Genomic DNA, 43,550 nt, shown 5'->3' with positions numbered 1-43,550 from the left:
TGGCATTCGTCTTTTCCTTCCGTGTCCAAAATAACATAGATTTTGGACCACCCAGAAGGGGGCAGATCACAAAGTCGACTTGGATATCACTCAACATCTGGGTAGTCTTAAATGCCGTAAAAGAGTCCTCATACTCTTTTCCCTGGTTGCACCCCTGCCATAGAGTATCATGCCCAGGCACAAACAAGCGATGATCAACGCACTGATCAGGGGTTATCAACTGCAACTTCCCTGCGCCCCCTGAGATGCTCGAACTACGTCCGAAAATTTTGACGTCGCCGTGATAACTAGCGTCGCACAAGGCGTTTAAAGCATCAATTATTTTAGCGAATGCCTCATCTCCAGTGCATTTCCAGCGCCCTTCTTTTATCGCTAACGGAACAAACGCTGCTCCAAGTGGATCATCAAATGCCAGGGCAGTAAGTGCTTCAGAGAGAGAGCAAGTTGAACGCGGGCTCATGCTGTGGTCCTTACGGGTTTAAGTGGCACGACCGCTGCGCTACCGGACAACCCGCTATCACAAAAACGACCCCAGTCTGACATCAACTTAACACGCTGCCCGGGCTGACTAGGCACACCTAAGTACGTTGTCCGCCGATAGGCCGCCTGAACAGCATCTGGAGTTTTATGAGCCAACGCCGCCTCAACAACGGCATCGGGGTAGCCTTCATTTGCCGCCCAGTCAGTAAAGGCAGACCGGAAACCATGTACGTGATAAGGTTCGCTCATATCCCGTAAAACCTTCAATAGCGTCATGTCTGACATTGGTCTGCCATCGATGCCAGGAAACACTTGATCGGTACCCGCAAGTTTTAAGGCCGCTGCTTTTGCTAGCACCGCAAGGGCAGCGTCGGACAACGGAACAATATGCGCTTTATTTCGCTTCATGTGTTTAGCAGGAATCGTCCAGAGACGGCCTTCTAGATCGAATTCATCCCACGTCGCGAGACGCACCTCTTGGCTGCGAACCCCCGTCAAAATTAACAGCTCCAAAGCCAGCCGACCATACGAAGGCTTGCGTCGCAGCGCGATTAGGAAGCTAGGCAATGCGACGTAAGGCATAGCTTTTCGATTTTCACGTTGCTTTATCTGTCTCGGTAAACCGCGGCCAGCCTTTAAACTACCACCCCCAGATGGAGCTTCGGTCGACCTCCAGCCTTTCGCATGAGCATAGTCCAGCACCGCGCAAATTCGATTGCGAACTTGTCTCGCCGTTTCGGGTATTTTCTGCCAAATTGGTGTTAGCACCGCGATAATGTCAGAGGTCATGATGCTTCCGGTTGGCATGTTGCCTAGCTTAGGGAACGCGTAGTTTTCTAAGCTGGCGAGCCACTGGCGCCGGTAGATGGTACTTTTCCAACCGGCTGCGTTTTCGGCATGATATTGCCGCGCTGCATCGCTGAACGTTACTTTTGCGGCTATTGCGTCTTTCTTTTCTGCAAGGATATCTCGGCGTTGCAACTTTACAGCTTTGCGAAGTTCGCTCGCTTTGTCGCGAGCCTCACCCAGCGAGAGCAAGCTAGCTGAACCAAGCCCTATGTCTTGTCGCTTACCATCGCGCTGGAGTCGCAAGATCCATGATGCACCGCCACGCTTATCCACTTTAAGGAACAAGCCGTCGCCATCTTGATAGGCGCCAGGATTCGTCAAAGCTGCTTTGACCGATAATGCTGTCAGCTTACCCATATCTTCCCCCACACTTTCCATTCTCGCTTTGAGAATCCAGAGTGTGGGGGAACGACAATTTTCCCCCACACTTCCCCCACACATCGGCTTGACTGTAGACAAGTCAGGGCGGGTACAGGCGGGCCTGTACGGCGAATTTAACGTAGGTATTTCGATATTCCTACGGGTTTCTGCGAAAAGCTGCGGGAAGAGATATGGTGGACAGGGCTGGATTCGAACCAGCGTACGGAAAACCGGGCAGATTTACAGTCTGCTGCCTTTAACCACTCGGCCACCTGTCCATCTTTCTGCGGGGCTTTGCGCTTGGCAAAGGGCCGGTCCCGAAGAAGAAGCGGCCTATTGGCGAAACGCCGCTTGCCTGTCAATGGCCGAGATGGAATAGCAGCAAAATGAGTTCACATAAAAGCCAACGCCGACGCGGAGCGGCGCAAATCAGTGGCAATCCCAAATTCTGGGGGCGTCATGCCGTGACTGCAGTACTGGAGAATCCCGAACGGCGGATTATCAAGGTATGGGGCACGCGCGAAGCATTGGCGCATGTCGACCTGCCGCAGGGTGTGCCCTTCCAGTTTTGCGAAGGATCCGACCTTGCCCGATTCGTTCCGCGCGATACCCCGCACCAGGGCATTGTCGCCGAAGTCGCGCCGCTGGAGGATGTCTGGCTGTCAGATATATTGGGCGCGCATGAAGATGATGACCGTCCGATCCTTATCCTCGATCAGGTTACCGATCCCCACAATGTGGGAGCGATCTTCCGGTCGGCAGCAGCATTTGATGCCATCGCAGTGGTGACGCAAGACAGGCATGCGCCACCCGAATCCGGGGTGTTGGCCAAATCCGCCTCGGGCGCATTGGAAATCGTTCCCTGGGTTCGCGTGGTGAACCTGGCCCGTGCCTTGGAAGAGATTGCCGAACATAATTATTGGCGCATCGGCCTTAGCGGCCATGCCGATACAACGCTTGATAAGGCTCTCGCCCCGCGCCGCAACGCGCTTGTCCTGGGCGCAGAAGGCGAAGGCATGCGTGCCAATATCGAAGACCATTGCGACCAATTGGCGAAACTGCCGATCAGCGAACAAATGGAAAGCCTCAACGTGTCCAACGCCGCAGCGATCGCGCTTTATGCCGATGCAGCGCTGCGCCAATCGAAAGCAGACTGAATGCAGTTGAAGAAAATTGCCGCTGTGGGGCTGGCCATCGTCGCTCCGTTCAGCCTTTCGGGATGCCTGCTGTTGCCGGGCGAATTCAATTCCGAGATGACCGTCATGGCCGATGGCCAATTTGCCTTCAGCTATAAAGGGCAGATTCAGCTGGTGGGCCTGGCCAACCTGCTCAACGATACGCTCGATGCCGAAGGTGCCAACGCGGAATTCGTCCCTGCCTGTTACGGTGCCTTGCCAGAACCGGAGATGAGCGAGGCGGAGAAAAAGAAGGATAAGAAGCGCCAGCAGGCAGAGGCAAAGGCGGCTGCAGACGCTGCCACGGTCGAAATAGCACTTGCCGAGATTGCCCCCGAAAACAAAGGTACGGCGGCCTCGATCACATCACAGGATAGCGTCGATCCTGACTATTCCGAAGAAGCCGCCGCCGAGGCTGCAGACGCAGCCGCTGAGGCAGTGACGGAAGAAAGCGAATGGACCGAACGCGACTGCACCCCGGCAGAAATCGAGCAGCAGAAAAAGGATTGGGACGAACAGCAAGCCAAATCGAAGAAGGAAAAAGAACAGGCGAAGAAGATGTTCGCCGCCATGCTGGGCGGCATTGACCCCAGCAATCCAAAGACAATCGACCGCTTTACCAAGGAAGTCGAGCGGCTGGCCGCTTGGAACAAGGTCGAACATCTGGGCAACGGCCTGTTCATGATCGACTATTCAACCAAAGGCCGCCTGGCAGACGATTTCGCCTTTCCTGTGATCCCGCGATATGCGCTTGGAAATCCGATGATCCATGTCACCCGCTGGGATAATGGCCGGGTGCGCATTGAGGCGCCGACATTCCACAATGATGCTGATGTATCTTTGATGTCGTTGATGGGGGCAGGATCGATGATACCCGGCATGGGGTCGAAGAAGAGTATCGAACCGGTCGAGGTCAAAGGCACTTTCACCATCCGCACCAATGCAAAGGTTTTGGCAAACAACACCGATGAGGGGCCGATCGATGAGGGCGCGGTGCAAGTGCTGCGCTGGGATATCGGGCCGAAAACCTTTGGGCCGCCAATGGCCCTGCTGCAAATGGCGAAGTAATGGGCCTCACCGCTGACCAGATAAGGCATTCGCTCGACGCGCTCGCGGCGAAAGAGCAGCGTTTTGCAATAGCGCTCGAGCAAGCAGGTTATCCCGAACCGCGCATCCGCGATCGCGGCTATACAACATTGCTGCGCACGATTGTGGGCCAGCAGGTGAGCGTGGCAGCAGCATCGTCGATGTGGAACAAGCTCGAGGCGAAGCTCGGCCCCGAATGCGCGCCGGAAAAACTGCTGGCGGAGGATTTTGACAGCCTGCGCGCTTGTGGCCTCAGCCGACAGAAACAGGGTTATGCCCGCAGCCTTGCCGAACTGGTCGTTTCTGGCGCATTGCCGCTAGACGCCCTGCCCGAAGATGATGAGGAAGCCATTGCCTATCTGACAAAGGTGAAAGGGATTGGCCGCTGGTCCGCCGAAATCTACTTGCTGTTTGCCGAAGGTCGGGCGGACATTTGGCCTGCCGGTGACCTTGCGGTGCAGGAAGGCGTGAAGCGCATTTTGCTGTTGGAAGAGCGCCCGACCGAAAAGCCCACCCGCGAGCTTGCCGAAAACTGGCGTCCGCATCGCGGAGCTGCCGCGATTTTCACCTGGCATTATTATGCGACGGGTTTCGAGGCGATTTAAGCGCAGTCTGCAAAAGATTTTACACGGCGTTTGAGCAATTTTGCGCCACAATGCGTTAGACAAAAGTCATGCCCTACCGGGTCGCTCTAATCGTATGTGAATTTTCCTTGTCTGAGGGGAGCAATCGAGATGAGCATTTCAAGACTTCCAAAAATTGCAGTCGCCGTTGCAGCGAGTTTTTCGATGGTCGCAACACCGGTTATGGCGGCGACGCCGAGTGATCTTGCTGACCTGATAGGTGTGAAAGGATCGTCTGGCGAAACGCAGATGGAGGCTCGCGGATACAGCCTGCACCATGCATCGCACGGTGATGACAAATCCTACACTTACTGGTGGAAGGCATCGTCGAAGAAATGCGTGCGCGTGACGACCGAGGATGGCCGCTATGCAGCCATCAATTCGGAAAGCGCAGGCGATTGCGGCCAAAAATCCGGGGATGCAGGTGCGGCGGTTGCTATCGGTGCAGCGGCCTTGATCGGTGCCATCGCGCTGAGCCACAAGTCGCATAACCACAATGACTATAACCATTATGGCAACGCGCAATATGAAGCCGATTATGAGCGCGGCTATAATGACGGGCTCTACAACTACCCCTATCATAACTACAGCCGCTCCGATTATTATTCCCAAGGCTTTGAGGCCGGGGTTCGCCAGCGCGGCTATAATGGCAGCTATCGGGACCCTTATTATGGCGGCGGTTATAGCAGCTATGTCAATGTGAACGACCTTGTGGGTCGATCCAGTTCAGACGCCCGTGCGCAGCTCTCATCGCGCGGATTCTCGCTCATCGAAACCGATGATCGCTATGATGGCAAATACCGCACCTATTGGCGGGCGTCGTCGGAACAATGCATCGTGCTCCACACGCGCGACAGCTATGTCCGCTCGATCGACAGTGTGCGCAAACGCAATTGCCGCTGATTTTGCGACTATGCCGGGGGTGCGTCATGCACCCCTGTGCCTAAAGCTTTAGCGTCGGATTGAGCCGCATCATTTCGAGTACGAATGATTTGGGTTTCTTGAAGAACTTGCTCTTGCGGTTGACCGTTAGGCCAAGGAGCGCGGCTGCCTCCATCACGAAATGCACGCAGTTGCGCTTGTTGAGGTTGTAGCTTTTACCGGGAATGTTTCGCCAGCTTTCGACATGGGCGATCAGTTTCCGATATTCGGCGTCGCTCAGCCGCAGTGAAAAATGAGCGTTGCTCTTCCCAATATATTTGGCATCCTTGGTTTCGATCATTCCCTTGACCGAACCCATCAAAATCGCTGGCGAAACACTGACCGCGGTGAATCCGTAATTGGTATCGACGGCTTCTCCGGTCGCATCGACCGTCCCTTTCAGCTTTATAAAGGCGTGGGGAAAATGGTCTCCGAAATCATGGCTGTAAAAAGTGGCGACCACTTCTGCCCGCGCTTGCCCCGGACAGAGGGTAAAAAGCAAAATTGAGAAGGCGAAAACCAGTGATCGGAGGATTTGCATGACCGACCAAGGAATATCGGCCACCGGCGCAAGCTGCAAGTAAGGGTTGACCCGCCTTCGGATTTGCTGTGCTTACAGGGGTGAAAATAAAGGGGAGAGTCGAAGCATGTCAGATAGTCGCAAAAGCATATTCGTTACCGGTGCTGCCTCCGGTCTTGGCCGCGAAGTGTCGCGCTATTTTGCTGCCAAGGGCTGGTTCGTCGGGCTCGCCGATGTCAACGAAGCGGGCCTGAAAGAAACCGCAGCCATGCTCCCCGCTGGGCAGTGGTCATCACACAAGCTTGATGTCACCAACCGGCCGCAATGGAAAGAAGCGGTGGCCGACTTCGCGAAGCATACCGGCGGCAAGATGGACGTTTTGTTCAACAATGCCGGCGTGGGTTCGGGCGGGCCGATCCAGGACATGGAGGATGAGGATATCGACCGGATGATCGCGATCAACGTCACCGGTGTGATCAACGGTATCCGTGCCTGCTTCCCCTATCTTCAGGCGACACCCGGCAGTTGCGTGCTCAACACCGCGTCGGCAGCGGGCATTTATGGCTCGGCAGGCCTTAGCGTCTATAGCGCGACCAAATTCGCGGTACGTGGCCTTACCGAAGCGCACGACATCGAATGGCGCGAACTGGGCATCAAATCACGTTCGCTGATGCCCGGCTTCATCGACACCAACATCATCGGCGCGGTCGACCCCGGTTCAAACCAGACCGGCAAGGAACGCCTGCTGGAAGCGGGTATCGAAGTCAGCCCGGTTTCGATCATCGGCCCGGCAGCATGGGATGCCATTCATGGTGACAAGGTGCACACCACGGTGAACAAGACCGCGAAGCAACTCGCCTTTGCCGCCCGCTGGTTCCCGGGACGGTTGCGAAAGCAGCTGGGGTTGATGCAGGGTATCGAAACCGTCGTCAAAAATTGACGATCAGGCAAAACCGTTAATTGCAGTCGCGAGGTCGATGTCGCGCGCCGAAAGGCCGTTGGCATCGTGCGTGGTCAGCAGGATTTCAACGCGGTTGTAGACATTGAACCATTCAGGGTGGTGATCGGCCTTTTCAGCAAGGATCGCCACCCGGCTCATGAAACCAAAGGCCTCGGCAAAATCGGCAAAGCGGAAAGTGCGCCGGATACCGCGTGCTTCTGCATCATAGGACCAGCCGTCCAATTGGGCCAATGCCGCTGTGCGTTCGGTTTCATCCAGTTCGCGAACAGCCATCACATTCTCCTGCCTTTGCTTTTTGCGCGCGCCGTGCCTATGTCGCCGCATGCCGGACAGTCAAGCCGCATCGCCAACCATCATTCTGGACCGCGTCGCCATAATACGCGGCAGCCGGTTGATCCTGCGCAATTTTTCGCTCGAAGCGGAAAGCGGCGAACTGATCTGGGTACGCGGCGCCAATGGCAGCGGCAAATCGACCCTTTTCCGCGCGCTATCCGGGTTGCTTCCGATAGCTTCCGGAACGGCGGAAACACGCGGCGCAATTGCCTTGTGCGACGATAATCTGGCGCTTGATCTGGACCAGCCGCTCGAAAAGGCGATCGGCTTTTGGACAACCTTGGATGGCATAAGCCCGCAAAGGCTTTCCGTCGCGATGGAGACGCTGGATCTGGGCTCGCTGGCCGGGCTGCCGGTCAGGCTACTTTCGGCGGGACAGAAAAAGCGCGGAGCATTGGCACGCCTGCTAGCGTCCAATGCTTCGATCTGGTTACTCGATGAACCCTATAATGGGCTGGACCAAGCCAATGTGGCGCGCCTCGATGCCGCAATTTCGCGCCATTGCGAAGCGGGCGGAATTGCGCTTGTCGCATCGCATATTGCGCCTACCGTCAATGTCAGCCGGAGCATCGTGATCGACAGGCCGCTGGTTGAGGCCGCCATATGAAAGGTTTCGCCCGCATCGCATGGCGCGAAGTGCGCCTTTCCTGGACGGGCGGCGGTCTATGGTTGCCTATTGTGTTCTACCTTGCTGTCGCAACATTGTTCCCGTTCGTCACCGGGCCAGACAAGGCATTGCTTTCGCGTGTCGGAGGAAGCATTTTGTGGATCGCAGCCTTGCTGGCAAGCCTGCTTCCGATCGAGCGCTTGGTCCTTCCCGACCGCCAGTCGGGCGTGCTCGATCAATTGGTTTTGCGCGGCTGGGCTGACGAATGGATCGCCGCTGCAAAGATTTGCGGGCATATCATCGGCTTCGGCATCCCCTTGCTGCTGGCAACGCCGGTGGCGATTGCCCTGCTGGGTGTGCCGGATGAAAAGGCATTGGCGCTGGTGCTGGGCCTTGCGCTTGCCCTGCCCGCCTTCGCAGGATTGGGCGTTACCATCGCAGCACTGACAGCGGGTCTCAACGGCGCATCGGCCTTGGGCGGGTTGCTGCTGGTGCCGCTCGCCATTCCGATACTGATTTTCGGCGCAGGGACGCTCGACGATGGGGCAACCAATGCGCTGCAGCTTCTGGCAGCGACGAGCCTTGCCATGACGGCCTTGGCGCCTTTTGCTGCCGGGGCGGCGTTACGCGCCGCCCGCGACTGATTTCAGTTGTTTTCGGCTGCCATTTTCTGGGCATAGCCCTGCGCAACCATCGCCTCGACCATATCGAACAATTTGTCGGGTTCCTGCGCGCGCATCACGGGGATAGCCGCCTCCATCCCTTCGGCAACGACAATTTCGCGCTTTCCGGCGTCGAGCGCATCCCAGATAGTTTTGGCGACATCAGCCGGATCAAGGCCATTGTCGATCGCTGCATCGCTGACTCCGCGCACCGAACCATCTGATGCAAGGGCATTGCGCGAGACATTGGTGCGTACCGAGCCCGGCGCGACAACCAGCACCTTTATCCCCTGCCCCGCAATCTCGCTGCGCAGCGAATCCGCATAACCGACAAGGCCATGCTTCGCCGCGCAATAAGCGGTGCGCATCGGAACGCCGGCTTTGCCCGCAACGCTCGAGATCATCACAATCCCGCCGTTGCCACGCGCGAGGAGGTGCGGCAGCAAGGCCTGTGTCAGCGCGATTGGGGCCAGCAAATCCACGTCGATGATTTTGCGGTAAACCGACATGTCGGTATCCACCGCCAGCGAGCGCTGCGAAATGCCGGCATTGTTCACCAGCACATCAACATTGCCGCTGAAACCGACTGCCTTTTCGACCAATGCGGGTATCGCGGCATAATCAGTGGTTTCAAACGGAAGGACCAGGCAACGATCGGGCGCATTTGCGGCAACTTCCTCCAGCGCAGCAACGTTGCGCCCCGAAAGTACGCAGCGGCCGCCGCGCGCCAGCCATTCCTTGGCAAGCCCCTCACCAATTCCTGACGATGCACCGGTTATCCAGGCAGTCTTACCGCTCATTTGCTTTTTCCTTGTTTAGCGGATGCTTCCGCATCGATTGCCTTTTGTACGACCTTATAAAAAGCTTCGCGTCCATCCTGCCCGGCCGGATCGGTTGCGCGGGGCCAATTGCTGTTTGATGCGATTACCAGTTTGCGTTTCGGATCGATGAAGATGCCTTGGCCAAAAATGCCTTGAGCCGCATAACTGCCATCATCATAGGTCCACCATTGGAAGCCATAGCCATGGCCTGGTTCACCAATATCGGCACGCTTTGTGGTCGCGGCTTCGATCCAGCTATCGGGCAAGATGGACTCGCCCTTAATCTTGCCGCCACCCAGCATGAACAGGCCGAACCGGGCAAAGTCCCGCGTAGATGCCTGGACGCAGCAACCGCTGATTTCATGGCCGGTAGAACCCAGCAACCAGCTTGCATCCTGCTCCATGCCGAACGGTGCCCAAACGCGCGCCGACAGATAATCAGACAATGTCTTGCCTGTTGCCCGGCTGACCAAAACCCCGATCAGGTTGGTCTCGCCGGTTTTGTAGACCCATTTGGTGCCTGCTGGAGCTTCGCGCGGAAGCTTGCGCATATAGCTGACGGTCACGTCAACGCCGGGTTCAGCCTTATGCTCATTGAAACGGGCAACATCGGAATTTGGATCTTCATAATCCTCGTTCCATTTGACACCCGACGTCATGGTCAACAGCTGAGCGATGGTGACGTCGTCGTAAGCCGAGCCCTTCATCTCCGTGAGATATTGCGAGACCTTGTCATCAAGGCTGCCGATATAGCCATCCTTGATTGCGACGCCGACCATTGTCGATGTGAAGGACTTGGCGACCGAAAAGCTGGTCCATTTTCCGTTGGCGTCAAAATCGAGACCATATTTTTCCAGCCGGATCTTGCCATCCTGCACAATGACCAGCCCGGCCATGCGCTGCGCCTTCATATAGGCATCCACGTCGGTATCGAGTTTGAGATCAGCCCCTTTGGGCATCGGATAGACCCAATCCCCCGTCCGGATCACATTTGCCTGCGCAAGCACCGGAAGGCGATCCATCGCCCGGAATGCCGCATCGCGTTCGGGAATTGTCCAGAACAGTACATTGCGGTTGGTCGGCAGATTTGCCGCCAGCGCCCGCATATCCTTGTCGATGGCCAGCCAGCCTATTCCCAACACAGCTGCCGCCACGACCAAAAGGCCGATGAGCCACTTCTTCATAAACCCAAACTCCCCACCTGCATTTTTCACAGCTATTTTTTTACGAGCGTGACCTGCGCTACATTGATTCCGCCTCCACGGAACCCTCCCTCGCAATACATGAGGTAAAAGCGCCAAAGCGCAACGAATTTTTCGTCAAATCCGGCGGGCAACCTACCTTCCGTAACGGCAAGGTCAAAGCGTTCGCGCCACTGCTTCAGCGTTTCGGCATAGTGGATGCCAAAATCGACCTGGTCCCCCCACGCGAGTCCCCGCTCATCGGCAAGGGCACGGAACCGGCTTTCAGAAAGCAGCATGCCGCCGGGAAAGATATATCGCTGGATGAAATCCTGCCCGTCGGCATATTGTTCGAAGATATCATCCTCTATGCGGATATATTGCAATGCTGCGCGCCCGCCCGGCTTCAGGCAGCGCGCGATGCAATCCAAATAGGCAGGCCAATATTCCTGCCCAACAGCCTCGACCATTTCGACGCTGGCAATGGCATCATATTCACAAAGCACATCGCGATAATCGGTCAGGGTGATGGTCCAGCCCGATTTCCCCTCGAGCCTTGCTTCGGCAAAACCAATCTGTTCGGGCGAAAGGCTGATGCCATGATACGCAATCGCAGCTTTTTCCAGCGCCGCTTCGGCAAGGCCGCCCCAGCCACACCCGATCTCGAGCAGGCTGTCGCTCGCTTTCAAATCCAGCCGATCAAGTATCAGCCCAATCTTGCGCCGCTGTGCAGATTCCAGCGGCTCGTCCGGCGGGAGTTTTTCGAAAACCGCGCTCGAATAGGTCATCGTGCGATCGAGCCATGCCGCGTAGAAATCATTTCCAAGGTCGTAATGCGCCTCGATATTCCCGCGCGCATGGGTCGGGGTGTTGCGCCGCATCCACTGCGCGATGCGGCCTGCAATGCGAGCAATACCCGACGCTCGCCCGACACTTCCCAGCGAAACGCGGTTGCGCATGAAAAGGTCGAATATCGGTACAAGGTCGGGGCTATCCCATTCCCCGGCCGTCCAACCTTCGTACCAGCCGATCGAACCGCCCCGCACAAGGCGAAGCAATGCATTCCATTTGCGGATGTTGACTTGCGCAGTGGGCCCCTCGCCCCGCGCACCCAATGTTCGCACACTGCCATCGGGCAAATTCCCGATGATCGTGCCATAGTCCAGTCCCTGATCGATGCGGTCGAGAATGGCTTGGAAAAAGCGCGAACTGGTGCGGCCATGCAAAGCAGCAAAAAGGCCGCCACCCGAACCCGGCAGGCTAGGCTGCTGGACGAGGTGGCGGCCCCTTTGATGTTCTGGCGCGTTCATCCCGCCAGTTTATGCCCGGTTTACTTCTTCTTCAACTCATCGCGAATTTCAGCGAGCAGATCGACTTCGGTCGGCCCGGTGGCTGCCGGTGGCGGCGGCATGATCTTGTTCGCTTGCCGCACGATCAGGAAGATGACGAATGCCAGGATCAGGAAATTGATGATCGCCGTAATAAAACTACCCCAGGCGAGGACATTCGCACCCGCCGCCTTTGCAGCAGCAAGCGACATGCCGGCCTGTACCTTTTCGGCGCCGCCGAGCACGATATACTTCGCCGAAAAGTCCGTCCCGCCGCCCGTAATCAGCGATATGAACGGCATGATCAGGTCGTCGGTCAGCGACGTCACGATTTTGCCAAACGCCGCGCCGATAATTACACCGACCGCAAGGTCGAGCACATTACCACGTGCTATGAAAGCTTTGAATTCACTCAACATCTACTGTCTCCCCATTATCTGCCAAGGGTATGGGGATGCTAGCCGAAATGCGAAAGCTGTCGAGTAAATCATTGAAACAATGTGACCGCTGACCTATGTAGATAACACACATTGCTTCCGGGGAAGGAGTTACCCTCATGCGTTCCGATCTTGCCAAATTCCTACTGGTGCCCGTTGCGGCGGTTTCGCTTGCCAGTTGTGGTATCAACAGCGTCCCGACAGCCGAGGAAAATGCAAAGGCCAAATGGGCCGATGTACAAGCTGCATTTCAGGAACGTGCAAACCTGATCCCCAATCTTGCCGAAGTGGTAAAGGGCGCGGCGGCGCAGGAAAACAAGACACTGACCGAGGTGATAGAGGCGCGCGCAAAGGCCACTTCAGTAACGTTGGCGCCGGGCGACTTGAGCGATCCAGCAAAAATGGCCGCGTTCCAATCAGCGCAAAACAATCTTTCCGGCACCTTGTCGCGCCTGCTCGTTTCGGTGGAGCAATATCCGCAACTGAAAAGCCAGGAAGGTTTCCTCCGCCTGCAAGACCAGCTTGAAGGTCAGGAAAACCGCATCCGCATCACCCTGCGCGATTATAATGAAGCGGTACGCCAGTATAACACCACGATCCGCACCTTCCCCGACATCATCGGTGCAAAGGTCATCCACGGCGCAAAGCCGATGGTGCCCTATGAAGCCTCCACACCGGGGGCCGAGGTTGCACCCAAGCTCGACATGGCCCCGACGCAGTAACGCCGCTGCTCAGGAACAACGCCATGTTGCGGGCCATCGCCCTATTTGTCGCCGCTTTGTGCATGGTGGTCGGCAATCCTGCCGTAGCGCAGGAATTTCCGAAGCTGACGGGCCGGATTGTCGATCAGGCCGACTTGCTGACACCTGAGCAGGAAGCATCGCTGACAACCAAGCTGGCAGGGCTTGAAACCCAGTCCAACCGGCAATTGGTTGTTGCGACAATCAAGGACCTGCAGGGTTATGAGATATCCGATTATGGCTATCGCCTCGGCAGGAGCTGGGCGATCGGGCAGGATGGCAAAGGAGAAAGCGAAAAGGATAATGGCGTTATCCTGATCGTGGCACCCAATGAGCGCAAGATGCGGATCGAGGTTGGCTATGGTCTGGAGCCGGTGCTCACCGATGGCTTGTCCTCGAGCATCATTCGCAATGACATCACGCCCTTTTTCAAATCGGGAGACTTCAACGGCGGCATCAACGCTGGCGTCGACCGCATCGTTACCCAATTGACCCTGCCGCCCGAGGAAGCGACCAAAATAGCTGAAGAAGCGGCATTGGCCGATCAACGGTCGAGCGATGACGGCGAAGCCATTTTCCTTGTCATCTTCTGGCTGTTCGTTTTCTTCTTCTTCATCCTGCCAATCATCATTTCAGTGGCGCGCGGCGGCAAGAGACACCGGCGCGGGCGCAACCGGCATTGGGGTGGCCCCGTGATCATCTGGGGCGGTGGTGGTTCCAATTGGGGCGGCGGAAGTGGCGGCTTTGGCGGCGGAGGTTTTGGCGGCGGTGGATTTTCGGGAGGCGGCGGCAGCTTCGGCGGCGGCGGTGCCTCGGGAGGATGGTGAGCATGGCCTTGCGCAAAATAAGCCATGTCAGCGCGGCCGATCACCAGTTGGTGAGTGCGGCGGTGGCCGAGGCGGAGCACCATACCAGCGGTGAAATCGTAACCATCGTTACCGACCTCTCCGATGATTACAGCGACATCGCGCTGACTTGGGCCAGCATTATCGCTTTCCTGGCGTTATCGGTCGTCGCGATATTCCCAGATTTTTATCTCGGCCTGCTCGACCGCGTGCTCGGCGGGTGGGAGCATGAATGGACTGCGAGTGAATATCTGGCCGCGCTGTTCCTCTTCATGGGCGGCAAATGGCTTGGTAGCTGGTTGCTGCTGCAATGGACGCCGCTACGCATTGCGCTCACCCCCAAGCATATCAAGATGCGTCGTGTGCGCGCCCGGGCGATCGACCTGTTCAAGGTCGGCACCGAAAGCAAGACAACCGGACGCACTGGCGTGCTGCTCTATCTTTCGATGCGCGAACATCGGGCAGAAATTGTGGCTGACGAAGCTATCGCAAGTAAAGTCGCCCCCGAAATATGGGGCGATGCTATGATCGCCTTGATCGATAACGTCCGCGAAGGGCGACCCGGCGAGGGCATGGCCGAGGCCGTTCGCCAAATGGGTGTTGTGCTGGCCGAACATTTCCCCAAGGGTAGCGAAAACCCCAACGAGTTGCCCGACAGGCTGATCGAGATTTAATGAGCGAAGAAGATATCGAAGAAATCATCTGGCAAGGCAAATTCGTCACCGCCAAGCGCAAGGGCAAATGGGAATATGTCAGCCGTTCGCGTGGGATAAAGGCGGCGGTGATCCTTGCCGTCGAAGACGGGCATGTAATTCTGGTCGAACAATATCGCGTGCCGCTGGGCCGCAATTGCGTCGAGCTGCCCGCCGGGTTGATCGGCGATGAAACCGAGGGCGAAGACCCGCTTGAGGCCGCCGGCCGCGAGCTAGAGGAAGAAACCGGATACCGCGCGGCAAAGCTGGAATCGCTAGGCGAATATTATTCGTCACCCGGAATGGTGAGTGAGAGCTTCACATTGGTGCGCGCATCGGGCCTTACTAAAGTGGGCGACGGCGGCGGCACCGACGGCGAAAAAATCACCGTGCACCGAGTAGCGTTGAGCGAACTGAAACAGTTCCTCGAAACGAAACGCGCGGAAAATATCGGCGTCGATGTTCGCCTGTTATTGCTGCTGGGATCGCAGCTTATCTGAAATTGTCGGCGTAAGCCTGCAGCTTGAGCACTTTCGGCGCGGCAGGAATGACTGTGTAGCTGATGCCATTCTTGTCAGCATAGGCCTTGGCGGCTTTCAGCGTCGGAAATTTCAGGTTGAGCTGGCGACGTGTATCGCTTGATCCTGCCCAGCCCATCAGCGGATCGGGTCGCTGCGGATCAGCAGGAATATATTCGAGCACCCATTGCCCTGTGCCAGCGCGGCCCGATTGCAACGCATTTTTCGATTTCTGGATGATCCGTGCCTGAGTCATGCAAGCGCCTTTCGCTGATTTATCTCCGCCAATCAAGTGCGTGATTGCGCCTTTTTGGTCTTCAGGCTGGCAATCGCGGCGCTCGGATCGTTGGGCCAGTTATGCTTGGGATAGCGGCCCCGCATTTCCTTTGCCACATCGGCCCAACTGCCCTTCCAGAATCCCGGCAAATCCCGCGTCGTTTGGATCGGTCGCCCCGCAGGTGAGGTAAGCGAAAGCACAAGCGGCGTCCGGTTGGGGCCGATGGTCGGATGCTCCGCAACGCCGAACAACGCCTGCACCCGCAGTTCGACGGTCGGGCCACCCTCGGCAGAATAGTCGATGGGATGCGTGGTTCCGGCAGGCGAAGTAAAGTGCGAAGGTGCCAGGCGATCAATCGCCTGCTGATTATCCCAACCCAGGAGGCCCAGCAGCGCATTGTGCAAAGCGCCGGGATCGATGTCCGATAGCCGTCTTTTGCCCACCAATGCAGGTGCGAGCCACATATCGAGCGATCCCAGCAATGCGACATCGTCCAACCCATCGACACCCGCCCATGAGGCACGTTCGCGCAAGCGCAGGCTCGCCTCGCTCCATGGAAGCATTTGCAAGCTATGGTCTCGTACACCTTGCAACAACGCCGCAGCGATAGCTTCGGGATCGGCCTTCGCGTCCTGCCCTTTGGAAAGGGTGATAGCGCCAAGCCGCCGCCCGCTCTCGGTGCGCACGCCCCCGCTCGCAGGATCAAAACTGACATGCGCTCCGCTGATGATCCGGTCGCCATAAAGCGCCTCTATGTCGGCAAAATCGATGGCCGCGGCCGATATAATCCGCGCGCCCGATGCCGCACCCTGGATATCCGCAACCGCGAGCCATTCTTCTTTGGCCAATGGATGTGCAGGATCGAGCCGAAAGCCCCTGCCCCCGACACTGATCCAATTCTCGCCCTTCGCGTCGCGGCGGCGAGCAATGCGATCGGGAAAGGCGAGCGCGATGGCAACAGCAACACTCCCAGCTAGCTTGCGAGAATCTGATTGCGGGCGGGGAAGTAGCTGTGTCCACCTTTTCGCCAACCCCCGGGCGGCCTCGGCCCGTTGACCCCGTTCGCCCCGCCAACGTTCGAGCCGCCTTTCGATGTCGCTATCGTTTCCGCCCAGCCCGCGTTCGGAAAGCAAAACGGCAACCTCGGCGGCCAGCGCGGCAAACCCCAGTTCGGCGGCTGCTACCAACATATGCGCCAGCCGTGGGGGAAGCGGCAGGCGTACTATCGCATGTCCATGCTCGGTGGGTCGCCCGCTAGCATCTATTGCGCCCAAATCGAACAACCGCGTCCGGGCTTCGTCAATTGCTGCCTTTGGCGGCGGATCGAGCCATTGCAGCGTCGCGGGATCGCCGACGCCCCATAGCGCACAATCGAGTAGCAAGGGGGAGAGGTCTGCCTCCAGAATCTCTGGCGGGTCAAAGGGCGGCAGGCCTGCGGTCGCGGCTTCTTCCCATAACCGGTAGGCGACGCCTGGGCCCTGCCGTGCGGCGCGCCCTGCCCTTTGTGTCACCGCCGCTTGGCTGGCGCGTTCGGTAACCAGTCGCGTCGATCCAGCCGCCCGGTCATAGCGGGCACGGCGTGCTAGGCCGCTGTCGACGACGATACGCACGCCATCGATGGTCAGGCTGGTCTCGGCAATCGAAGTGGCGAGGATCACCTTGCGCCGTTCGCCTTTGCGAATGGCGGCGCGCTGTTCGGCGGGATCAAGGCTGCCATGCAGGCGATGGATTTCGGCCAAAATGCCTTCCAGCCGTTCCGCCGTCCGTTCGATTTCCGCAACGCCGGGAAGGAAGGCCAGCACATCGCCCTCCCGTTCATCGGCAAGCGCACGGCAGATGGCCGCAGCCATTTCATCTTCGATCCGCGCCTCGGCTTTGCGGCCGATGTGCTGCAATGTAAGCGGCCAGGATTTGCCCTCGCTCTCAATTACCGGCGCATCCATCAGCTTTGCAAAGCGTCCGCCATCGAGCGTCGCCGACATCGCCACCAGCCGCAGATCTGGCCGCAATCCGCCTTGGGCATCGAGCGCTAGCGCCAACCCGAAATCACTATCGAGGCTGCGTTCATGGACTTCGTCGAACAGAACCGCTGAGACACCCGCCAATTCCGGATCATCCTGTATGCGGTTACGGAAAATGCCCTCGGTCAGGACGAGGATGCGCGTCTTGGCCGACTGCTTGCTGTCCATCCGGGTTGCATAACCGACCAGCCCGCCGACCGGTTCACCCATCAGTTCGGCAATCCGTTCAGCAGCAGCGCGTGAAGCGAGGCGGCGTGGGGAAAGGAGCAGTATCTGGCCGTCGCACCAAGGCTCCCCCAGCAAAGCAGAGGCGACCATTGTTGTCTTGCCAGCACCCGGCGGTGCAATCAGCACGGCATTGGAGCCTGCGGCGAGCGCAGCCTTTAATTCGGGCAGTACAGCTTCGACAGGAAGGGTCACGCCGCCTTAATAGGCGCGGGCAATGGCAAACTCCACCGCCTCAACCAAGGCATCCTTTGCAGCGCTGGCAGCAAAGGGCCCGAGCGCATCAATCGCGCGTTGGCCATAATGGCGTGCACGTTCCAGCGTGTCGTCGATGGCGTTATATTTGCGCAGCAGGCTGGTGGCATAGGCCAGATCGTCGGCACTGACCCGATGGCCGAGCATGGCGTTGTGCCAGAAGTGCTTTTCCTCTGCATCGCCCCGGCTGTGCGCCAGAATGACCGGCAGCGTCACCTTGCCATCGCGGAAATCATCGCCCGCATCCTTGCCCATAGTTTCGCCATCGGAAACATAATCGATGGCATCGTCGACCAACTGGAAGGCTATTCCCAGATTGCGTCCATAAGCGTCGAGAGCCAGTTCGTCGGCCTCGGGGCGTTCGGCAACAACTGCGGCGATCCGGCAGGCAGCGGCAAAAAGTGCAGCCGTTTTGGAACCGATAATGTCGAGATATTTTTCCTGGCTGGTCGTGATCTGCCGCTGTGCGGTCAATTGGTTGACCTCACCTTCGGCAATCACCGCCGATGCGTTGGAAAGAATCTTCAGGACCTTGAGCGAACCATCTTCGACCATCAGCTCGAATGATCGGGAAAAGAGGAAGTCCCCCACCAAAACTGCTGCCGGATTTCCGAATATCAGGTTGGCGGCGGTCTTTCCGCGGCGCATGTCGCTGCCATCGACAACATCGTCGTGCAGCAACGTTGCGGTGTGAATGAACTCGACGGCGGCCGCCAATTTGTGGTGCCGATCGCCCGGATAATCGAGCAAACGCGCGCAGGCGAGCGTCAGCATCGGCCGCATCCGCTTTCCACCGCCAGCAATCAAATGCCCAGCCAGTTCCGGAATCAGCGGGATTTCGGACTGCATGCGATCGAGAATGACCGCATTCACGCGGTTCATCTCCGGCGCGACAAGGTTCAGCATTGGCTGGAGCGAAGGCGTGCGTGCGCCGCCAAGCTGGTGGATGGTTGCAGTCATAATGGCTCGCCTTGGCAAGCGGTACGCCCGCGCGCAAGTGCAAAAGCTGTTATCCTGCTTGCCTGTTGCGACTTGGCGCGGCATGGAACGCGCGATGGCACAAGATGAAAAACTGACCCGTTATCGCGAGAGCATCGACAATATAGATGCAGCGCTGGTGTTCATGCTGGCCGAAAGGTTCAAAATCACACAGGCGGTGGGCGAATATAAAGCGACCACCAAACTCCCTCCCGCCGACCCGGGACGCGAGGAGCGACAGATTGCGCGGCTGCGCCAATTGGCCAAGGATGCCAATCTCGACCCCGATTTCACCGAAAAATTCCTGCGCTTCATCATCGATGAAGTGATCCGCCACCATGAGCGGATTCGCGACGGAGCGGCTTAAACCGCCTTGGGCAGTTTGAGCCGCACGAGCAACCCACCCATATCTTCGCTTTCATCAAGTTCGATGGTGCCGTTGTAGATTTCGGCGACGTCGCGAACGATTGCCATGCCCAGACCTGTCCCGGGCTTGCCGCTATCCAAGCGGACACCACGATCGAAGATGCGGGCACGGTCCTTTTCAGGGATACCCCGGCCATCGTCCTCGATAATGATCGCCACCATCTCACCCTGGTCCTCAACCGTCACAAACACACTGCCCCCGCCATATTTGGCAGCATTCTCGACCAGGTTGCCGATCATTTCATCGAGATCCTGCCGCTCGACACGCACCGCAACTTCCTTGTTGCCTGCCATGTCGAGGCGGACGTGGCGATAGAGGCGGCCGACTGCGCGTTCGACCGACTCAAGGCTCTGCCAGACCTCTGCCCGGCTGTGGCTGTGCCCCCTGCGGCCCACGGCACGCGCGCGGGCAAGGTGGTGATCGACCTGCCGCCGCATGGTGGTTGCCTCGCGTATGACCGTCTCTGCCAAGTCGGGCGCCTGTGCGGTTGCGCTGTTCATAATCACGGTCAGCGGTGTTTTCAGAGCGTGGGCTAAATTTCCGGCATGGCGCCTGGCCTCTTCAGCCTGTTTCTCATTATGATCGAGCAAGGCATTGAGTTCATTGACCATTGGCATAACTTCATCAGGAAGCGCTTCCTGGATGCGACGCTGCTTCCCGCTCCGCATCGCGGCAATTTCTCGCCGAACGTCGCGCAGCGGCCACAGCCCGTAAAAAGTCTGGAGCGCGGCCATGATGATGAGGCCGAAGGCGAGCACGGCAAAGGCAGTCGCCAACACGGTGCGTAATTCAGTGATCTGCGCGTCCAGACTTTCACGGCTTTGCGCGACCATGAAAATCCATCGCGTTTGGCTGTCGGGAAGAACAATCGCGCGCTCGACAATGCGCAGCGGCTCACCGGCAAATTCACTGCTGTTGCGGAAATGCGGTTCGGAATCGGTGTGGCTGAAATCGACGCGCAATGTTCGATCCCATAGCGAGCGCGAGGGGAACGGCATCTTGTTCCGGCCGCTGATCTGCCAATAAAGACCGCTATTAGGCTCTAGGAATCGCTGGTCGCCCAAGGGCCGGTTGAGGCGCACCTCGCCATCAGGCCCGATTTCGGACGAAGCGATCATTGCCGTCAGGACATACTCCATCTGGTCGTCGAAATTGTCTGACACCGCGTTGACGAGCACGCGGTCGAGCGCCAGCCCGCCTGCAATCAACAGCAGGGTGATCCAGCCTGCAGCGATGATGATCATGCGCCGGCTCAACGAACCGGTGCCGCGTGCGGGCTTTTCTGCTGTCGTTACCGGAGCAACCTGGCCCGCCTCATCCGCCATGGTTTCAGCCGCGTGGTTCTTCCAGGCTATAGCCAAGGCCGCGGATAGTGGAGATCACATCCTGACCCAGTTTTTTGCGGATACGGGTAACGAACACCTCGATAGTGTTCGAATCGCGGTCGAAATCCTGATCATAGATATGCTCGATCAGTTCGGTGCGGCTGACGACCTTACCCTTGTGGTGCATCAGGTAAGACAACAGCTTATATTCCTGTGCGGTCAGCTTCACCGGTTCGCCGTTGAGCGTCACCCTGCCCGACCGCGTATCCAACCGTACATCGCCTGCGGTGAGTTCGGATGAGGCATTGCCCGAAGCGCGGCGGATCAACGCGCGCAGCCGGGCAATCAGCTCTTCGGTCTGGAAGGGTTTGGCAAGATAGTCATCCGCTCCGGCATCAAGCCCGGCCACCTTGTCTGACCAGCTATCGCGCGCTGTCAGCACCAGTACGGGGAATTTGCGCCCTTCGCGCCGCCAGCGGTCGAGCACCGTCAGTCCGTCGATCTCCGGCAGGCCGAGATCGAGGATGACGGCATCATAATTTTCGGTGGAGCCCATGAAATGGCCGTCTTCGCCATCGGTCGAGAGATCGACGGCATAACCGGCACCCTCAAGCGTCGATTTCAGCTGCTGGCCCAGCGTCGGTTCGTCTTCCACGATCAGGATGCGCATTTGGCTTCCTTGCTCCCTATGGTTATGGTGAATTTATGAGAGATAACAGATTGAACGGCAGGCGCAAAGCAAAGCCGGTATCTCAATCGGTTGGCCGTCAACGCTGGCGAAGCACGCTGCCCGATCGGGCGTCCACATCGACAAAGATTACGCGCCCGGAATCGATAAATTTCAGGCGATAGACTTGCGCATTGCCATCATATTCGGGGCCGAGATATTCCATGCCGCGCATCCGCGGCACCACGCGTCCTTCGATTTCACGGAGAGAAAGCACCTTGCCCGAATTCATCTGCTCACGCGCTTTGCCCTGGTCATCTCCCTTGCGGGCATGGACAGGTGCAGAAACGCTGGCAGTACCCAGCGCGGCGGCGAGAAGGAGCAGGACGGCTTTTTTCATGCGAACCCGAATAATTGCGGCGCATTGAACCGAGACTGAACGGCGCGTCAAGGATTTGGTAAGCATGATACCGTCCCGCAGCGCGATTATTTGACCATTTCGAACGTGAAATTCATCGTCGAACCAATACGGATCTGCCCCGGCGCGATGGGTGTTGCCTTGCCTGCTGCATCGGCTGCGCGCATTTCAATCATCGGCATCGGATAGCCGGGCTCACCCGATTGTTCTTCGACGCGCAGGACCCGAACATTAGCATAGCCTGCCTTGCGGGCAATTGCCTCGGCACGGCGCACCGCGCTGTTCCATGTCTTGTCGCGCGCTGCTTCACGCAGTTTGCTATCATCATCGACCGAGAACATCGGACCATTGAAATTGGTTGCCCCGTCGCTCGCTAAAGCATCGAGGAACTGCGGTAATTTCTTCAAATCTCGCAGCTTGGCCGAAACCGAATTGCTGGCGATGAAACCGCGGAACACCTGCCGGCCATCGGCATAGTCAAATTGCTGGTTCAGCGATATCTGGGTCGTCTGGATATCCTTGTCGGCAATTCCCAGCTTTTTGAGGCGCGCGATCACTGCCGACATCTGGGTGTTGTTCTGGCGAATTGCCTCGTTTGCGGTTGGGGCAAGCGTCTGGACACCGGTTGAAAATGTCGCCACGTCAGGCGTGGTTTCGACATATTCGGTAACCGAAAGGTCGATCACCGGATTGGTCGCTATGATACTGACTTCGGTTGCAACGGCGGGGGTCGCCAGACTGCCGGTTGCGAAAAGCGCGGCGATGATAAGCTTGCGCATAAAAACTCCTTCTTGCGATCAGATCGCGGAGTTGCGCGCAAACTCGATATAGGTTTCGCGCAATTTCCGCGTGATAGGACCGCATTTGCCATCGCCAAGCTGAACGCCATCTATACGGGTCACCGGAAGCACGAATGCCGATGCCGCCGTCACCATGGCTTCGGCTGCATCTTTCGCCTCTTCGACTGTGAAGGCTCGAGTTTCAATCTCCACGGCCCCTTGCCGGGCCAATTCCAGCACCGACGCCTGGGTGATGCCGTGCAGGATACTGCTATCAAGCGGATGGGTGATGAGTTTTCCCTGTTTGGTGACGATATGCGCGTTTTGTGATGTACCTTCGGTAACGAAACCGTCGCGCACCAGCCATGCATCGTCGGCGCCTTGCGCCTTTGCCTCAGCCTTCATCAGTGATGCATAAAGCAGCTGCGTCGTCTTCACATGCGCCATCTGCCAACGCCGATCTGGCAGCGTAACCACCGAAAGACCGGATTCAGCTTGCGGCCGATCGACCAATGATGCCTTTTGGGTGAAACCGACAATGGTTGGCTGCAAATCGCCTGCGGGAAACAGGAAATCGCGATCGCCGGGATTGCCTCGGGTCACCTCGAAATAGATCATACCCTCGACAAGGTCGTTGCGCGCCACAAGTTCACGACACATGCTGAGCAAGGCTTCGCGTGTGGGCGGGTGCGGCATCTTCAATTCGGCCATCGACCGGTGGAGCCGGACGACATGCCCCTCAAAATCGATCAGCTTCGCATCGATGACCGAAACCACCTCATAAACTGCATCGGCAAAGAGGAAGCCCCGGTCAAAGACCGACACCTTTGCTTCGGATTCGGGAACAAATTGGCCGTTAAGATAGACTGTGCGCATTCGCAGGCTTTGCGCCAGCGCTTGCATCGCGTCAACCTTCCCCCTATCCGCGCCTCCACCATGTCAGCTCCTCCCATCCTCTCTTATGAAGGTCTTTCCCTGCAACAAGGCGCAGGATGGCTGTTCAGCGACATCGACCTTTTCATAGGCCCGCGCGATCGGCTGGCGCTGATCGGGCGCAATGGCGCAGGCAAGACCACGCTGATGAAGCTGATTGCAGGGAGTATCGAACCGGATCGCGGCAAGCGTACGGTCGTTCCCGGCACCAATATCGTAATGCTCGAACAGGACCCTGATTTTGCGCCTTTCGACAAGTTGATCGACTATTGCCTGTCCGGCGAACGGACACCGCCTGAGCATGAAATTCGTGCAATCGCCGACCAATTGGGCATCAACCTTGATCGGGAAGCAAAGACGGCATCAGGCGGCGAACGCCGTCGTGCCGCCATCTGCCGGGCACTCGCCAGCGAACCCGACTTGCTGTTGCTCGATGAGCCGACCAACCACCTCGATCTTGGGGCGATCGAATGGCTTGAGGACTGGCTGACCCGCTACAAGGGCGCCTTTATGGTCATCAGCCACGACCGAACCTTTCTGACCCGGTTGACGCGCCAGACGCTGTGGCTCGACCGGGGAAGCCTGCGCCGTAACGAAATCGGCTTTGGCGGCTATGAGGCGTGGATGGAGGCAGTCTATGCCGAAGAAGCGCGTGCTGCCGAGCGCCTCGATGCCAAGCTGAAGATCGAAGCGCATTGGCTTGAGCGTGGCGTTACCGCGCGGCGCAAGCGGAACCAGGGGCGGCTCGCCAAACTGATGGAAATGCGCGCGCAGCGTGCAGCCATGCTGGGGCCGCAAGGCACGGCAAAACTTGCTGCAGCCACCGATGAAGTGAAAACCAAGACGGTGATTGCCGCCGAGGGTGTGTGCAAGAATTTCGGCGACCGTCGCATCATCCGCGATTTCACGCTGCGTATCCAGCGCGGTGATCGTATCGGTATTGTCGGGGCGAACGGCACAGGAAAGACCACGCTGATCCGCATGCTGACCGGCGAGATGCAACCCGATGAGGGCAAAATCACGCTGTCGAAGACGCTGACGGGGATCATCATAGACCAGCAGCGCAAATTGCTTGCCCCTGAAAAGCGCGTTCGCGATGTCCTTGCCGATGGCAGCGACTGGATCGTGGTGCGCGGCCACAAAAAGCACATCCAAGGCTATCTCAAGGAATTCCTGTTCGATCCCAATTTGGTTGAGGCTCGCATTGGCACCCTTTCCGGAGGCGAGCGTTCGCGCTTGTTGCTGGCGCGTGAATTCGCCCGCGAGGCCAATCTGCTGGTTCTCGACGAGCCCACCAACGACCTCGATCTCGAAACGCTTGACCTTTTGCAGGAAGTGATTGCCGATTATGAGGGCACTGTGCTGATTGTCAGCCACGACCGCGACTTCCTCGACCGCACGGTCACCCTCACCCTAGGCCTCGACGGATCGGGCAAGGTCGATATCATCGCCGGCGGCTATGCTGACTGGGAAGCAAAGCGCGACCGGCGCACCCAGAATGTAGCCAAGGTCCAAAAAGCAGCCCCCGCGCCTGCTGCGCCGCCTCCACCCAAGGCCGCGAAACTATCTTACAAAGACCAGCGCGATTATGATTTGCTGCCCAAACGGATCGAAGAGATCGAGGCGGCGATCGCCAAGGCCGAGGAGGAGTTGTCCGATGCCAGCCTCTATAGCCGCAATCCTGCGCGCTTTTCCGATTTGACAGCGCAGATCGAGAAACTGCGCGCGGAAAAGGACGCCGCGGAGGAACGCTGGCTCGATCTTGCTGAAATGGTCGAAACGCTGTCGTCCTAATCAACCCGGTAAGCGGTAATAAGTCCCGAGCCTGTCCAGCGCGATCCTGAGCACCAGCTTGCCTGATCGAAGAGGCCAGCCCATCGCTTTCTCGGCGACAGGAACGCCCTCGCCCGCGCAAATCACCCGCCAGGCAATGTCCGATAGATCGCCACCCAGCGCCGCCATGGCGTCATCGAAACGCTGCTTGGCATGCAAGGCGCGCTCGCCAGGCATAGATGGCGAAGGAGCACCCTGCCTCGTCCTCACCACCGGAGTCGGATCCCAGACCATCGTTGTGCGGGGGCCGAGGCAGGCCGCTTCATAATCACTGCGCAGTTTCTCCCCCGCGAGCAATTGCCTATCGGATAAATGTCCATGCGCGTGCAGCCAAGACAATGGCGACTCCGACAGGTTGACGGTCACCGTCCGCCGCGGCTTCGCGCGGTCCTTCGGGGCGTCGGGGTCAGGCAAGGCCCGTTCCACTAGCAAACGCGGATCGGAATGGCGGGCCATTTTGGCTGCGGCATCGGCTCTTGGCATAGGATCGTCCTTTCGAATCACGAAATGTCCTATTGCCATTTGGAAAATTATGTAGGACAGTGAAAACCTATTTGGTTATCGAAAGCGCTACCATGTTGCATCGTATTCGCGAAGTTCGCCGTGCCAAGGGCTATACCCTGCTCGATGTTGCCGAACGCTGCGATCCGCCCACAACCGCGCAAACGATAGGCCGGCTTGAAACCGGCGTGCGAACGCTATCGCTCGATTGGCTCAATCGCATTGCAGACGCATTGGGCGTGGATGCCAGCGAGTTGGTGCAGCTGCCCGACCAGGAGGAACTACCGGTCGCTGCGCACCTAGGCATCGACGGCGTCTACGCCCCGACACAGGCGGACAGCATGGTTGTACCCCGGTTGCTGGGAGAAATGGTCGGATTGCGCGTTGTCGACAGCATTGGCGATTATCGCCGCGGTGATGAGTTGTGGTGCGAGCAGATGCCGCCCGAGCGTTTCGCCGAAGCACTGAACTGCGACGTCCTCGTTCCGCGCCCTGCCGGGCGTTTCCTCTTCGGCAGGCTGATCGGCCGTGAAGATGGCAAACTGCACCTGCTTCCCCTTGCTGCCGGGGCGCGGCAACAGGTGGTCGCTGACCCGGCATGGATTGCACGTGCGGCAAAACTGGTGCGTGTGCTCTGAGCGGAATCGTGCGGATACTTTCGCTCTCTACCTTATATCCAAGCGCAGCGGCGCCCAATTTCGGTCGTTTTGTCGAACTGTCTCTCGATGCCGCCGACGCTTTTGGAAGAGCCGATATTGTGCGCATCAGTGCCAATGGCCTTCCGCCATGGCCGCTTTCGAAACTGCTGCCAACTTATCGGGATCGTGCTTCCCTGCCCGAAGTCGATCAGTGGCATGGAAAGACGGTGTACCGCCCGCGCTTTCGCTTGCTGCCGGGGATGGCGCCTGCACGCAACGCCTCGGCGATTGCCAAGGCCGTGATCCCTCTCGCGCGCAAATTGCACGCGCAAAAGCCCTTCGATCTGGTCGATGCGCAATTCTTTTGGCCTGATGGCCCGGCAGCGATGCAAATTGCCGATGCGTTGGGCCTGCCATTTTCGATCAAGGCACGCGGGGCCGACATCCACTATTGGACCGGTATTCCCGGTTGCCGCGAGCAGATTATTGAAGCGGCGCAGAGAGCCGCAGGCCTGCTCGCGGTGTCAGAAGCGATGCGGGCCGACATTGCGGCGCTTGGCGTGGACGCGAGCAAGATCAGTGTCCATCGCACCGGCATCGACCGCACGCACTTCGCTGTACCGGCAGAGCAGAAATCGGCGCTTCGGGAGCGCCTGCCATTGCCAAAGGATGGTGCTTTGCTTGTCAGTGTGGGTGCACTGATTCCGCGCAAAGGCCAGTCCTTCGCCATCGAAGCGATTGCCCAACTGCCTCAAACGAGGCTAGCGCTGATTGGTGATGGCGAAGATCGTTCGATGCTGGAAAAGCTAGCCAGCGATTTTGGCATCGCCGATAGGGTGCATTTCTTGGGCTCATTGCCGCATCCCGAAATTGGGACGTATCTGCAAGCCGCCGATGCTGCGGTACTTCCCTCTTCCAGCGAGGGCTTGGCCAATGCATGGATTGAAGCGCTGGCCTGCGGCACGCCGCTGATAATTACTGATAGCGGCGGCGCACGCGAAGTTATGTCAGGCCCCGCGGCAGGCAGGATAGTGGAGCGCAACGCCGATGCGATAGCTGAGGGACTTCGGGGAGTCCTTGCGTCTCAGGTCGATCGTGACAGCGTGGCGCGAACGGTCGCAGACTATAGCTGGGAAGCAAATGGCGCCGCGCTTATCGCACATTGGCGCCATTTGCTTGAAAGCCGCGCTTAAACTGTTCCTTCGTTCAAGCGTTCAGCCTTGCCGTCCGCCACTTTTTCAGCAGGCACAAAGCTGTCGGAGCTGACGCCAAACCAGATCAGGAATGGCGCCGATTGGTAGACCGACGAATAGGAACCCACAAAGATACCGAAGGCCATCGCGACGCTGAAACCGAAGATCACGTCGGGGCCAAACAGCACCAGAACGACCAGCGGCGTCAGGATCGTCAAGCTGGTCATCACTGTACGCGACAGCGTTTCATTGACCGAAAGATCGAGCAGCGCCGGCATGTCCATCTTTCGATATTTCATCAGATTCTCACGGATGCGGTCGTAAATCACGATGGTGTCGTTCAGCGAATAACCGATGATTGTTAGCAAAGCGGCGATGGTGTTGAGATCGAACTCCATTTGCGTCAGCGCGAACAAACCGAATGTCAGCGTAATATCGTGCACCAGTGCCCATATCGCGCCGACCCCGAACTGCCATTCGAACCGGAACCAGACATACATGGCAACGCCAAGCGCTGCGGCAATCAGCGCGAACAGACCTTTGTCGAACAATTCGCTGGAGACCTTGCCGGAGACCGAGTCCACGCCATCGATGCGCGCCTTGGGATGGTCTTCCTTCACCTTGGCGATGATCTTTTCTGCCATTTCATTGGCAAGTTCGGGATTCTTGTCAGCGCCGTCGGGAAGTTTCATGCGGATCGAAACTTGATTTTCCTCGCCGAAACGCTGGATCGTCGGATCGCCATAACCGAGCTCGCCAATGCTTTCGCGCAGCGCCTCGACCGGTGCCGATTGCTCGCCAACGAAAGTGGTACGGATCATCTGGCCGCCGATGAAATCGACACCAAAGTTGAGACCGCGGGTCGCGACCAGCGAGATCGAAGCCACCATCAACAAGATGGAGAACCCGAAAGCGATGTTCCGCCATTTCAGGAAGCCGATATTGGTGTTGTCGGGAACGAGCTTCAGAAGTTTCATGGATCGAACCCTCGCCTCAAATATTGATGTCTTGCGGACGGTTGCGCTTCACCCAGCCGGCAACCCACATGCGTGTGAGCGTGACCGCCGTGAAAACCGATGTGACGATGCCGATCATCAAGACCACCGCAAAGCCGCGGATCGGGCCGGAGCCGAAGATGAAGAGCAGCACCGCGGCAATCACGTTGGTGATGTTCGCGTCAAAAATTGCGCGGCTGGCTTCCTTATAGCCATTTTCCAGCGCCTGAATGACGCGTCGGCCCTTGCGCCGTTCTTCACGGATACGTTCATTGATAAGCACGTTGGCGTCCACAGCCGCACCGATGGTGAGAACGAAGCCGGCGATGCCCGGCAAGGTCAGTGTCGCATTGAACAGCGACATCACCGCAAGGATCATTGCGACGTTGATGACGAGGGCATAGCTCGCATAGATGCCGAAACGGCCATAGGTCAGGATCATCCACAGAAGCACGCCAGCGGTTCCGATCAACGCGGCCAGGATGCCACTCTTGATCGAGTCTGCGCCCAGATCCGGACCGACGGAACGTTCTTCGACAACCTTGAGGTCAACCGGCAATGCGCCTGAATTGAGCGCGATCGCCAGCTGGTTCGCGCTTTCTACGGTGAAGCTGCCCGAAATCTGCGAGGAACCGCCTAGGATAGGCTCGTTGATGCGCGGTGCGGAAATCACCTGCCCGTCGAGGATTATTGCGAACAGCTTACCGGTGTTTTGCTGCGTCATGCGGGCAAAACGCTGTCCGCCTTCGCCGTCGAACTGGATGTTGACGACAGGCTGGTTATCCTGCGGGTCAAAGCTCTGCTGTGCCCCGGTCAGCTTGTCGCCCGAAATGCCGCCCAGACGGCGCACCGCAATGTAAGGGATGCCCGTCGGGTTATCGGGATAAGGCAAAACCTGGCTACCAACGCGGGCCTTGCCCTGTGCGGTCTGTTCAGGATCGGCATTTTCGTCGACCAGCTTAAATTCGAGCTTTGCCGTCTTGCCGATAAGGTCTTTCAGCGCTTGCGGATCCTGCAGACCCGGAACCTGCACCACGATGCGATCTGCACCCTGGCGAATAATCGTCGGCTCCAGCGTGCCCAAGGCGTTGATACGGCGATCGATAACGTCCTTTGCCGAATTCATCGCCTGATCAAGGACAGTGGTGTTGCCTGTCCCCGAAGGAACGAGGGTGATACGGTTGCCGTCGGTTACTTCAATCGACCAATCGCGGCCACCCGTGCTGTTGGCAACAACCGGCAGCAATGCCTCACGTGCTGCGTCGATTTGTGCGCTATCGGGAACTACAAAGCTCAACCGGCCGTTGCTGCGGGTGACGCTGTCGATCGAAATCCGCGGTTCGGCCCGGCGCATCGCGGTGCGTACGCTGTCTTCAAGCGACTCCAGACGGTCACGCTGCAACTGTGCGGTATCAGCCTCGAGCAGGATGTGACTACCGCCCGCAAGGTCAAGACCCAGGCTGATCGTCTCTTTCGGCACTCCTGCCGGGATACGATCAAGCCATGCTTTGGGCAGGAAACTGGGAATTGCGAGCAAGATGCTGAGCACAATCAGTGCATTCAGCATCGTTACCCGCCAACGTGGAAAATCGAGCATGAAGCTTCCCCAAGCTCTGGTCTGCGTTACCGCAGGCTCAGTCGTTTGCCGGTTTGGTGGTGCGGCTCTTCACGTCAGCGAGAGTCGATTTGAGCGCCTTGACGCGCACATTGGGGGCCAGTTCGACTTCGACATGATCGTCGGCAACCTTGGTCACTTTGCCGATCAAGCCGCCACCGGTGACCACTTCGTCATTCTTAACCACGGCTTCGATCTTTGCCGCATGCTCTTTCGCGCGCTTTTGCTGCGGGCGGATGAGCAGGAAATAAAAGACTACAAAAATCATCAGCAGCGGCAAAACCTGCACGAAAAAGGCCGCGCCGGTCGAGCCGCCGGCTGCACCGGTGGCTGCTGCGAAAATCATGGACGATGTCATTATTGCTTTCCCCGATTGTTCTTGCTGGAGGGCAGATAGGAAGTGCCTCCGGAAAATCCAAGGCGCGCGGTTACCATCATGGCAAATCGCGCGCAACGGGAAAGCGATTGAGGGGCGATAACGCCCCTTGCTTTTACACTATGGCCGCCATATAGGCGCGCTTCCATCGCCTGCAGCGCAGGCTTTGGCGGTCGGGACGTAGCGCAGCCTGGTAGCGCATCACACTGGGGGTGTGGGGGTCGGAGGTTCGAATCCTCTCGTCCCGACCAATAATTTCAATGACTTAATCTGAATTTTATATCACCATGTTGGTGTGACTATTTCTCGGAAGTGCGCTGGAAGTGCAATTTTCCGCAACGCTTCGCAATGTTGTGCATCGATCTGAAACACAAAGTGTTGTAGTCAAATTGCCGCTTGCCTCAAATTATCCGGCAAATAGTATTGGAGTGATGGAGGGCACAGCTGCATCATTGAACAGTGAGGTCAGAAGTAGGCTCGACGAAGCTGGTCTGCACGATGTTGATATAACTGCAGCGCTTGCCGATATGGCAAGTGGTGCTCAACGTCGACATACCATGCAAGCCGTTGTTAAATATGGCAGCCTCATCACTGGTTTCATAATCGGTGCAAACATTCTTTTTGATGGCCAACCCACAATGCCGGGAAGCGCGATCATTGGTTGTCTCTTTACGGCTGCTGTTTTGTCCGAAATTTCGTGGACCGCTTATCAGTATCGTGATCGCGCTGAAGAGCTGGATGCAAAACTCAAGGAAGCTGTGGCCCCGCTTAAAGACGACATTGCTGCAGAGCGATGGGAACTTCACCATGGCAACGAAGGTCCATTGACGAAGAAGATTGTCGATAACCGTTATTTCTATCTCCTGCTCTCGCAGGACATTAGACATCGCGAACTTGTCCGGTTGCCTTGGGGCGGCCTGATAAAGGAACCACTTACATTACGCCGCACATCGCGCCAATTGTTGAACAGCATAGCTCCAAGCGACCCAACGATGGCAACGCCGGAGATAGCGCCTCCGTTTGCGAGGCAAACGCCTTCACGAACGGGATCCTCTATCAATCTAAACGAGCCCGGCGCAGCTCAAGTTGGTGACATGGCGCAAAGTGCGAAAGCGAAGCCCATTCATAACGTGGAGCTCACAAAAGCTAAGCCCAGACAAAGCAGCGCACAAAAACGGGCCTATATAACTGTCCTCACAGAGACAAAATTGCGCGCGGCAGTGGCAAGTTTTCTATCGGAAGGCGGCATTCCTCTCGACCATCATGACATGTATATGCTTGCCGTAGAAACAATTTGGCGATGCTTTTGCGAGAACCAGCGAGATGACTATACTGTAATGGACGCGGTGAGGGCGGCAGCCTCAGCATTGGAAAACAAATTTGGCAGGGTGGCGCTTGGCTTGCCACGGGATAACACTGGCGACCAAGAGAATGCTGATGTCATCCGACAGCGCAAACCAGCAGAGCAAGATTCCAATGCGTGGATCAAACACATAGCTTACGGCACTAACCCTGACCTTAAGAAGCGACTCGAAGAAGCATCGGGGCAATTAACCCTAACGCTCTAAATATCATCCAAATATCAAAAATTGTCCCTGATAATGCCTTGGTAGAGCCATATCACTGAGCGCTTTAGTCGGCCATGTTTCCATACCTCACGCACTCATGCGAAATAGGAGGAAACACCATGCAACAAAGTTTTGATCTGTCAGCACCAGATACCAAAAGCACGCCACCGCCGGGTCCTTTAAGCAGGCTCTGGTCAGTCAGCGATGTCTCTGCATTCACGCAGCTTCATCGGGTCACAATTTATCGATTGGTTCGTGCGGGGCGCTTTCCAGCACCACTCTCGGTAGGCCGCAACATTCGTTGGCGCGAGGATGAAATCCTCAACTGGGAAAATGGCCTCCACCACAGGCGCTATTGACGGAGTGAACCGATGTTTTTTATACCAGATACCGACGAGCAGCGCCTGATCACCCAACGCAACAACAACACTGACATCCAGTATAACAAGCGCAATGGGAATGCGCTACAATACGCTAATACGGGAGTTATATTGGGTGTTTTAAGAGCACACCCTACGCCGTCAGAAGACGGCCAGGAGTGCTGGATTACCGCCACTTTCCGACCACATACCAACTCCGCACTGTGTCGATGCCCTATGGTACGTCCGCTTACCATAGCGCGTTTTGGTGAGGATTTCTCGGAGCTTCAGACGCGTCGCGCAGTGCGCACAGCGCCGCACATTGTTAGGCGCACCGTTGGACGGATTTGCCAATTGGGAGGCCAGCCATGTCGCGCCACCCACTGACCGTTTACTTGGAACGCGAGCAGCTGGTTGCTGTCGAGAAACTCGCACGCGCGGCGGGCATCCCCAAGTCTGCATGGGCGGGACAGGTACTGGATCGCGCGCTGTCAGGCCAAGGCGCATCGTCAGACCGGGTGTTCGATCAGATCATCAAGATCAGAGCCACCCTTGATGCATTGGTTGCGACGCAACCGCACAAGGAAGAACTCCGCAAACGAATCGACGTCAAGCTCCAGCGCTATACCGCAGAGGCTCAAGGGAACTTGGCGCTATGACCGCAACAGTCCAGTTCCGCATCCAGCTGCCTTTGGCCTTGCGTGATCGCTTCAAGACCATTTGCTTGCGTGGCAACGTCACGATGACCGACAGGGTCGTTACTCTGATCGAGCGTGAGGTTGAAGGGCTTGGGCGAACGGCCGCCAATCCAACCCCCAAAATCGCAACGCTGAATGATGATCGACTAATCGCGCGTGTTGTTGATGCATCGGACAAGCTGGGCGCTGCGGCTTCCTCGCTCAGCAAATCAATGCAATCATCACTTGATGATTTTGGCGCCAAGCTGCTGCGATCCATCCCAACACCGCAAACGGCGGAACAGGTTGCTGCTGCCAATCAGGCTGCAGCGGCGCAGGACCAGCAAAGGCTCATATCGGTGCTCGCCAAAGCGGACGCACTCAACACGCAGATTGTAGCGGCGATCGAGCGCGGACATGACAAGATGCTTGCGGAGGTCGAGACACGACGCACATTGCTGCAAATGCTAAGCGTTGGCGTCCTAGGCGGACTTGTAGCGTCAGGCATGGTGCTCTGGGCGATCGCAGGCAACTCCCCTGCCCGCTGGCTGGCAGTCTGGCTCACTGGCGAAGACAGCACCTGGCACGCAGCGAAGTTTATCGCTGGCGATGGCAGCCTGCTACATGGCGCATATATGTCAGAGACGCACACACTCCTCAAAAATCCCGAGTTCCGGCAAAGCTATGTGCGCTGCGCAGAGCGTGCCAAGACGAGCAAAACCAGCTTCAATTGCACATTGCGATTCCCGCTGCTGCTCGAAGTGCGATGAGCCATGGTTGTATCGATTGGAGCCATAGGCTCGGCAAGCGGTGCTGCGGAATATTATGCTGCCGACAATTATTACGTCGGCGAACAAGCCGCCGAGCATCAGGGCGAATGGGGCGGTGAAGCGGCAGCGCGGCTTGGGCTATCAGGCGGAGTCGATCCAAGCCAGTTTGAGAACTGCCTGAAAGGTCATCTGCCCAATGGGGCAACAATCGCAAACAACGCTGGTGACCATCGACCTGGTCTTGATCTTACTTTCTCCGCGCCCAAGAGCGTCAGCTTGCTGGCTTTGCTTGGAAAGGACGAACGCATTGCCCCTGCTCATGTGTCAGCCGTCAAAGCGACGCTTGCCTGGGTCGAGCAGCGACTTGCTGAAGCGCGGGTATCAGGTGAAGGGCCACGCGCGGTACAGACCGGTAACTTGGCCTATGCGATGTTCGCGCACGATGTGTCCCGCAATCAGGACCCGCAACTGCATGTCCATGCGGTCATCTTGAACGCAACCCAGCGGTCGGATGGCGAATGGCGCGCATTGCGGAACGACAAGCTCTATTCTGAGAACACCCTCATCGGCTCGGTTTATCACGCCCAATTGCGCGCCGAGATGCAGAAGCTTGGCTACCAGACGGAAATTACCGGCAAGCATGGCAGCTTCGAGATTAAGGGCATTGATCGTGCCGTGATTGGCGAATGGAGCACAAGGCGCGAAGATATTTTAGCCAAAGCAGCCAAGCTTGATATTAAAACCCCGCAGGGAATGCGAGCGGTTGCAGAACGGACACGCGATGCCAAAGAAGTGATCGAGCCATCCAAACTTGCTACGCATTGGGAGCAACTGGCGGGCGAACGTGGCCTCGATCTGTCACCCATCATTGCCGCAGCACGCGAAGCTGCACGTCCGCGCGGCTTCATCGAGCAAGTACGCGAATGGGGACAGGCGTTGCTGGATAAGGTGACTCACTATTTTGGTCCCAAGCCTGAACCGCTGATGGCAGGCGCGGAACCAGCGACGCGCGGTAGCCATCTGGCAGCGGCCTATGCTGTCGCTGCAGGCGTTCGTCATCTTGCAGAACGCGAAGCGACCTTTGAGCCCAATATGCTGCTTCGGACCTCGCTCAATATGAGCGATCATGGCGCAACGGTGCGCGTGGTGGAAAGCCGGATCGACCGGTTGGTAACGGATCGCACCTTGTTGATGGGGAAAGTGCATGGGCGCGACCTGATGACAACGCGCGATATTTTCAAAACCGAAGTCGACATGGTCAATCATGTCAAAGCTGGCATCGATGCAATCGCGTCACCAATCGATCCCGCTGTTGCAGTCAGCGGCTTGGCAGATGCAAGCAAAGCTGCAGCCATCGACCTATCAGCCGAGCAGCAAGATGGCGCCCTCGCTATCCTGTCCGGCACCAATGCCGTCCAGTTGATTCAGGGCGATGCGGGTGCTGGCAAAACTACGATCTTCGCCCTCGCCCGCGACGTTGCGGCAAAATCGGGTATCGAAATCATTGCCGCGACACCACAAAACAAGCTCGCAACCGAATTACGCGAAGTTACCGGCATACAGGTGCAATCGGTCGAGGGGCTGTTGTCGCAGCACCGCTTTGCAACGGGGAAGGCCACCTCGGTTGTCATCGACAATGCACGTGCAGACCTTGGCGGCAAAATCCTCATCGTCGATGAAGCGTCGATGGTCTCGCATAGGCAGATGGTCGGGCTGATGCAGATTGCGGAGCGTGGCGGATTGGCGAAGTTGGTGTTGGTCGGTGATATCAAGCAGATCGATCCGGTTGAGGCGGGGCGGCCCTTCGCGCTCTTTCAGCGTCTAAACGCGCCAACGCAGATTTTGAGCGAAAACCGCCGCCAGCAGGATCCTGAACTGCGCACGGCAGTTGCCGAGTTGAAGGACGGCAATGTGCGCGGTGCGCTTGATGCGCTGGGCGAGCGGGTGAAGGAAAGTGTCGATCCTGCCAAGGCTGCGGCGCAGCAATGGTTGGGCTTGCCGGAAAAGGAGCGCGATTCCACAGCGTTGCTTACCTCCGGCCACAATCTGCGCCAACAGCTGCTGGATCATGTCCGTGGTGGGCTGATTGCTGAGGGCAAACTTGGCGATAGTTCGCTGACCTTGCAGACATTCGACAATCTTAACCTGACGACCCAGCAGCTCAAGCAGCTTTCCAGCTATGCGCCGGGACAATTGCTGGAGGTGTTCCGCTACCAGCCAAGCATCAATTTACCAGCAGGTCGCTATGAAGTGCGTGGCATTGATCCCAACAGCAAAGAGGTGGAGGTTGCGCGTGACGGCATACGACAGCGTTTTGATCCCTTGCATCTATCCAGCAACGCCAAGGGATTGGCGCTAAAGGTTCCGAATGAAATCGATGTGCGCGAAGGTGATAAGTTGATCTGGACAACCAATGACAAGGCAAAAGACATCAGCAATGGCTCGAAAATCGATGTGCTGAAGATCGAACCCGATAGCCTCACGGTTGGCAATGCCAAAGGCGAATGGAAGTTGGAGGCAGGCGATCCACTCAGCCAGAGCTTGGCGCATGGACTGGTGCTCAATATGCACCGCGCACAGGGTATGACCTATGACAAGACCATATCGGTCATCGATAGCCATGACCGGCTGTTAAACAGCGCGAGTCTCTTCTACGTTTTGAACAGCCGCGCGCGCGAGGACAGTGCGATTCATCTGGACAACAACGAAGCAGTGGCGCGCAGTATTGAAAGCCATCGGGGTGCTACCCCCAATGCGCTTGATTTATGTCCTGAATTGGCAAAGCCAGATGCAGGGCTTTTTGATGGTAAGACAGGCGTTGACGCCCAGCTTGACAAATCGCTGCTACACACAACCCTGGAGATATTGGGCCTCAAATCCAGCACCGAGCCAAGCCTAGCAGTCGAGCAATCCAGCAAAGTGCCCGAACTCAAAATCCCCGAACCATCACGCACCCAGGAATATGATTTTGACATGGATATGTGAAGCGGGTTGCAACGATGTCCCGTGTTATGGGAAAGAAACGTCCTTCTCGCGATGTCATACCAGCTTCCCAATTGCGATGCCGACACACAGCAGCGCCGCATAGCCCACCAACAGCTTGCCCACCAAAATGGCTGGAGAACCTTCCAGTTTAGAATCTTTGACGACGCTCATCAAGTGCAGCTGGATACGGTCAAGCTCTGCCTGCGTCTGTCTTATACGGGCTATCTGGTCTTTAAGATCATGATCTGTCATGCAGATTTTGGCTCCCATTTTCTGGCGCTCAATCTCTAAATCAACAACACATTACACTACCACTCTGGTTGAAAACCGCCCAGATATACCGAATTCGCTACTTCCCCTCACCTTCCAGCCTGACACCATGCTCGCCCGCGTCAAGAGCGGCGGCGTTGCCGCCCCGCTTTGCGGCTGTGGCTCTTGACCCGGTCTGCGCGTGGTGTCGTTGTGGAAGCTGTCGGGACGGGGAATGCCTTTTTGGTGTGTTCGACTGCTGCTGGCAGGCCGAACAGGGAATGATGGAGGGCGCGGGTAGGCAGATACCGCTGCACTTGCATGGAGTGGCACGACCGGCGCTTGGCTGTGTTCACAGGTCATATTGCATGTGCGCAGCTTCCACCACCGCTGCAAGGTCGCCACGCTTCAGCCGATCAAGCGGGACGTCTCCATCAAGATAAGGGCTACGCTGCGTCAAAAAGAGCCAGCACTCGCCATTGATCTGAACGACCTCAGCAACATGATCGATCCCGGCGACAACATTACAGTCAACGAACTGCGCGGCAGGATAGACATAGCCACCAGCGCTTTTGGGAAAGGCCATCGCCTTGCCCTCACCTCGCAGCGCATCGAGTTGCTCGGCACTGATTCCATAACGTTGACTCACTTCATCATCTTCAAGCAGTTCGCCTTCCCAGCCTTTAGTTGCTTCGGCGCACTCCTCGATATAGGCCATCAGCTCCTCATAAGCCGCACGCTTGGCTTCCTCATCGGGCATCGATAAGTCCTCTCCTCAGTCCCATTTGCAGTTCCAAGCTTCCGCATCGTCCGGCTCAAGCTTGTCACGTTCGACAAACACCCGCGTTGCACTGTTGCGCAATTGGACATGCGATGGCACCTGAACTTCAACCAACGGGCCATTGAACGCTAACACCCTGCCACAATTGGTCTTAGTTCCGACCGTTAGACTTTTGCGAAAGCTGACAAGCAAAGCTGCGCGCTTTGCGCCTTGCTCTTCGCGGACTGCCGCTTCGCGCTTCCACTGGTCATTGATCGCAAGCTGGGCTGCGCGTTCCTTCTCTTCAACCGCTTGTTTTTCAGCCGCGGTTTTCGCGATTTCCGTCGCCGTTACCGGGCGGATCGACAGCATGAACCAGGCATTGGCGCTGCGCCCGACCTCTTGCAGCGCCTGCATATTGCCAAAGCGAGTAGGCAATATGGCAACATGCCACAAAGACTTTCCACTTTCATCGTGGCAGCTGAACAACCCTAAAAAGCCTTTGGCGTCGATTAAGCCCGCTGGACTTCGCAAATCCCATTCGCGCGGTCCAGACTTTTGTTCGCTTTGCCAAGCGCCATAACGCCACCGCTCTATCATCCAGCGGTCGACGGCAAGCTCGGTGTCGCCATTAGGATCGGCGAGTGTAATCGGGCCAGAACCAATGCCATTATCAAACACCCGGACGGCGTAGCTTTGTACCAGAGTGCCTTTGGCCTTGGCGCAATATTTGGATAGAGTGCGCTGTGGCCAACCGGCCGTCGCGACATTGAGTGCGTTGAAATAGGCGCTGGTCCAATAGCTGCCGTCGGTTTGCTGCCCCTCATAGTCTGCCGCATAGCCAGTAGGCGCATTAGGCAGCAATGCATCAAGCAAGCCGCCGGATTTGTTGTAATTCTTACGAAGGAACTCAGCTAGGTCATCTTCTGCAGGCGTTGCATACGCAGGTGTTGCAGCCAGCAAAAGGCTCGCCATTATCGCCGCGCTCTTCATGCTTCACCTGCAGCGCGCGCCCGCGCCATCTCTATGGCGCTCGAAAATTCCGCCTGATCATATCCGGCGAAGGTCGCCATCGGCGCGATCCTTCTGACCAGCGCAGCCTTCAACAAAAGAAAACGCTTCCTGTCCTCCAAACTGTCCAGACACTGCGAAGGACGCGCCAAGATGTGCGTGAACTCGTCATACACTTCTGCCCAGTCTTCAACGCGCGGCTCAAACCTGCCTTTGGATTCCTCGACTTTCGCCATGATCTGCCGATGACCATTGGCGAGACGTCCAATGGCATCGACATTGGTAGCAAGCCGCGAAAGTGCTACCGACAGCTCGGCAGGAACCCTCCCTCCAAGGCCCGACAGGTCGAGTTCTTCATGAAAAAATTCACGGCAAATCTGAGTCAGCGTTTCGCCATCATCCTCGGCAAAGAACAGGTCGGAAAGCAGCTTCGCTTCGCCGCTTGTCATCAAGCCCGCTTCCCACGCGCTCAACAAATCAAGCTGACGGTGCAAGATTTCACCGAGATCGAAAACAAGGTCGAAAATCTGCATTGGGTGCCTCCTCCAAATATTTGAAGAGGCGGACCCTAGCCGGGTGTTGGAAACCTGGACTCTCGCACAGGCGCTGCCGTTTTTAGGCAGAGCCTTGGACATATACGACAGCCACCCGGCCAGTATATCTGACCGGACGAGAGTTCGGAGGTTTCCACGCCTCACAGCTGGGATGGACCAGCTGCATATTCATATTGCTGAATATTATGCGCTATCGCAAGTGGAAGTTGTCAGGCTGGAACATGGTGAAGGTCTGAATGCACAGATTTCACCAATCGACTCATTATTTGACCATTGCGGTAGGCAATCAACAGCGCGCAAGTCGTATAATGCAGCGACAGTTTTCGAGACAATCCAGACATTGGCTTGTGTAAAGCACTCACTCCAACTGCGACATTCATTTCGGGAGTTGTCGCTAACTCTCCGGACGTTGGAAGACATGTCCGACGACCGTTAAAACCAGCCATCCGTTCAGTTTGGGTATGCGAGAAGTCGGCGTAGAGAGTGCGAATGGCCTCAACGGACAAAATTCGTTGGAAGCTGATCAAAGTTGCTAACCGTAACCCGCTCTTCCATAAACTTCAGCGCAAACTGCATCGGCACAGGGTTCTTGAAGACAAGATGGCTTTCCAAAATGGGCTGGCTGGAAATGCCAACATATCTAACGACCTCTGCCAAATGCTGATGCAATATGTTCATTCTGTCGAAATGCCTTAGCAGGTAGTCCCGCTTGCCGTCATCCCGGAGTTCGCCTCTGAAATCTGCAAGTTGTTCCGAAATCTCGCCATAGGTTTTGCGGTAGTGAAGGTCCTTGCATTCGATGATGAGAACGCGACTTGAGGCTGCATCCCAGGCTAGAACGTCAACATCGCCATAGTCCATGTCGAAGCCTCGACCGAGTAGCTTCGTTACACGCACTTCTGTCTCCACTTGCCAACCCATTTCCCCAAGCTTTGCGGCGACTTCGGCCGAGAAAGCCGCACCGCGCCGGTCCGCTGATTTTCCTGCCCAGGATTTCATTTTCGGGCTGAGTTGCTCCTGCGGAAACTCGCCGCGATGGTAGTTCCCCAGCATATAAATGAAGCTATCCCGAATCTGGCCCGGTGCGAACAGGAGGGCGGTCTCACTTTCCTCCTCTATTTGCAGAAACGGTTTGCGCAGAAGTGACAGCCTTCGGCGAAATCTCCAAGGTTGGCGATCCCTGTCGTTGAAGCCCGTCGGAACGTCGCGCCAATCATCTCGCGGCAGCAGGGTCAGCTCATCGAGCAGTCCTAAAGCACGTTCTCGCGATACAGCCTGCCCTTCGACGCAAACATTGTCGAACGCCGCTCGTCTTACGGATATGACGCCTTTTCCTGCGGTGATGCCCAGATTTTCGCAATGATCGACGAAAACGCGAGTCTCGTCGAATGTCAGGCCAAACTGCTCTTCCCAAGCTTCGGCAAATTCCGGCTCAAGAAGGTGGCCAGTTGTTAACTGAGGATCATAGTCTTCAAGGTGCTTCGGGTAATTATCAGCATCGCTGGATGTCCGATCGGCCGCAGTAGCGCGCGCGAAAGGCTCGACGATTTCGTCCACATAGCCAAACTGGGCATGGATGTCTCCCAGTGGCGTGATCCGCAGTTCCGGCTTCATGACACCCCAACGAATCGCATCCGACCAACCGCCAATGTGAAAGAGCAGGCCAGCCTTTGCCATAAGGCGCGAAAGGTCGAGCTTTCCGAGTCTTTTTGTACCAGCAGCAGGGCATGCACAAATGGCCATCTCGGCTAGAATCCGGCTCGTTTGGAAAACCGCATTGAGCTTGAAGTCGTGGACCGCGATCGTTTCCATCGCCTCCGTTGCAGGAGGATGCAACGCGATCATAGCGGCAGTAGTCCGGCGCCACCGGTCACGATCATTGGCGGCAAACTCCTTGTTTCGGAGAAGTTTCTTGAGAAACGAGTTGCGCCCAAATTGATTGAGGTCAGCGCAAATCTCGTCTTCCAGCTGACGGACCACGCTATTCAGAAATGCCGAACACTCCGCCTTGCCGACGATATTAGGCCCAAGACTGCGGTCGCGCTCCGCCCATCCCAATCCGAGTCGGACAAAGGCGTCATCATCTCTGCTGATATGGATTACTTCACCGCCGATGTCGTCCCGCACATGATCGCGAAACTCACGCGCCACGAAAGCGTGGCCATGTCTGGCAGCAGGGCTCTTAACAATTTCCTGAAGCAGTTCACCAGCTTGGATCGCCGAGAGTGGTTTGCCTGCAAGCTCATTTACCGCATCGATAAGTGCGGCGACCACCGCTCTCTCGGCGATATTCTCGGGATGGAAAACGGCCCGCTCGAACCCCGTGTCAGCAATAGTTCGGAAGGTCGAGTCTCCGGCTTTTGCTTCGACTTGGATTGTCGCGCGCGCCTCGTCAAACGACGCGCGCCTTTCATCCCGGCCGAAGTCACCCGGCTTGCCCCGAAATTCTGCTTTCCAGTAGATGGGGCCTGGCGGCGGGCCGACCAATCCTTCGAGTTTTTCGGCCGCTCGGCTCAACCAGGTGCTCAGCATCGCGAAACGCTCGTAACCGAATAATCCGGGAACGTCTTCCGGGATGAAGAGTTCCACCCACCAGGTTCGATGTGTCGTTATAAACGCTGCAATTGGCCGCCCGGCTTCGCCTGGCACTTCGGTGGCGTAGAGCGGCGCACGCTCATCGTCCTTGAAGATCGAAAGGCGATTCTTGCGGATCGGCAGCCAAGTCCCATCGACAAATTGAGCGACGCGAGCATCACAGGTTTTGGCGACCGAATGACGCAGTTCGCGTATCCCGTTCTGGGTGACGATCATCATGGCCTGCTGGCCAGGACCGCCGACATCATCCGGGACTTCTCCATGCGGGACGAGGTGCCCGTTCAGTTCTCTGGACCACGCAACCAAGTTCAGCAGGCCATTGGCGTTTTGAAGTGCGACCCCTAATTGCTCGACTTTGGCCTGGCCTTCCAAAATCCGCCACATCGTTTCAGGCTTGAATTCGGTCAGCCAGCTCAGCGTCTCAAAATCATAGGAAGAGCAGCCAAGAATTCGCCAGTTCGAGTCTTGATCATTTTCCATCATTACGCTGGCCGCCCGCCCGATTCCACATCCCACGATGAGGGTAAGGCCGCCCCGGTAGCCATCCGATTGCTGCGCGTGCTTCTGAAAGGCGGCGATGGATTCTGACAGTGCATCGTCCAGCTCCATCGTGTCTGGATTCAATCCGGAAAAGCCGGTCTCCTCGAAATCCCGCAGGTTGTCGGTAAAGAAGAGGAGTTGGATGAAGCGGCCAACATCGAACTCGATACCAACTTGGGTAATCGCAGCGTGTGGCTCAGGTTTGAAATTGATCGCTGGCGGGCGTCTAGCCCCAAGGAGCGGCAAGCTCCGAAGCGTGCGCGCATAAACATTGGCGAGACCCCGGCAAAATGCGTCCCGCATTCCCGCTTCGGTCATGCGTTCGATCACGAAATTCCGTATTGCAACGCTGATCGCTGTTGGCAGAGCTATGTAAAGGTACGTTCCGTCGCGGACGAGCGGATGTCGTTCCAAATCCGAATTGCCGATCGTCTGGCTAAGCAACAGAGCCCGATCACAGGGTGTAAACAGGAACGGTGCTAGAGAAAACGGATCGATGCCTAAATCCGGCAGTTCCGCAAGTTTGAATCTGACTTGATGCCTCGCCGCGACGAACTGCCCTGCTGCATTGAGCGACATCTTCCCGATGTTGAGTTGGTCACCCAGCTGGTTCCGTTGAAGTCCCGCGCGTTCGCAAATCATGTCGGACAATCGCAGCAGGCCATATATGCTAGTCCGGATTTCATCGTAGCCGGTGCCGACGGGCATATCCTCCACTGCTTCGATGAATTTTTGCAGGAAGTAGGCATTCCCTTCCCAAATTCCTTCGAGAATCCTGAAATTGCCACGCGGGCTGCGCACCGAGGAGACGAAAACGTCCTCCGCTGGGTCTTCCATCGATCCACATAAACCGTTGCCGAGTTGGTTGAAGCCATCAGCAACGAGTT

At 57.1% G+C, this 43,550-nt stretch carries 45 protein-coding genes and 2 tRNA genes (1 of these 47 running past the window's edge); 21 read left to right on the top strand and 26 right to left on the bottom strand.

Annotation, left to right across the window (positions count from 1 at the left end; translation table 11 throughout):
• The 3 genes from ACFSAG_RS09800 to ACFSAG_RS09790 form a co-directional block, all read right to left on the bottom strand.
• A partial coding sequence (locus ACFSAG_RS09800; protein ID WP_381514120.1) for a hypothetical protein occupies positions 1-460 on the bottom strand: 460 nt, incomplete at its 3' end.
• Positions 457-1,686 carry a tyrosine-type recombinase/integrase gene (locus tag ACFSAG_RS09795; RefSeq protein ID WP_381514117.1) on the bottom strand — a complete coding sequence of 410 codons (1,230 nt, stop codon included), beginning with the start codon at positions 1,684-1,686 and terminating at the stop codon, positions 457-459. The genes ACFSAG_RS09800 and ACFSAG_RS09795, both read right to left, overlap by 4 nt.
• Positions 1,687-1,881: 195 nt before the next feature.
• Positions 1,882-1,967: transfer RNA gene (locus ACFSAG_RS09790), tRNA-Tyr, on the bottom strand.
• Between the two features lie 108 nt (positions 1,968-2,075).
• Here ACFSAG_RS09790 and rlmB point away from each other — a divergent pair.
• From rlmB to ACFSAG_RS09770, 4 genes are all read left to right on the top strand, one after another.
• Complete coding sequence (rlmB, locus tag ACFSAG_RS09785; protein ID WP_381514114.1) at positions 2,076-2,846, top strand: 23S rRNA (guanosine(2251)-2'-O)-methyltransferase RlmB; 771 nt, start codon at positions 2,076-2,078, stop codon at positions 2,844-2,846.
• Complete coding sequence (locus tag ACFSAG_RS09780; protein WP_381514111.1) at positions 2,847-3,932, top strand: hypothetical protein; 1,086 nt, start codon at positions 2,847-2,849, stop codon at positions 3,930-3,932.
• Positions 3,932-4,555 (top strand): DNA-3-methyladenine glycosylase family protein, encoded by a 624-nt coding sequence (locus ACFSAG_RS09775; protein ID WP_374615027.1) that lies wholly within the window; start codon positions 3,932-3,934, stop codon positions 4,553-4,555. Before ACFSAG_RS09780 ends, ACFSAG_RS09775 begins: the two co-directional genes overlap by 1 nt.
• Before the next feature lie 129 nt (positions 4,556-4,684).
• Positions 4,685-5,476 carry a hypothetical protein gene (locus ACFSAG_RS09770; protein ID WP_381514108.1) on the top strand — a complete coding sequence of 264 codons (792 nt, stop codon included), beginning with the start codon at positions 4,685-4,687 and terminating at the stop codon, positions 5,474-5,476.
• Between the two features lie 40 nt (positions 5,477-5,516).
• On the opposite strand, the gene ACFSAG_RS09765 is transcribed toward ACFSAG_RS09770, so the two are convergent.
• Positions 5,517-6,035, bottom strand: a complete 519-nt coding sequence (locus ACFSAG_RS09765) for a hypothetical protein (RefSeq protein ID WP_381514105.1) — start codon at positions 6,033-6,035, stop codon at positions 5,517-5,519.
• A 106-nt stretch (positions 6,036-6,141) separates the two neighbouring features.
• On the opposite strand from ACFSAG_RS09765, the gene ACFSAG_RS09760 reads away from it, so the two are divergent.
• Positions 6,142-6,954 (top strand): SDR family oxidoreductase, encoded by an 813-nt coding sequence (locus ACFSAG_RS09760; protein WP_374615023.1) that lies wholly within the window; start codon positions 6,142-6,144, stop codon positions 6,952-6,954.
• A gap of 3 nt (positions 6,955-6,957) precedes the next feature.
• Here ACFSAG_RS09760 and ACFSAG_RS09755 read toward each other — a convergent pair whose 3' ends face one another.
• On the bottom strand, positions 6,958-7,248 hold the full coding sequence (locus tag ACFSAG_RS09755; RefSeq protein WP_381514102.1) for a 4a-hydroxytetrahydrobiopterin dehydratase: 291 nt from the start codon (positions 7,246-7,248) through the stop codon (positions 6,958-6,960).
• A 49-nt stretch (positions 7,249-7,297) separates the two neighbouring features.
• Here ACFSAG_RS09755 and ACFSAG_RS09750 point away from each other — a divergent pair, with 49 nt between their 5' ends.
• On the top strand, positions 7,298-7,915 hold the full coding sequence (locus ACFSAG_RS09750; protein ID WP_381514098.1) for an ABC transporter ATP-binding protein: 618 nt from the start codon (positions 7,298-7,300) through the stop codon (positions 7,913-7,915).
• A complete protein-coding gene (locus ACFSAG_RS09745; RefSeq protein WP_381514094.1) occupies positions 7,912-8,559 on the top strand; it encodes a heme exporter protein CcmB in 648 nt (215 codons plus the stop codon). The genes ACFSAG_RS09750 and ACFSAG_RS09745 overlap by 4 nt, the downstream gene beginning before the upstream one ends.
• Before the next feature lie 2 nt (positions 8,560-8,561).
• Here the strand turns inward: ACFSAG_RS09745 and ACFSAG_RS09740 are convergent, their stop codons facing one another.
• From ACFSAG_RS09740 to mscL, 4 genes are read right to left on the bottom strand one after another with little or no spacing between them, the layout of a single operon-like run.
• Entirely contained in the window at positions 8,562-9,377 is an 816-nt protein-coding gene (locus ACFSAG_RS09740) for an SDR family NAD(P)-dependent oxidoreductase (RefSeq protein WP_381514091.1), read from the bottom strand.
• Entirely contained in the window at positions 9,374-10,582 is a 1,209-nt protein-coding gene (locus ACFSAG_RS09735; RefSeq protein ID WP_381514088.1) for a serine hydrolase domain-containing protein, read from the bottom strand. The genes ACFSAG_RS09740 and ACFSAG_RS09735 overlap by 4 nt, the downstream gene beginning before the upstream one ends.
• A 32-nt stretch (positions 10,583-10,614) precedes the next feature.
• Positions 10,615-11,889 (bottom strand): class I SAM-dependent methyltransferase, encoded by a 1,275-nt coding sequence (locus tag ACFSAG_RS09730; RefSeq protein ID WP_381514085.1) that lies wholly within the window; start codon positions 11,887-11,889, stop codon positions 10,615-10,617.
• Positions 11,890-11,909: 20 nt separating this feature from the next.
• Positions 11,910-12,326, bottom strand: a complete 417-nt coding sequence (gene mscL, locus ACFSAG_RS09725) for a large conductance mechanosensitive channel protein MscL (RefSeq protein WP_374615015.1) — start codon at positions 12,324-12,326, stop codon at positions 11,910-11,912.
• A 137-nt stretch (positions 12,327-12,463) separates the two neighbouring features.
• On the opposite strand from mscL, the gene ACFSAG_RS09720 reads away from it, so the two are divergent.
• Genes ACFSAG_RS09720 through ACFSAG_RS09705 form a run of 4 tightly spaced genes read left to right on the top strand, consistent with a single transcriptional unit; the run spans position 12,464 to position 15,121 of the window.
• On the top strand, positions 12,464-13,066 hold the full coding sequence (locus ACFSAG_RS09720; protein ID WP_374615014.1) for a LemA family protein: 603 nt from the start codon (positions 12,464-12,466) through the stop codon (positions 13,064-13,066).
• A 23-nt stretch (positions 13,067-13,089) separates the two neighbouring features.
• Positions 13,090-13,911: a TPM domain-containing protein gene (locus ACFSAG_RS09715; protein ID WP_381514081.1), complete on the top strand. Its 822-nt coding sequence runs from the start codon at positions 13,090-13,092 to the stop codon at positions 13,909-13,911.
• A 2-nt stretch (positions 13,912-13,913) separates the two neighbouring features.
• Entirely contained in the window at positions 13,914-14,603 is a 690-nt protein-coding gene (locus ACFSAG_RS09710) for a TPM domain-containing protein (RefSeq protein WP_381514078.1), read from the top strand.
• Entirely contained in the window at positions 14,603-15,121 is a 519-nt protein-coding gene (locus ACFSAG_RS09705) for an NUDIX hydrolase (protein WP_381514075.1), read from the top strand. The genes ACFSAG_RS09710 and ACFSAG_RS09705 overlap by 1 nt, the downstream gene beginning before the upstream one ends.
• Here ACFSAG_RS09705 and ACFSAG_RS09700 read toward each other — a convergent pair.
• Genes ACFSAG_RS09700 through ACFSAG_RS09690 form a run of 3 tightly spaced genes read right to left on the bottom strand, consistent with a single transcriptional unit; the run spans position 15,114 to position 18,877 of the window.
• Complete coding sequence (locus tag ACFSAG_RS09700) at positions 15,114-15,395, bottom strand: ETC complex I subunit (RefSeq protein WP_381514072.1); 282 nt, start codon at positions 15,393-15,395, stop codon at positions 15,114-15,116. The genes ACFSAG_RS09705 and ACFSAG_RS09700 overlap by 8 nt on opposite strands.
• Before the next feature lie 32 nt (positions 15,396-15,427).
• Positions 15,428-17,857 (bottom strand): ATP-dependent helicase HrpB, encoded by a 2,430-nt coding sequence (gene hrpB, locus ACFSAG_RS09695; RefSeq protein WP_381514069.1) that lies wholly within the window; start codon positions 17,855-17,857, stop codon positions 15,428-15,430.
• Between the two features lie 6 nt (positions 17,858-17,863).
• On the bottom strand, positions 17,864-18,877 hold the full coding sequence (locus tag ACFSAG_RS09690) for a polyprenyl synthetase family protein (RefSeq protein ID WP_374615008.1): 1,014 nt from the start codon (positions 18,875-18,877) through the stop codon (positions 17,864-17,866).
• A gap of 94 nt (positions 18,878-18,971) precedes the next feature.
• Here ACFSAG_RS09690 and ACFSAG_RS09685 point away from each other — a divergent pair, with 94 nt between their 5' ends.
• Positions 18,972-19,262: a chorismate mutase gene (locus tag ACFSAG_RS09685; RefSeq protein ID WP_374615007.1), complete on the top strand. Its 291-nt coding sequence runs from the start codon at positions 18,972-18,974 to the stop codon at positions 19,260-19,262.
• Here ACFSAG_RS09685 and ACFSAG_RS09680 read toward each other — a convergent pair.
• From ACFSAG_RS09680 to ACFSAG_RS09660, 5 genes are all read right to left on the bottom strand, one after another.
• Positions 19,259-20,566 carry a sensor histidine kinase gene (locus ACFSAG_RS09680; protein WP_374615036.1) on the bottom strand — a complete coding sequence of 436 codons (1,308 nt, stop codon included), beginning with the start codon at positions 20,564-20,566 and terminating at the stop codon, positions 19,259-19,261. The two genes, ACFSAG_RS09685 and ACFSAG_RS09680, sit on opposite strands and share 4 nt — an antisense overlap.
• Before the next feature lie 85 nt (positions 20,567-20,651).
• Positions 20,652-21,317, bottom strand: coding sequence for a response regulator transcription factor (locus tag ACFSAG_RS09675; protein ID WP_374615005.1), 666 nt, complete (start codon positions 21,315-21,317; stop codon positions 20,652-20,654).
• A 97-nt stretch (positions 21,318-21,414) separates the two neighbouring features.
• Entirely contained in the window at positions 21,415-21,714 is a 300-nt protein-coding gene (locus ACFSAG_RS09670; protein ID WP_374615004.1) for a hypothetical protein, read from the bottom strand.
• Between the two features lie 86 nt (positions 21,715-21,800).
• Positions 21,801-22,511 (bottom strand): SIMPL domain-containing protein, encoded by a 711-nt coding sequence (locus ACFSAG_RS09665; protein WP_381514065.1) that lies wholly within the window; start codon positions 22,509-22,511, stop codon positions 21,801-21,803.
• An 18-nt stretch (positions 22,512-22,529) separates the two neighbouring features.
• On the bottom strand, positions 22,530-23,387 hold the full coding sequence (locus ACFSAG_RS09660; protein WP_381514063.1) for a D-amino-acid transaminase: 858 nt from the start codon (positions 23,385-23,387) through the stop codon (positions 22,530-22,532).
• 60 nt (positions 23,388-23,447) lie between these two features.
• Here ACFSAG_RS09660 and ACFSAG_RS09655 point away from each other — a divergent pair, with 60 nt between their 5' ends.
• The gene (locus ACFSAG_RS09655) at positions 23,448-25,238 is read left to right on the top strand and encodes an ABC-F family ATP-binding cassette domain-containing protein (RefSeq protein WP_381514060.1); all 1,791 of its coding nucleotides are present in this window, start codon (positions 23,448-23,450) and stop codon (positions 25,236-25,238) included.
• Here the strand turns inward: ACFSAG_RS09655 and ACFSAG_RS09650 are convergent, their stop codons facing one another.
• Positions 25,239-25,760 carry a DUF6456 domain-containing protein gene (locus tag ACFSAG_RS09650; RefSeq protein WP_381514057.1) on the bottom strand — a complete coding sequence of 174 codons (522 nt, stop codon included), beginning with the start codon at positions 25,758-25,760 and terminating at the stop codon, positions 25,239-25,241. It abuts the gene before it with no gap.
• 92 nt (positions 25,761-25,852) lie between these two features.
• Here ACFSAG_RS09650 and ACFSAG_RS09645 point away from each other — a divergent pair, with 92 nt between their 5' ends.
• Both ACFSAG_RS09645 and ACFSAG_RS09640 read left to right on the top strand, forming a co-directional pair.
• Positions 25,853-26,416, top strand: coding sequence for a helix-turn-helix domain-containing protein (locus ACFSAG_RS09645; RefSeq protein WP_381514054.1), 564 nt, complete (start codon positions 25,853-25,855; stop codon positions 26,414-26,416).
• An 8-nt stretch (positions 26,417-26,424) separates the two neighbouring features.
• Positions 26,425-27,609, top strand: coding sequence for a glycosyltransferase (locus tag ACFSAG_RS09640; RefSeq protein WP_381514052.1), 1,185 nt, complete (start codon positions 26,425-26,427; stop codon positions 27,607-27,609).
• Here the strand turns inward: ACFSAG_RS09640 and secF are convergent.
• Genes secF through yajC form a run of 3 tightly spaced genes read right to left on the bottom strand, consistent with a single transcriptional unit; the run spans position 27,606 to position 30,577 of the window.
• On the bottom strand, positions 27,606-28,586 hold the full coding sequence (gene secF / locus ACFSAG_RS09635) for a protein translocase subunit SecF (protein WP_374614995.1): 981 nt from the start codon (positions 28,584-28,586) through the stop codon (positions 27,606-27,608). The two genes, ACFSAG_RS09640 and secF, sit on opposite strands and share 4 nt — an antisense overlap.
• A 16-nt stretch (positions 28,587-28,602) precedes the next feature.
• The gene (gene secD, locus ACFSAG_RS09630; protein WP_381514049.1) at positions 28,603-30,201 is read right to left on the bottom strand and encodes a protein translocase subunit SecD; all 1,599 of its coding nucleotides are present in this window, start codon (positions 30,199-30,201) and stop codon (positions 28,603-28,605) included.
• Positions 30,202-30,238: 37 nt separating this feature from the next.
• Positions 30,239-30,577 carry a preprotein translocase subunit YajC gene (gene yajC / locus ACFSAG_RS09625; RefSeq protein WP_374614993.1) on the bottom strand — a complete coding sequence of 113 codons (339 nt, stop codon included), beginning with the start codon at positions 30,575-30,577 and terminating at the stop codon, positions 30,239-30,241.
• 192 nt (positions 30,578-30,769) lie between these two features.
• On the opposite strand from yajC, the gene ACFSAG_RS09620 reads away from it, so the two are divergent.
• The 6 genes from ACFSAG_RS09620 to mobF all read left to right on the top strand — a co-directional run bounded on the left by ACFSAG_RS09620 (position 30,770) and on the right by mobF (position 36,954).
• Positions 30,770-30,846, top strand: a tRNA-Pro gene (locus tag ACFSAG_RS09620).
• A 180-nt stretch (positions 30,847-31,026) separates the two neighbouring features.
• A complete protein-coding gene (locus ACFSAG_RS09615; protein ID WP_381514045.1) occupies positions 31,027-32,163 on the top strand; it encodes a hypothetical protein in 1,137 nt (378 codons plus the stop codon).
• Between the two features lie 119 nt (positions 32,164-32,282).
• The gene (locus tag ACFSAG_RS09610) at positions 32,283-32,522 is read left to right on the top strand and encodes a helix-turn-helix transcriptional regulator (RefSeq protein WP_381514042.1); all 240 of its coding nucleotides are present in this window, start codon (positions 32,283-32,285) and stop codon (positions 32,520-32,522) included.
• A 368-nt stretch (positions 32,523-32,890) separates the two neighbouring features.
• Entirely contained in the window at positions 32,891-33,181 is a 291-nt protein-coding gene (locus tag ACFSAG_RS09605) for a hypothetical protein (RefSeq protein ID WP_381514039.1), read from the top strand.
• Positions 33,178-33,969 (top strand): hypothetical protein, encoded by a 792-nt coding sequence (locus ACFSAG_RS09600; RefSeq protein WP_381514036.1) that lies wholly within the window; start codon positions 33,178-33,180, stop codon positions 33,967-33,969. Before ACFSAG_RS09605 ends, ACFSAG_RS09600 begins: the two co-directional genes overlap by 4 nt.
• Positions 33,970-33,972: 3 nt before the next feature.
• Positions 33,973-36,954, top strand: coding sequence for a MobF family relaxase (mobF, locus tag ACFSAG_RS09595; RefSeq protein WP_381514034.1), 2,982 nt, complete (start codon positions 33,973-33,975; stop codon positions 36,952-36,954).
• A 54-nt stretch (positions 36,955-37,008) separates the two neighbouring features.
• On the opposite strand, the gene ACFSAG_RS09590 is transcribed toward mobF, so the two are convergent.
• The 5 genes from ACFSAG_RS09590 to ACFSAG_RS09570 all read right to left on the bottom strand — a co-directional run.
• Complete coding sequence (locus ACFSAG_RS09590) at positions 37,009-37,206, bottom strand: hypothetical protein (protein WP_381514031.1); 198 nt, start codon at positions 37,204-37,206, stop codon at positions 37,009-37,011.
• A gap of 349 nt (positions 37,207-37,555) precedes the next feature.
• A complete protein-coding gene (locus tag ACFSAG_RS09585) occupies positions 37,556-37,963 on the bottom strand; it encodes a hypothetical protein (protein WP_381514028.1) in 408 nt (135 codons plus the stop codon).
• Positions 37,964-37,978: 15 nt separating this feature from the next.
• A complete protein-coding gene (locus ACFSAG_RS09580) occupies positions 37,979-38,938 on the bottom strand; it encodes a hypothetical protein (protein WP_381514025.1) in 960 nt (319 codons plus the stop codon).
• A gap of 14 nt (positions 38,939-38,952) precedes the next feature.
• Positions 38,953-39,507, bottom strand: a complete 555-nt coding sequence (locus ACFSAG_RS09575) for a hypothetical protein (protein WP_381514022.1) — start codon at positions 39,505-39,507, stop codon at positions 38,953-38,955.
• Positions 39,508-40,023: 516 nt separating this feature from the next.
• A protein-coding gene (locus tag ACFSAG_RS09570) for a hypothetical protein (RefSeq protein WP_381514020.1) crosses the window boundary here: on the bottom strand, positions 40,024-43,550 show its 3' portion. 256 nt of this gene lie beyond the right edge of the window; the window shows 3,527 of its 3,783 coding nt (coding positions 257-3,783); its start codon lies off the right edge, out of view; the stop codon is at positions 40,024-40,026.

The sequence above is a fragment of the Sphingorhabdus buctiana genome (assembly GCF_042680825.1).
Taxonomy (GTDB): Bacteria; Pseudomonadota; Alphaproteobacteria; order Sphingomonadales; family Sphingomonadaceae; genus Sphingorhabdus_B; species Sphingorhabdus_B buctiana.
This window is presented reverse-complemented; position numbering and strand designations above follow the sequence as displayed.

What these genes read in the sequence shown, in the direction of transcription:
- ACFSAG_RS09795 (WP_381514117.1), bottom strand. Translation starts at nt 1,686, where the DNA reads ATGGGTAAGCTGACAGCATTATCGGTCAAAGCAGCTTTGACGAATCCT.
- rlmB (WP_381514114.1), top strand. Translation starts at nt 2,076, where the DNA reads ATGAGTTCACATAAAAGCCAACGCCGACGCGGAGCGGCGCAAATCAGT.
- ACFSAG_RS09780 (WP_381514111.1), top strand. Translation starts at nt 2,847, where the DNA reads ATGCAGTTGAAGAAAATTGCCGCTGTGGGGCTGGCCATCGTCGCTCCG.
- ACFSAG_RS09775 (WP_374615027.1), top strand. Translation starts at nt 3,932, where the DNA reads ATGGGCCTCACCGCTGACCAGATAAGGCATTCGCTCGACGCGCTCGCG.
- ACFSAG_RS09770 (WP_381514108.1), top strand. Translation starts at nt 4,685, where the DNA reads ATGAGCATTTCAAGACTTCCAAAAATTGCAGTCGCCGTTGCAGCGAGT.
- ACFSAG_RS09765 (WP_381514105.1), bottom strand. Translation starts at nt 6,035, where the DNA reads ATGCAAATCCTCCGATCACTGGTTTTCGCCTTCTCAATTTTGCTTTTT.
- ACFSAG_RS09760 (WP_374615023.1), top strand. Translation starts at nt 6,142, where the DNA reads ATGTCAGATAGTCGCAAAAGCATATTCGTTACCGGTGCTGCCTCCGGT.
- ACFSAG_RS09755 (WP_381514102.1), bottom strand. Translation starts at nt 7,248, where the DNA reads ATGGCTGTTCGCGAACTGGATGAAACCGAACGCACAGCGGCATTGGCC.
- ACFSAG_RS09750 (WP_381514098.1), top strand. Translation starts at nt 7,298, where the DNA reads ATGCCGGACAGTCAAGCCGCATCGCCAACCATCATTCTGGACCGCGTC.
- ACFSAG_RS09745 (WP_381514094.1), top strand. Translation starts at nt 7,912, where the DNA reads ATGAAAGGTTTCGCCCGCATCGCATGGCGCGAAGTGCGCCTTTCCTGG.
- ACFSAG_RS09740 (WP_381514091.1), bottom strand. Translation starts at nt 9,377, where the DNA reads ATGAGCGGTAAGACTGCCTGGATAACCGGTGCATCGTCAGGAATTGGT.
- ACFSAG_RS09735 (WP_381514088.1), bottom strand. Translation starts at nt 10,582, where the DNA reads ATGAAGAAGTGGCTCATCGGCCTTTTGGTCGTGGCGGCAGCTGTGTTG.
- ACFSAG_RS09730 (WP_381514085.1), bottom strand. Translation starts at nt 11,889, where the DNA reads ATGAACGCGCCAGAACATCAAAGGGGCCGCCACCTCGTCCAGCAGCCT.
- mscL (WP_374615015.1), bottom strand. Translation starts at nt 12,326, where the DNA reads ATGTTGAGTGAATTCAAAGCTTTCATAGCACGTGGTAATGTGCTCGAC.
- ACFSAG_RS09720 (WP_374615014.1), top strand. Translation starts at nt 12,464, where the DNA reads ATGCGTTCCGATCTTGCCAAATTCCTACTGGTGCCCGTTGCGGCGGTT.
- ACFSAG_RS09715 (WP_381514081.1), top strand. Translation starts at nt 13,090, where the DNA reads ATGTTGCGGGCCATCGCCCTATTTGTCGCCGCTTTGTGCATGGTGGTC.
- ACFSAG_RS09710 (WP_381514078.1), top strand. Translation starts at nt 13,914, where the DNA reads ATGGCCTTGCGCAAAATAAGCCATGTCAGCGCGGCCGATCACCAGTTG.
- ACFSAG_RS09705 (WP_381514075.1), top strand. Translation starts at nt 14,603, where the DNA reads ATGAGCGAAGAAGATATCGAAGAAATCATCTGGCAAGGCAAATTCGTC.
- ACFSAG_RS09700 (WP_381514072.1), bottom strand. Translation starts at nt 15,395, where the DNA reads ATGACTCAGGCACGGATCATCCAGAAATCGAAAAATGCGTTGCAATCG.
- ACFSAG_RS09690 (WP_374615008.1), bottom strand. Translation starts at nt 18,877, where the DNA reads ATGACTGCAACCATCCACCAGCTTGGCGGCGCACGCACGCCTTCGCTC.
- ACFSAG_RS09685 (WP_374615007.1), top strand. Translation starts at nt 18,972, where the DNA reads ATGGCACAAGATGAAAAACTGACCCGTTATCGCGAGAGCATCGACAAT.
- ACFSAG_RS09680 (WP_374615036.1), bottom strand. Translation starts at nt 20,566, where the DNA reads ATGATCATCATCGCTGCAGGCTGGATCACCCTGCTGTTGATTGCAGGC.
- ACFSAG_RS09675 (WP_374615005.1), bottom strand. Translation starts at nt 21,317, where the DNA reads ATGCGCATCCTGATCGTGGAAGACGAACCGACGCTGGGCCAGCAGCTG.
- ACFSAG_RS09670 (WP_374615004.1), bottom strand. Translation starts at nt 21,714, where the DNA reads ATGAAAAAAGCCGTCCTGCTCCTTCTCGCCGCCGCGCTGGGTACTGCC.
- ACFSAG_RS09665 (WP_381514065.1), bottom strand. Translation starts at nt 22,511, where the DNA reads ATGCGCAAGCTTATCATCGCCGCGCTTTTCGCAACCGGCAGTCTGGCG.
- ACFSAG_RS09660 (WP_381514063.1), bottom strand. Translation starts at nt 23,387, where the DNA reads ATGCGCACAGTCTATCTTAACGGCCAATTTGTTCCCGAATCCGAAGCA.
- ACFSAG_RS09655 (WP_381514060.1), top strand. Translation starts at nt 23,448, where the DNA reads ATGTCAGCTCCTCCCATCCTCTCTTATGAAGGTCTTTCCCTGCAACAA.
- ACFSAG_RS09650 (WP_381514057.1), bottom strand. Translation starts at nt 25,760, where the DNA reads ATGCCAAGAGCCGATGCCGCAGCCAAAATGGCCCGCCATTCCGATCCG.
- ACFSAG_RS09645 (WP_381514054.1), top strand. Translation starts at nt 25,853, where the DNA reads ATGTTGCATCGTATTCGCGAAGTTCGCCGTGCCAAGGGCTATACCCTG.
- secF (WP_374614995.1), bottom strand. Translation starts at nt 28,586, where the DNA reads ATGAAACTTCTGAAGCTCGTTCCCGACAACACCAATATCGGCTTCCTG.
- secD (WP_381514049.1), bottom strand. Translation starts at nt 30,201, where the DNA reads ATGCTCGATTTTCCACGTTGGCGGGTAACGATGCTGAATGCACTGATT.
- yajC (WP_374614993.1), bottom strand. Translation starts at nt 30,577, where the DNA reads ATGACATCGTCCATGATTTTCGCAGCAGCCACCGGTGCAGCCGGCGGC.
- ACFSAG_RS09615 (WP_381514045.1), top strand. Translation starts at nt 31,027, where the DNA reads ATGGAGGGCACAGCTGCATCATTGAACAGTGAGGTCAGAAGTAGGCTC.
- ACFSAG_RS09610 (WP_381514042.1), top strand. Translation starts at nt 32,283, where the DNA reads ATGCAACAAAGTTTTGATCTGTCAGCACCAGATACCAAAAGCACGCCA.
- ACFSAG_RS09605 (WP_381514039.1), top strand. Translation starts at nt 32,891, where the DNA reads ATGTCGCGCCACCCACTGACCGTTTACTTGGAACGCGAGCAGCTGGTT.
- ACFSAG_RS09600 (WP_381514036.1), top strand. Translation starts at nt 33,178, where the DNA reads ATGACCGCAACAGTCCAGTTCCGCATCCAGCTGCCTTTGGCCTTGCGT.
- mobF (WP_381514034.1), top strand. Translation starts at nt 33,973, where the DNA reads ATGGTTGTATCGATTGGAGCCATAGGCTCGGCAAGCGGTGCTGCGGAA.
- ACFSAG_RS09590 (WP_381514031.1), bottom strand. Translation starts at nt 37,206, where the DNA reads ATGACAGATCATGATCTTAAAGACCAGATAGCCCGTATAAGACAGACG.
- ACFSAG_RS09585 (WP_381514028.1), bottom strand. Translation starts at nt 37,963, where the DNA reads ATGCCCGATGAGGAAGCCAAGCGTGCGGCTTATGAGGAGCTGATGGCC.
- ACFSAG_RS09580 (WP_381514025.1), bottom strand. Translation starts at nt 38,938, where the DNA reads ATGGCGAGCCTTTTGCTGGCTGCAACACCTGCGTATGCAACGCCTGCA.
- ACFSAG_RS09575 (WP_381514022.1), bottom strand. Translation starts at nt 39,507, where the DNA reads ATGCAGATTTTCGACCTTGTTTTCGATCTCGGTGAAATCTTGCACCGT.